Raw genomic sequence first — 47,132 nt, forward strand, 5'->3', positions numbered from 1 at the left:
TTCTTTGGGTACTTTCTTTTGGCGAAGCAAAAGCAAAGGACCTCGCCGGCGGGGCGAGACCCGCGAAATTGGTATTTTTAAAAAAGGTCTGGTTGGATAAATAGCTTTTCTTGCATTTTCTTTATTTCACTTAGAAGAATAGCGCCTTTTGCAACTTTGTCATCGCCGCCTAAAGTTTTGTATTTGTCAAAGATGAAATTGAACGACTCTTCAAGTAGTGGGGTGGCAATTAGGTCTAGCTTAATTCTTGATAGTTTTTCAGGGGTTATCTTTGCAGTTTTTAGTGCTCTAATTGCCACGTCATAAATTAGGTAAAATCTCAAATTATTTCTCTCATTGGGTGTTAACTCAATTCCTTTCAGGAATTCGTCTGCTTTTCTCATTATTTCAATAGATATTTTATATATTTCTATATTGGACTCTGGGTTGAATAATAATTTGTATGCAGAGTCGTCATTTTCTTCTTCTAGGAGGGTGGATGGGCGCGCCCTCGCAGTGTCTGGTCTTCCCATTAAGATCGACATTAATATTTGGGCTAACAGTGGAAGGCCGATAATCTCGCTTGGTTTTTTGCCGGCATTTTTGTAGAAATTTTTTCTCCTGTCGTAAAAAATCCCAAATTTTTTCAAATATTCTTCTATATCCCTATGTATTGGGTCGGTGGCTCTTAAGACCGCTTTTGCTATATGGTTTTGACTGTTGGTTGCTTTTATTATTTTGTCGCGTGCGGATGTTGCGTCTGCAACTACAACTTTAATCAATGCATTTCTTTTTTCTTCTGTATTGATAATGTCTGGCTTTGAGAAGTAGTTGTAGATTTCATTTGACGTTTGTAATCCATTCACAATTTCTGGTGAAATTATTACTAGCTCTTTACTTCCGCTGTAGTTAATATCGGCTGCTAGTATGGTTATTCCATTGTTTAGCCACCAAAAATCTAGAGTTTTGTCGCTCATCAATGTTTCAGAAATACCCGAATTAACATTGGTGTCGCCTTGGTAATCTCTGACGTTCGATTCAAATATAGATTTGTTTAGTAATCCATTTTCTTTGGTAATAAATTTATAGAAATCTTTTAAATTAACAAGAGTTACCAATGTCTTTCCTGTAGAGGACATTGGGTTTTCAGCGAGGCGCAGTATGTGGTGCTCTCTTGGACGTTTTCTGTGTAGTTCTAATAATTGTTCAGATCCGAGGAAGTCAAAACTAATTGCCGCGGTTCTGTGCAAATTCTGCAGCTCGCTAAGCAATTCATCTTTTTCGTGCGTAACATTTTCATGAACTACTGCAGCTTTTGTTGAGTAATAAATTTTAATTGATAATGACGGTGATTTTGCAATAAGGCTACGATATGCTTCAGTAAATTTTCTAAAGAAATCCAATACTTGTGCATTGTATTTTTTCTTTAAGTCATCATAGCTTGCATCTAGTCGAAGTAGTGTTATAAGTGATGATCTTAATTTTTGTATGGCTGACTCACCAAAGCCTTCGGTATTTTTGGATTGCAAAACGACGACTTCAATGTTGACATCTCTTTTGTATCTTTGATAGTCTTTAAAATCTTCGCGTATTAATTCGTTGTTGATGGTGAGGTAGAGTGCATCAATGCCACCATCAAGCGGGCCATCAACAATCCCATCAAGCACTTCTTCATAGGATAGTTCGTGTTCTTTTAAAATTAATTGTGCAGAGAAGAAATTAAAAAAACCATCCGCAGTAAAGTCATTTGATTGCGAATCATATTCTTGAGTTAAAATTTGATCGAACAAGATTTGTTCTGTTGAGTTTCTGCTCACAATTAATTCCTAATGACAAAAGGCACACCGAAGTGTGCCTTTTGTCATGCGCGTTAGTCAACGACCTATGTTGTTAGATACACCAAAAATTGAAATTGAAACAACTGAAAAATCAAAAGCTTACTCTGATGTTGGTGTGTAATATTTGAAATTCCACAAAGCCAAAAATTGGCATTATCGTATTTTGAAGCCAAAGTTTGGAGTTTTTTGATCGTAGGGAGGTAAGATGACTCAACAGCCAATTTTCCAGGTTGGTCCAAGCGGACCACTACAATTGGACGTTGCTTGGCGTTCATCAGTGTCTGAATTTTGCTCAGGGATGAAGAAAGCGGTTGGTAAGAATGCCACTAGCCAGTTACGCCCTTACCGTTTGGGATGTACCGGCTATATTGCTTTTGATGTGCGAGGAGAGGCCGGAGAGGTCAATGTGACCCTTGTCGAGAGTGGATCAAACAGACTCCCGGACGCTGCAACCATTTTCAGCGTCCGGGAGGTAGAATGTGAGTTGGTCGATCTTATCGACGCTTATTACTTGGTAACCAGTGTTCTAGATTCATTAGAAACACCGTAGCCTACTGGGTCGCCTTATTTTTTGTTGGGCCCAATACAATGGCGAGATGACGCAAGTGTGATATTACCAGATTGAGGCCATCGCTCTCATTCGGGGCATCTTCAAAGTGCCCTAGTGCATAGACCCTAAGAAAGCGGACTTCATCCACTTTGGAAAGGATTCCATCAAGGTACTTTCTATGCCGGTACTCTTTCATCATGGAAGGGCTAACATATAAAGAAACTGGCTTCCCTTCTACAGTGTCGTAAAATTTCAGCCGAAATCCTTGTCCGTAGCGCTTATCCAAGATTGCACCGCCATATATAATCCGTTGTGTCGACCAAGTCTTAGCATAGTTTAAACGCTGGAAATAATGCTTCAGCTTAATTTTGCCTATTCCTTTAACTTGCAGCTCTAAAGTGGAAAATTCTTCGTCAGTAAGTTTCTCTTTTGCATCCCTAAAGCTCTCTACTAATCGTTCCAAGTCGTTGGTTCGATCCACCCCAGTTAACTCACAATCGTTGTTTTTCCGTGCCTGGTTACCACCAGAGGCAGGCACACCAATACCGCCACAATCAATAGGGGGCTTCTCTGTCCCTGCCGGTTTGGTTCCATCGTGATCAGTCGGGTCAAAGACATCAATGAAGTCGTTCAACTTGCGACGTGCTTTGCGCTTACGTGCGGTATCTTCAGACTCACCAGGGAGCAGGCCATCAGCCCCCTCGGTGTCGTCCTCATGTTGCCATTCACACCCAGGTAGATGCGTATCCTGCTCACGGTAGTGAGCTGTTACGTGCTTAACTGACTCTTGAGCGTTCTCACGGTAATTCACGCCAATGACCCGCACACCTTTCTCACGGCATTTTTCATCGGAACACAGAAAGTGGAACTTTGTGAGAAGGGGTTCTCTAGACAGAAATTCTATTCTGGCTTGGGTGATCGTAACTACTTCGCGGAGTTCTATGCAGTACGCACGCATGATACGGAGACTGGCCATTTTTATTACTTCATCGTGATTAAGATGCTAAAAGAATAATCCGAACCAACTTTCTTGTTGCCACCTTGCTTAATAGCGCTCACCATCTACGCTCCATCGAAAGTAAGTAGGAATATGGACTCTCGATTCTCGCCCGCCGCCGTTGATTTGCTAGTAGTACCGCTGACGCAGTAAGCGATATTCCCGCGCCGGCAAGTAAGGCCACCGAACTAGGAATACCTGCAAGGATTGCCGCTGAGGTTGGGGCGGCCGAAAAGAAAGAAACCTTCAACAGTCCGTTGAGCCCAGTGTCCCAGCTTTGGGATCTCAAAGACTCTCGGAGACTACGCATCGCGGGCAAGACGTTGGCCTGATATTGATCGGAGACAGCTTGTCTCAGTGCTTCTATCGGCAAGTCTTTTGGTAAGTCTGTAGTAAGACGCGAAACTTCTCGGCGGAATATAGCTAATTCTTCCTGGTGATCTTTCTTGAACTTGAGTATTTCTTTTGCCGAAAGAGTTTCAGGTAATGAAATTCCTTGCACCATAAGATCAATGAGCAGGCTAGGAGAAACTGCTGTTGGCAACGAGCGCCTTGGGCCAGAAGCATCGAAATGACGGCCGAATCGTCGACTGCCAGATGTGCCGAGCGGTTTTCCTTTGCGAACAGCGATTGCCAACTGATCTGCTGCAGCTGACTCGGTGACTAAACCCAAACCTAGTCGATGAGCCAACTGGGAAGCAAGCAATGTCATGTAGAAGTTGGCAAAGCCAGGCGCGACATGAAGCCAGCCGTCATCATCTAACCCTCGTTCAAGCTCAGAGCGAATCATGTATGGCAGTTTTTCCGGATGTATATGGGCTAGCTCCTGCAACTCATATGACATCTTCTCCGGATGGATTCGGCGAGTTGGTTGTTTGTCTGTGTCGAACATGACGCCTGCTGAGGCGGGATCTGTAAGAAAGTCGAGAACTTGGTCTGTAAGTTCTTCAACCTCGTCCATATCCGATGAAACGCGAACAGGTACGAGTACACCTTCGTCACAGAGGTATCGAGCAAAGTTATTCGAGTAGGGGTCGCGATGAGAAACTGGGACAATTGTTCGGATGGAGTCCCAGAACAACGCAGCACTTCGTAGCCATTGTTCATCCTTTATGTCGATGTATGGGTAGTAAAGCGCTGAGGAGAATGCTGCCGGCACTAGAATTCCTCCGTAATGATTGTTCCGTTGGTTAATGTGATGGTCTGTTAATCTCATGCTAAGACGCGGTGTCGTGCGATCTTCAAAGCCTTGGTAGGGAAGGGGGAAGAACCTCTTGTTCGATGGCGCGAAGGTCAGAAGCGATGGCAGAAGCAATATGCGGCCAACCAAATTTTTCACTAACCCGTTCGATTTCCCGAACCTCGTCTTCAGTTAAACGTTTCCGAGCGGGATAACCTAGATATTCTGATGGATCCATGTTCCAGAGCAGGAGGGGGGCTTCATAGGTTCTGGCAATGCTTGCAGCGATCCTAATTCCTCCAAGGTCAATGTCTCCCCAGTGGAATCGCTTCACTCCCGGTCTTGTCAGAGCGTCGTTGATGGAACGTGTATACACGCCAAGCATCGCTGGGGAAGGCATTCCTCCCGTATAGAGAATCAGGCCATTGGGTCTCCCTGCTTTGCCGAGGGCGAGCTCATGGAAAGTGGTCAGGTTCTCTACCGTCAGGATATAGGTCGCGTTTTCTCCAAGCACCAGCCGCCGGATACTTGCCGGGGACAAACCGATGTAGGGGGCTGGGATACGAAGCGTCGTTCCATCATCAAGATCAATCGCGCCATTACCAGCAACCAGGATGGGCTGAGGTAGCTTGACGAGGCCTAGCCCGCTCAAGACGTCCTCAATATCGCGCCAAGGTGGTTCAAGTCTCTCCGCAGTCACCATATCAAGCGAAGCACCAATCCCTTCGATACGTTTGCTGTCCGCAAAGAGTTGGCCGCTCAAGCGCCGAATCGGTACATCATCAGTTTCGGTACTCTCCCGGCAAGCCTCGACCACCTTGCAGGCATCGATCACGTCCTGAACCTCCAATGGAGTGAGGCTGCGGATGGTTTTGCCGGTCCGCCAACGTGCCAGGATGTCTGCGACGTTCCCCAAATGCATCCAAGGGCGAAGAGCATTAAGTGCATGGGCATATGCCTGCCATGCGCTGGGTCTGCCAAGAATCGCTGCAACACGATTTGGATCAACTAGCCGCGTACGAACGATCTGCCCATCCGTTCCTGCGCGGCGATCCCATTCGAGAGAAATCGCGCCATCCCGCTCAGCTTCGCGTAACTCTGCATGGGCGATATCCTTGTCCTGTCGCAGCGGTAGTTTGAAGTATTCAGGGAGTGATGCTTCCGAAAATAGCACTGTATGCTCTCGTTCTGCCTGTTGTGCCCAAGCCCGTTCGGACTTTTGCAGGAGCTTTTCCAGCACGGTCCGAGCAAGTGAATTACCTTTAGTGCTCATGCAGTACCAGCCTCTAGGCTCGCGATCATGTTGGTAAGCAGATCAGGGTGTTCAGATGGCATGTCGGACATAAGCAGTGTCTTCGCTGGCTCCTTGATCTTCGTCTGTTCGACAAAGACGTCCATATCGAACCGTGTAATCTCGAAGATGGTGTCCAGCGTAGGTGCAAGTTTGCTGTGATCGGCCTCTGGGGCTGCCATGATCATCTGCAGACCAATGGTGTCGAGGAAGCGTGCCGCAGAAAGCGCGTTTTGTTGGTCCATGCCGTGGAAGGCTTCGTCCAGGAGCATAAGGCCCGCCCCTGTGCTGTGTTTTCCCGCGTCGATTCGGTAAGCCGCAGCCATCGCGGCGCCTGCGATGACGTAGAATGGGGTTCGATGTTCGCCGTTCGAACCGACACCGATACGGCGGGAAAGTGGGATGGACTTTTTGCCTTCGCGGTCAATCATCAGGTCGAAGGTAAACAAGGTTCGGTAATCATCTAGCGGGTTAAAGCCGGTTTTCCCATCCTGACCGGTGTCATCCAGCAACTGCATTATCACCTCATGGCCAGTTTCGCCAAGTGAGAACATGTCCTGTTCATTGCCTTTACCAACATTGATGATGTAGTCGTGGATGGCTCGGTGGGCTTCTGCCGACCGTACGACAAAACGGTATCGCTCGCCATTCGAGAATGGTGGGCAAGCGTTGAGAGTCTTGTTGATGTCGGAGATGGTCGTGTGCATCTGCTCGATGCTTTCCCGAATCCGTACGGCCACATCATTTCGGAATGCTTCTTCGGCCGCAATACGAGCCTGCCGGACTTCTTCCTTGCGCTCGACAAGTTCGGTTTCCTTGAGCCTCTTTTCCTCATCGCGCACCCATGCTAGGGCAAGCCGCCAGTCTTTCAACTCGTCGCCTAAAGCAACACCGTGCCGATCCAGATAGCTCTGGAACTGCATCAGCGCAGTCGCGAAAGCCTCGTTGGCATCTCGATCGGCAATTTCGATACGGCGTTTGCAGCCTTCCATTCGATCCTTATGTACGCCACCCGGATGGCTGCTCTCAATGTCCGACCGTACGCGCGATATCACATCCTCGTCGACGCCAGGTATTGCACGTGCTGCCGTAAAGGCAGCTTCCTTCTCGTTGCGTTCCTTGCGTACAAATTGAAGTTGCGGGAAAAGGCGTCGAAGATCGGCCTCTGCCTCGGACAGGCGGACCCGGTTGTTGGACTCCTCTGTCCTTGCTGTTTCCATTGCAGAGAAGAGCTCATTGACACGCTGCCGCAGCGGATCGTGCTCGTGAGTATCTATCGATTCGATTTTCGTCTGCACATCGAGAATGGTAGTTTGCTCGGCTAGTGCTTGCTGTACCTCATCTGTGATACGAGAAGATTTCTCTTGGAGGTCACCCAGTAGCCTAATCCGATTGAGTACGTCTTGAATCTTGGCAAGTCTTTCTTTGGCTTTGGATTCAATCTCAAGCTGCTCCAACAATGCATGACGCAACGCTTCTTTCTCGGCAAAGGTCATGCGTTTGCCCATTTGAAGCTTCTCAATTGGTACTAGACGCAAGCGGCTCGTTGTAAAGTTCGAACTAAGCATGCCGTCAACTGTGAGTGCCCGCGAATATCGCTCAAGTTCTTCCTCTGTTTCAACGCAACGCAACTGGCCCATCAATGCACGCAAATACGCTAGCGCTACCGGGTGACTTCCTGTCAGTAGATTGCCAACTAGAGCGTCATCCATTTCGTCCCACACCTGGCACCTTAGATGATTTGATTGGACGACCTTGGCGGAATAAGGATTGTCCCGATCCGGCATGCTACGAATGAGCCGCACGGCCTCTCGCTCCTGTCCATTGGCAACAACGAGCGCTTCTCGATTAGTCGACAGGAATGACTCGATGGCCGGCTGCCAGCGCACATCGGAAACCTGAACCAGATTGCAGACCGGCTCCGCCTCTATACCGTGTTGCTGGAGATAATTGATGACCGCTGCGACTGCACCGCTGATCGGGGCTCCATCCTTGTCCGCGTTATTGACCTGGCCCGTTATCGTCCGCAAATTCGCAGTTGCTGTCTCGACTGCACTGGAAGCTTCCTTGAGAGCCACTTTCCACGGCATGATCTGATCCAGCAGGAAGTTGAGTGCCTTGGCCATCGTTTCGTCGAGACCAGAGACCAGTTTTTGCTCGAGTTGGGTGGCGCAATGAGCAAGGCCACGGTCGATTTCTGTGGCCAAGCGCAGCTGGTCAGGCAGTAATTTGCTGGTGGCGATGGTATTTACCACGCTGGCGACGGCACTCACGTCCTTATCAAGGCGTCGCAGGCACATGGCGAAAGTGTTTTGATTTAATATGAGTTGTTGGGCATAGGCTTCTGCTGCGTCAGCCCCTGGGGCTCCATGAAGTGCCTTCACGGCGTTTTCCCATGCCTTAGCGGTGTTCTTTACTTTATGCAGATGGTTTATGGAGTCACGCTTGTGGGAACGTCTACGGTGTGATGCTTGCAGGATTGCTGATTTCAAGGCGTTAGCGCGGTCTTGGCTATCTTTGAAATCGTATTCGGCTGCCAATGCTTGAATGCTGGCCTCCCGGCTGCGATAGCGAGCAACCTTCGCATAGGCGTCGTCGATGACCCCTAGCATGGCAATCTGTTCCTCGACTTGATGCAGGAGTTGATTGAGTTGCTTGAACATCTCAATCTGCTGCCTTGCACGGCGCCGATCAATCGTCTGAGGTTCGACCACGTAGTCGCGAACGAAACTATCGACGCTCTCAATATTGCGCAACAGAACCGATTTGTTGAACACCTTGAGGTACTCGCGCACATCGATTGACTTGGCCTTCGGCTGGAGGGCGTGGATCATCTCGTGGATGTACTTCGTCGGTTGGTTCGTGAAGAAAGGTGTACGACCAGCGGCATCGCAACGCTTCCTGGCCCTGGTGGTAAAGTCGTTGAACAGTAGGGGCACTTCACCCTCGTCCGACATCTCCAGATGATCGGAGCACGAAAGACTAATGCCATTGAGAACGTATAGCCCGAGTAGCTCATGATTTGAGTCTGTGGCCACAGCTCGAATACACGCGCCAATCGTTACTGGTTCTCGGGTCTGATCATCCTCGAAGACCAAAGTGATATAGGTAATCGATTCGTCCCGCTTGCGATCTGTAGCGCCCCCTCCGCCAGTATCGTCGACTACACCCAAACAGTAGTCTCGAATGGACCGGGGATTACGCTTGCCGCCGCCGGTGGTGGACACGGACTGGGTATTGAAGGCGAGGTAATTTCCATGCGCGCCCAGCATCGCAATCTGGATAGCATCGAGGATTGAGGTCTTGCCGGAACCGTTCTGACCTAGAAAAGCGACGTGACCAGAAAGATCGAGTTCGATCGCTTCATACAGGAAGTATTGGATAAGAACCACGCGGTTAAGCTTCTTCACGGTCATCTCCCACGACAGCGAGTTCTACAGCAGGCATTTTCTCCGGAGCATCTTCAACGGAGATGCCGCGTGCTCGACCTGCGTACTCGGTAAGGCGGCTTAGGGTCGCTTCGCTGACGATTGCTTCGATACCCGGCAGGATTTCCACGTCGAATGGTTGATCCGAACCCGGTTCAGTCGCAGGCATTTTCACTACCCCAAAGGCTTTCATCCGCCCGAGAAGCTCTTTAAGCGCGCCGGCTTCCGGGGGGAGTTCACGTCCGGTTTCTGCTCTATAGCTTTCAAGAAACTCATCGATGGGCAGCACCGCTGATCCACTATCGAGGCTGCCCTGCAGAGCTTTAACGTGATAAAGCTTGCGTAACACAAGTAGAAGCAGAGCGTCTGCCGTCGACATGTTCTTCTGCTTTTCCAGGTACGGAATTACAGCGACGTAGCGGTAGGTTGAGTCAAACTTGAGTGACATGCCCAGAAGGTCAAAAGTCTCCCGGAAAGCATTTCGGTACCGATCAATCAGGCGGTAGGCAAAAGACTGCTGGTTATTCGACTCGTAGAGAATCTGATTGCTAATGAGCTGGTATGCAGCCAGCTTGAAGTCGTCAGGCTGGTATAGCGCACCCTGACCAATCACTTCGGCCCATTCACGAGGCATGGTTGACTCCTACAGTTCGACGAGTGACCTGAAACTTCGGGACGCACAAGTATTCGTTATCGGTGACTTTTCCTTCAATGAAGTCGAATCGGTAGTCTTTGAGGGCATACAGCATGGGGTGAGTCTTCCGTCCTAGGCCTGTATGTTTCCTCGAAAGGAGTGCAAGTCGCATGACCTGGACGAAGACGCAGAAATCGTGGATGCCGCTGATTTGCATGTCGTCAGAGGACACTTTGAAGTTTTGGCCAAAACATTTCTCCAGATAGGCTGTGACATTGGCTGGCGAAACCTCCCGGTGGAGCTTCATCAGTTTCTTGAGACGTACCTGAGCGATCTGTTCAATGGTCATGCGTGGCTTGGAGATCGCACTGCGCGACATTGGCCCCGATCTCTTCTGGATGGGTGGCAGCCGGCTTTCGGCCAGAAGGTGTCCGGAGAGGATGCCCATCGCGGTTACCTCGTCGCCCGTCGCGTCTTTGAAACGGTCAATTGATACCGAGAGCAGCCGATCGAGCTTGTCCTGTGTTCGGACCTTGTAATGCAGGTAGGCCATCGCCCGTGCTGTCGCTTGGTCGACGCTCGCGTTCAGCCGATCCAGATGCCGATCTATGTCTTTGAACATCAGGAAGCGGCCAACGTCACGTTCAAAACGCTCCTCTGCCTCTTCCATGCTGGAGCAGCGAAAGGAGCTCTTGTAATAGCTGACCATCGTCTCGCGTTTAGCAAGGTCGTCGCGAAGGGTCAGGGCGATAGAGATGATCCGACCGCGATTGCGCAGCGGGTGATTCTCCGTCCTGAGTTCGTGGTAGTCACGGATATAGAGCTGGCCGATGTAGTTGTCAAAGAAGGTGCGAACAAACGCGGCCGTCGTCTCTTGGGCGCTGAGCAAGTCAATGGCTTCCCGCACTCGCATAGTGGTCGCGCTTAATGTATTGATCAGTTGCCTTGCCTGATTCGCCGCCTCATGAAAACCGCTTGCCTGCCGCGCTGGGTCTGCCAGCACCTGTTCGAGCTGGTTGTGGATCAGTTGGACTTTGCCCGCAATGATCTGCGGTCCTTCCTCCGCGAACTGACGGAGGATCTCCAGAAATTTCTGGACAGTTGTTGGCATGGAGACGTAGTTCTTCACGCCGATCCGATCTTCGCGCAACCAGCCTGAACTCACGAGTCGGCGGTAGATGATGTTGGCTCGGACGTTGAGTGGCGTGTTCTGTTCTTCCTCTCCCTCTTGCGTCCAATCTGTGTCAGTGATGAACCGCTCGATTTCGAGCGTAACGGAACGCTGAAGAAATCCGTCTCCATCTGGCGGCATCGCGTCCGGCCCGAAAAACTGATCGTGCAAGCGCAGCAACAGATCCCAATACACCGTTTTGTTGGGCGAGGATAGAGGCGCAAAAAGCCCCTCTGGGAGTCGTTGAAATAGACCAGTCATGGCGTGTTACCACGATTGCATTTATCATTGAAGATAACTTATCGTAATGTATAAATGACATATGGGCAATGACATGGCAAAAGAATCTCACGCTGCAAGAAGGAAGAGGCGTCTGGTAGGGCTGTTGCAACAAGGATTCTCTAGCGGTACTTCACCAGAGACGGTAGCTCAGCTGGCACAGTTGCCAGAAGGATCTAGTGTGGAGCGAGGAAGTCCAGCATGGCCACTAGCCATCAGCAAGGTCTGTCCTGGATTTAAGGCTGTGGGAGCTTAGCGTATGACTGAACCGAAATCCGTAAAGCAACAGCGAATGCGTGCCATGCAGGGTGTTCTTGCGTGGGAAGGTTCCATTGGAAACACGCGTGTCCGCGAACTGTTCGGCTTGCAAATGATTCAGGCTAGCCGACTGTTGGCCGAGTTTCGGGATCTGATGGATGATCAAGTCATGATCTCGGGGCGAGCGAAGGCTCTCATTCCAACAACCCCCGCCAAGTTGAAGACTGATGTTTCACTTGATGAATATGTTCGGCTAACCAAGAGCTCAAGTGAGAACAAAGACTTTCTCTTCGATGCACGAGTCGATCTGACAGAGATTGATCCACATGTGTTTGCGCTATTACGTCAAGCAGCCCTAACCCAGAGTGGGGTAGAAATCGTCTATGCCTCGATGTCTAGCCCCGTTCCGAATGAACGCCGAGTTTTTCCTCATGCAATTGTTGAGGTTGGCCGTCGTTGGCACTTACGTGCCTGGTGTGAGAGCAGGGGGGAGTTCAGAGATTTCAACCTTGGGCGGATTCACGGAGTTACAGGCTTACCTGAAACCAAAGCGCCTTTCACCCAGAAAGACGATGCCGCTTGGAATACACGAGTTATTCTCCAATTGGCGGCACACCGTGCCTTGAGCCAAGAACAGCAGCTAGTTGTTCGTAACGAATTGTTTGCAGGGACGATGGGGCGTCGGCTTTCCATACGGGCATGCCTTGTTCAATATGTAATTCAGGATCTGCGTGCGGCGGTCAGACCCGACAAGGAAACCCCTCCTGACTACCAAATTGAAGTATCTAACATGGAGGACTTGAATGAAGTCTTGTTTTTTAAATAGACTTTTTACCATTTTATAAATTGGTGACTATGTTTTATGGCGGCTGGTGAATTTCCATATTTTCATGCGGAAATAAATGAAATCAAATGATCAAAAGGGGGTTGCGTGACATCATCATGCTCTATTGTTTATCCCAAGCCATCTGATTGGCAACACTTTGAAAGACTCTGCAGGGCTTTATTGTCTGATCATTATAAAAGGCAATTCCAGCGGTGGGGGCGGGGTGGTCAGCGTCAAAATGGCATTGACTCATTTATGCTTCAAGAGAATGGTAAAGCGATAGTTCTGCAATGCAAGGGTCGGACTGGTAGTGATAGCTCGAGTTTCGACATTGAAGATATTGATAGTGCGGTCAGTAAAATTGAAAGTTTCCCTCATCCTATAGAAGAGTTTATTATCCTTACTACGGCGGATGATAATGTTGATCTTCATAACTATGCCGCCCAGCTAAGTGTTTCTCGTCTACACCAAAGCAAATGTAAAGTTTCAGTCTGGGGCTGGCATCACATTAGTGACATGATAGGTGTTTCTGAGAAAATACAGCGTTCATTTTATGGGCACTGGTTTCAACGTCTTTCACTGCTTCAATGGACTGTTCGGGCTAGCTTGGCAGTTATATTGATTGCAGCCGGAATTGTTGTTGTGAGCTATGCTATTGATGAAAGGCGAGCATCAGCCAAGATTAGTGCTGCTTCCGTGAAAGACCTGCAGGAGTTTGTGAGATCGACAGATGACCTTGAGCGCGCATATTCTTCGTGTCAAACCATGCTGGAGAAGCACATGTTTGCCTTTTCTCATGATATAAAGAATAGTTGCACCGGTCCTATATCCAAAAAAATTAATGAAGTAACCTTGCAGGTTGAAAGACTAGGAGCATCGCTCGATGCTGCATCATGGAGCGAGATTGATGAAATATCTAAATTAATGCTTGAAGATTCCAGACAGGGCTTGATTGCGCTTGAGATGACTGGCGGTTTTGAGGATGAAGTAGTTCGGTCCTTGAAGGATATGTGCGCAAAAGTAAAAGATGAAGATCTATTTGCTTCTCGCAATAAATCAATTTATGAAGCAGGCCGAAGTGCAATGATTGCTCAGCTTAATTATTTCTTTACGATAAGAGATTTCATCTTGCCAGCATTGGATTCTATGAAAGCAAGAGTTCTTGTTCAGGCACGCTCTGTTGTCTCCGAATCAATCCCAGACAACATGATAAAAAAGGCCAATTTGTTGTCCAACATTCTTCATGATCGGAAAAATTTTGAGCTTGAAGTGCCTAAGCAGCCATTTACTCTGTCCGTCATAAAGGATAGGTCATCAAGAAATATAAAAATTTCTGCTGGCGAAGGTTTTGATTTTATTGAACAAGCACGGTGGCAGCAAGTTCTAGTGAATTCTAGAGTTGAATCCCTGCGCGGGAGATCTGACGATATAGAATCGCTAATATCGTGCGGCGTTCTTAAGCAGGAGGCAAGAAAGTTGATGAGTGAGCCAGTTAGGTAAAATAACTCAATCTTTATCGATTTAGTAGTGGCAATAATGTCGAAGACATTATTGCAATATTTTTATTTTGATTTCGCTATGGATGCCTTGACAAGCGCTGCCGGGTTGGCAATTGCAATGAAATTGTTAATGTGATTGCTTTTTCCAATTTGTGAAAATGTTTTCAATTATTGTCTCGATTAAAACTAAGTGCTGCACTTTAAATGGTGCCTTTTTGATTTTGAGAGTGTGATCAACAATGTAATAATATTAAGATTTTTTTGTGGCATTGCTTAAATGGTTTCGCTGCTTTCTAAGCTTAGCCACCGCTGATCTTGGGAAGAATAGCTTAGGGGAACCATTGCCTGTTCGAATTACTATATCTGCAAGGCAGCCATATTTTGCCTCCCATCTGATTATTGCCTTGCAAAGACCAGTTGCCTCTGAGAGCTGCTTGGTGCTAAAAATAGTACTCCGATATTTTATGGCTTCAGCTAGCTGGTCTTTGTAGACATATCGCACTATGCCATCAGTGATCGACCTAACACGTTCCAGATTTACAAGATCATTCCAGAGGGTAGTGCTTATCCGCATTTTTAGTTTTATGTCATCAATCCGAATGAACATATTGTTGTTCTTATAGCTTGCCAAGTATTCCTCTAACTCTGTTTTGTCAAGATATGATAGGCCTACGCTTGGTTTCCGTATTGGCGTCAGAAATCCGAATTGGCACAGTCGGTCAAGCTGATGGGGTTTAATGCTAAGGAATTTACAGGCATCTGACGGTAGGAGAAGATTAGGTACCTGGCTTGCGAGTTGACGCTTATGTCCACGACCACATCTGCTTTGATAGCGAGACTGGGATACGGCAACTAAATCAAGAGTTTCAACCTCCTGCCTCCGGAAAACATATAGCAAGCCACCGTCAATACTGGGGCCGTGCACTGGATTGATTCCTGCTGAGATAATTTTGTCTGCCAAATTTGTAGCAGTGCAGTTTAACCGGTCAGCTATTTCGCGAGTAAAAATAAAATCTTGATGGAATTTCCCCAAATCCTCTACATCGATTATGATTTGACGCACTAGATGTGAGCTGTAAGGTAGCAGCCCTGACTTGGCCACCCGATAAATAGCATCCGGGTAAATTTTAAGAATTTTCGCGGCCTCGCGTACACTGAGAAAATTGGAATTTTCGACCTGTTTAATAGGAACCATCAATTGAAGGCTAGGCAGGCCAATACATGGGTTATAGGCTACAACAGTCACTTTGCTTTCAAGTAAGTCATTTAATAGATTTAATCTTGTGGAAAAATCGATTCCATAATGATCAAAACTCACTGATTGCCCTTGTGTGGCTGGATTTTTCTGCGCCAGAAAATGTTGTAGCTGGCTTAAGCTTTTGCCACTGACGAATAGATCTTTGCGTGAAGGTCGCGCAGTGTTTGCCGAGCAGCCAGATTCTGAAACGGATACAAGTACTTTTTTCTTGATCAGGCGATGAAGTATATAGTGGGAAACATTCAGAATGTACCCTGCGACTTCAATAGTTAGATTTTTCTGTGATTGCGGACTTTCTGTTTGTATGTGAATTTCTGAAATTACTTTATCCCTAGCCAGCCAGCGATTGGTAATGTCGATCAGTTCTTGATCAAAATTTGTATCAATTTTCAAACCCTGGGCCAATGGGGCGGTGGCATAACGTGGCCCAAGTGTTGGCTCGTTCCTGTACCTTTCTTCTAGATGGAAATCGATAGCCTTATAAAAGGATTCATGATCTCGTAAGCTTTGAATCGATATTTGGCCAATTTTTAAATTTAACTCTTCTGGCGTAATTTCAGAAAGACTCTTTGTAGAAATACCCCCGCTTGGAGTTTTTAATATTAATAATGCAAGGGTTATGTAACGCTGGATCTCTGTCGTTGTAAGTGTACATATTTCGATAGAATCATAATGTTTTTCTACAGGTATAGATTGTGCCGTATGCAGTGGAAAACCACAGCTACAGCGATGAAGTGAGGCATAGTGCCAACTTACCCGCTTAAAGCATGCCGGACATCTATCAAGCAAAATCGTTTGATGCTTGTGACAGCAAGTGGATAGGTGCCAATCCCAGTCAGCACGATGCATTGATCTTTCAGATAAGCAGTACGGGCACCAGGCACGATAGTCATGACGCAATAATTCAAGTGGCCAGATTAGGCCTTGATAAAGAAACCGACGGTGTTTGCCGACGCGAATATCAAGTGGCCATGCCATTGCAACGATCTTTTCCAATGGCTGTTTCAGCTGTTGGGCAAGTGTTCCCAGCGAATACACCCCTAACTGTGGTGTTAGTGGAGCCCGGTAGATGGTTTCAGCTTTCTGTTCAAGGAAGTCTAAGAGCTCCTGTGGGTGCTGTAAGCAATTTAGATCCGCGACCCGGAGCAGATAGCCTGGCAACGTTTCGAAGTCTTGTGGTTGGGGATGGAACAGGAGTTGCCTAGTATGTTCTATCAATGTCTCAGGAAGCGTGCTCATCACTGGTTCCTCCTCAGTTGGTAGATCCAGCGTTCAATCGCTGTATTACTCTCCTGAAACGGATTGGCCCTTAAGCGCCGATTGGCCGCCAAGAGGGTGTTAAAACTACGAATCAAATGCTCCCGTTCAATCCGAGCGCAGTCTTGCATCAGTGCGGAACGCGATGCGTCGCGAATAAGTGTCGTGAAAGAGCGGAAATTGCCACCCGTAGCCAAGTAGAAGCGTGCTGGCATGGTCTCGTCGCCAAACCCACTGGGTTTGGCGAAGGGCAGCGCCTTCTCGAAGCAATTCAGCAGACGTTCAAAACTGGTGGGCTGCTCCAGCCAGTCGAACAAGGGGATCTCCGCCGACAGAGGGAATCGTCCAGCGAGTTGTGGGCTGTACTCAAGAACAGCACAGGCCGCGGGCATACCTACGAGGATGAAGGGTAGCGCTGTTTGGTTGATCAAGCTTTTGATTGCGTCGGCGACAGTTTCGATGCGTTGACGGGTACCTCGCTCTACCAGGTGTTGGAACTCATCCAGGATGATCAAGCGTACATTGCAACGTTTGAGCAGTTCGAACAGTCGTAGACGCTTGTATTCGATCTTTCCCCGATCTGGAAAGGGAGCGCCTAGTGCTGTAAGTATGGATGTATATAGTGCGCCGATGGTTGCTGGTAGTGGGACAGAGGCTACCAGTACTGGTGTATTGACTTCTTCAGATGTTTTTATAGAAGGGTGGCGATCTGACATGGTTTTAATAATAGTGCTTTTGCCAACACCGGTATCGCCCGTGATGATCATGCAAAGTGGCTCAGCCAGATCGACCGACTCCTCAAGACAGCGTTCCATATTAGCTAAGATTGCGCTAAAAATTGGATAATGAACGCGAATCTCTTTTATTGCTTGTAGCTTCTGCTTAACATCCTCGTATTTTAGGTCCATCACCGTTCTCCTTTGGTTTTGGAGGTTTCGACAAACCAGTTATCGCAATCAATATTATCCATTTCGGAAGTAGAAGATTGAGATGAACTAGGCTTCGTTTGGCTAGTTGTTTGACTTTTGCGGCGATTCTTATATTTTTCCCGAGTCTTTTGCTGGGTTTTTCGTTCAAGTTCATGTTCTGCATCTTGGTGAAGTTGATGCACTTGTCTACGGAATTTGGCTTTTTCTTGACGAATAGTGTCGATATGGGGATCCATATCTTCTGGCACATCAGAATTATTCTTTTTGCGAGACTGTTGAAATTCAATCCAGCTTGTACCTGGTTCAATATTTGGCGTTAAGCATTTCAACTTAACTAAGGCTTTGTTAACTGGGTCAGCGATATAGGCTTGAGTTACATCTTGAGGATCAATTCGAAGCATGAATAGCTGCTTTTCAGGTAGTTTTTCTTCCAGGTGAACCAAGTACGGGTGGTGATAGATCAAGCCTTTTGTGCCAATGCGCCCATTGCTGATCTTGCGCTGAAAAGTAAGACCGGTTTCCGCCTCTAAACTAAGGCTGTCTGGTAAGGGAGGAATAGGGTGCTCTTCTATCAAGCGCTTCCAGCACTGGAGCGGTGTTTCCCCCAGTTCACTATGCCGTGTATTGTGATATTTAACGACAACCCATTGGAAAACGAGCTGTCGTAACTCATGTAGCGTCAAGAATGCCAATTTCTCTGAAGGGTAGTCGCCACGTTCAACCGGATTTGACCAAGTAGTGCCTGGTAGTCGATGAATTAATTGATGGTTGAGGGTTCCAATAAAACGCTCAACCGCTGCCTTGTACCATGGTTTTCCCGGGGGGCAATATTGCATATCGGCATGCATGTCTGCGCAGAACTGTTTGTGAGCATTGCCATGAAATTCAGGACCGTTATCCATGCAAATCAGCCTGAACTGTCCGTCTACCGGCCATGTTAGATTGATGTCAATTGATAGACTATCGACAATTCCTTGCTTGCACATCACGGCTTGACGTAAACACATCAACACAGCTATGGATGATGGTGGTTCAAGATCTATGTAAATTCCGCAGACCATGCGTGTCCTGTGATCAATGGCAACGGTACAGGTCGGTCGTCGTAAATACGCTTTTGTGATCGGATGGATTAGAATAATATCCAGTGTGGTGTGGTCAATTTCAACCCGTTCTAAAGGAAATAGGGCGGAAGGGCCACGATCCCTCGTTCGGAAAAAACGACGAGCGGCCCGTTCGCCGAGCCGCCTTGTCATCACGACAAAGGGGTCAAGCAGCCGCTTGACTAACTTGCAGAAGCCCGTATAGCTAACTGTGCGAATCCAATTTGTTTTAGAACGGTTTTGATTGGCTTCAATCACTCGGTCAGCCAGTTCTGCGTGGGTTTCTCTTAAGCTAGTCCGGGCCCTCGTCAAGTAGTAGGTATCAATGACCATGTAAAATATCTCAATTACTTCTACGTCAATTTGACCGTGGCGTCTTCCGCAATTAGCAGTTAATGGAGCAAGAGACATAACATCTTCGCCACTCTGTACGTAGCGGTGGCACCAGCGATAAAGGGAGGAAGGGCTTGGAGGCTTGTCGTCATGAATTAACTTCGCAACAGACGCCGAAATGACCTTGAGTTCACGTGTACACGAGAATGTGGATGTCTGATTCAAGACAGCCCTGACATAGCACAGACTGCGTTGCAGTTTCAGTCTATGATGAGCAGGTAGCGCAGCAGGAATAGGGGGCAAGCCATCCTCCCTAAACAAGATGTCTTGTCCCTCGATAATTTTCAGTAGTCCTTGCTGGCGGAATGCTTCAATTTCATCATTTTTGAATGTTTTTGCATTCGAAGTCCGCTCATTTAGCAACGTCACTGTCCGATCTGGCTGGATATCAATAACTCGGAAGTGATGGCCGTGAAAACTTACCGAGAAGCCTTCCCTAAGCGGAATAGTCATTTTTTACTTCCTCCGCAAGATGTACTTTTAATAGAGGGTTGATGATTTTTTGTTTATCATATTCCAGCCAACCCTCCCAAAGAAGGTGATAAAGTCCGCAAAGGCTCAAATATTTACCGTTCAATCGAATTGCGAGCCAAGCCAGGGTGCATGGACCTTCTTTTAGTAGATAATCGGCAATGAGCTGTCGATCACGATGAGTTACAAAAATATCTGCATAGTGCTTTAAGTGATTTAAATTCTTTAAATGGTTGCCATCGCGAATAATTTTGCTGTCAACAACAATAAATTCATAGCCAAGCTGTGATAGTCGAAATCCAATTGCATTTGCTTCTTCATTAAATTCATTATCTGCCGATATCTCCTCTGGCTTGACTTCGTAAATGGTCGGCAATCTATTTAATGCATCCTTCCAATGCACTTCAAAGTCTGGAGTGTATAGGTGCCACTTGCCATTAAGGCAATAATCAAATCGCTGTGGCTGGCTTTGGATGGTTTTGACTGATGGATTTGCTTCTAAATGTAGAAGCCAGTCACGCTCAAGTGTGCTTTCCCATGGAATAAGTCCATTCATCCTATGGCTATATGAGAACCCAATCACTTTGTCACTATTGTGGTTGTGAATCTTGCGTATAGATGGAATGAGCATGACGATTCCCCGATCATTATTACCGTTGTCACACTTGAAAAGCATGACGAGCTCGGTATGACTGATTAGCCTTGCTGCATTGTTATGAACAACAAGGACCCACGACTGGGCCAACACGTCGGGAGGAAGAGCGAGGCTAGCAAGAGCCTCTGTGAAGGCTTGTGGTCCGGCTAGGCAAGCGACCATTGGCTTAAGTGGGGAGGGTGACCATGAGCTGTGTCTATGGGCTTTGGTCTTGAAGTGGCGTAATAACTCGGGGCTAGGTCTGCTGTGCCTGGGGACAGGCAGGCGGCGATGTTTCATGGCTTTTCCTTTAGGGCACCGGTTCAGCAAGGGCTGAACAGGGATGCCAGGGTGTGTTGGGACAGCCCCGAGCAAAATGCCCTTGACTGTCCGCATCGGAAAAGCCAAGATGAGATTGACGAGAGCACAATCGAGTCAACTCATGAAGCCCCCTGGTTTTCGTAGAACCGTGGGGGCTTCGCTCTTCCGCCAGTAGTAATAACTTCAGGCGGCTATGGCATGTTTATCTCCTTCTCTGCTTTGGGTTTGTGAGTTCAGGTGTTCATTGCATCTGTATCGCGCTCAAATTCGCGCTCCAGCCATTCTTCTACCCGCTCAGGATCCCAGCGTCGTACTCTACCGAGCCAGATGTGTTGGGGGGCTGCATGTCGTGCAATGAGATCCTCAAGCAAGCGCAGGCTAATACCCAGTCGGTCTGCCAACTGCTTAGCATTAATAAGCCTCGGCATGCTCCCCTCCGTTTTGTTGCTTGATGCAGAGTCATGCAATCTGGAGCGCTCTGCAGAGTGGCGATGTGATTGTCTGAAGTCTATGCACGGAAATTTAAAATTACAAACAGTAACTTTTGTTCAATTTGTTTTTGCTATTTTAAAATAACGAAAGTCAAAATTGAAAAAGGCAAGGCGAACCAAATCGACCTTGCCTTTTTAATGCACTGAACAGACGAGCTACTTCCGTGCGTGAATTTCTTCCATCAACCCCTCTGCCTGGTCGCTGAACCATTCAGCAAGTTGATGGTAGGTTTCATCACCAAACCCCTGTACGTCAATCATGTCTCCGCGTTCATGCGAGATGCCGCGCAGGTGCCAAAAGCAGTCTGAAGTGTGCAGCTTTTGAAGAAACTCTTGGTACAGCGGCCAGAGCTCTGGAATCAGCTCTACACTCCAGTACTGGTTAGGCTCTCGCGGTGGCTGCGCAAGAGCATTGTAATTTTCACTCCCCATGAATGTTCACCTTGCATGTGTTGGTTCAGCTTGCCCCTACAGTATTTCAGGGCATGCGCTCTTCTGAGAGGAGGGAACCAAGAGACGTTCTAGCCGTTCTTCGGCTTTACTGAGGTTCCGCCGGTACTGTCCCGTTTGACGATGTTGCCACAGCATACCGCTGAGTAGAAATGATATACCAAGGCCATTCACCCAGAGCAGGGCATTGCGCCGGTCTGCTGCTCGCTCTAAAGACAAAGCGGGATACAGCTCTTGGGCCTGGTGCTCTAAATCTCGACGAACGCGTTGGCTTGAGGCATCTATTGATTGATGTTCCAGGAGGCGAATCTGATTTTGTAGCTGTTCAGCCTTGCTGGGGGAGACTATTCCGAATCGGTACGCCATCATGAAAATGAGTACTGCCAATAACCAACTTACCAGGCCGAATGCAAGAATGCGGACCACCTTCGCGTTGATTGAAAAATCAAGCCAACGGGGGCGGGGCAATACTGCAGCTTGGTGAAGTAGCTGCCCCCAACTTGCCATCATTCTTTTGCGATGACCGGTATCCGTGTTCCGCACCTCGACCAGCCATGATTGCCCATGTGCTTCGATGCCGGCGACTGTTACGCGATGTCCTACTCGGACCGCTATGCCTCCATTATGTAGCCGCAGCGGGATTTCTTTGCCATGCTCATCGCGCAGCCAGATTTCTTGCTGCTCCGCGACATGTGTAACTAGCTGAGGGGCATTGACATAGCCCCCATACGGACCCACATAACCGCCGCCACCTGATAGCTCGACCTTTGTTTTGCTCCACGTCTGCCGGTCGGCGACCTCCCATGTATGACTCAGCACTGTGACCGATGTCCCATTGACATCCACGCGGCCGCTAACACCCCTTGTAGCGCTACTGCTGTCCATAAGAGTCTTTCCATGCGGTATTGATAGCAAATATTCACTTATAGTTGTCTAATTTGCAACTATAGGCCGTCGAGCAAATTCGTGCGCAGCCGGATGCTCTCCGTATGGAAAAAGTATCCAAACCACATGCTGCACGGATGGTCTTTGCTAAAAACCTACGGCAGGTACGACGCTTGAAAGAAGTGTCACAGGAGGCATTGGCACTACAAGCCGGCCTGAGCCGAACGTATGTGTCAGAAGTTGAGCGCGGGGAGCGAAATGTCTCTATCGACAATATGGGACTATTGGCTGATGCGCTTGGTGTGAAGCTCAAAGAGCTCCTTGACCCAGAAATGCTCAAGACACTCTAGGTGGGTGGGTGCAGAATTTAATGTGATGGTCAGCCTGACCATCACATTAAATTCTGCACCCACCCATTCATGGAGAGTTGCCTTTCAAACTCATTAGTCTTGACTGCGATGTATGCTGCCGTGGCCGTTTGCAACCGCTGATAGTTTGCGGGGCTCAGTGACACAGTCAGTTGTTCCTGGCAATTTCGCCCGAGCCATTGGAACACAGTCATGTCGTCATTTTCCTTTTCTCTCGATTCTTCCCTTCTTATTTGTGATACCCAAGGGCAGTAGCGTTCAAATCTTGCACCATTCGATCTGTCCCTTTCGTATCCAAAAATGGCACCGGCACATCTTCTGCTGATGGATAGAGGGTGAAATCGTTGGGCGCCTCCAAAAATCCTGCTCAACCTTCCAGCGTGGACGATGTTCTGGATTCAGCGAAAGCGAGATTTGTACACCGCACCCGCCGGGGCAGCTGAGGCATGCCCATTTCTTAACGCCACTATCCACGACTAACCACAGCTCGCCGGCCGGGATCTCGGCCTTACCCGGGTGTCGATCGACTTGCCTCACGAGCAAGTCGAAGTCCAGAATGTCGAAGTGGCGCAGCATCAATGCGAAGTGTCGTTTCATACTCACCCGATCACTCCAAGAAAGGGGTTCACGTCGCCACGACCCCAGGTAGCTTCAGTTCCGCAAATCGGGCATGTTGGGACCGGTCTGCACGTCATTGAACGATCTTCTACACGGTCGAATCGGCGGATGCGGTTGTGCACCATACCGTTTTCACCACGGAAGCCGGTCAAGCCCTGGATCAATTCGTCCACTGCGGCGCAAGCAATGCTGGTCGTGAACGTGACTACTGCCGGGGCTGGATCACCACCGCCGTCAACATACGCTTCAGCCTTGCGACGTTCAAATTCGGCCGAATCAGTTCTTTGTAAACCTTCGGCAGCAGCGCGCTGGGCGTTGATGACTCCAAGACACATCAGACACGGATTACCAGGCCTGATGGTCGTGACGCGACCCGTCATGTCGTAGTCCACACCATTTTTGGCCGACCGCATGCGTAACCCCACGTCGATCACCGGAATCCCGTAGTAATGAGCAAGGCGGTTCAGGGTAAGCCGACCTTGGTTGTCATCTGTACAGCCGAACAGCACATCGCAGGACCGCAGAATGTCGCGCAGCGATGGGTCACCCACCCATGCACGCCGAGTAACCACCTGGCTGCCCAAGCCGCAAGCCTCGATTTCACGTGCGAGGATGTCTACTTTGGGCAGTTTTGCCGGCACATCTGCGGCATGAGATCCGTGTACGCGGTTGAGATTGGTCGTGTCAATTGTGTCGTTGTCGATTAATGCTAGGTGACCAGTACCCAGCCTGGTCAGTAGCGAAACCACGGCGCTGCCAGTTCCACCGCAACCGACTACGCCGACGCGCAGTGCCCGCACGACCTGATTGAATCCTTCGCCGAATAAAGCCGCCTGCCGAACCAGAAACTCTGTATCTTCGCGTTCAGTGCCCGCGTGCCAAATCTTGATTTTGCTTCCGACTGTGGAAATGGACGATGCTTGCATAGATGCTTTGGCCGAGGTCCATAGACGCCCCACGATGGCATCGTGCTGGCCGAATACCATGCTGGCGAGCCCCCGGGCACCCTTGTTGAACGTCGTCCGCGCCAGCTCAGCTTCGTTGCGATCATCCTGGTCCGAGAAGAACGCATTCGCACCAGGATGCGTGTGTACTAGCCCAGGGATAAGGTTGTGTTGTTGCGCCTGGCCCAGCAGCCGCATGAATCCCTGCGTTGACCATGTCACGTGCACCGCGGAAGATGAAACCATTTCATCTGGCGTGATCGGCACCACCTCGTGTGAGATCAGGCGGACGCGCGGTTGGTTGGACCATGGGTCTGCCGCGATCTCTGCCTTGCCGAACAGCACGTAGGCTGCGGCCTCGGAGCCATTCTCCCGATGAAGCAGCGCGCGCAGCGCCACTTCATGAGATTCCAGCAGAATGATGTCCAGCTCTGCGGCCGACATTACTTGGCCTCCGCTAGCGCATGTTCGATGCGCTTGATCATCGTGTGCAGGCCATCTACGCCCGGCCGCCAGTTGTTGTTGTGACGAGACCAGCGTTGCCAGTTGCGGCCTGTGAAGGCATGTGGCTGGTCCGCGCATGTTGGGTAACGGCCAGCGGACACCAATGTCAACCAGGGGTCGCAGAAGAACATGTCTGGAGCCACGTCGGGATAGCCTGGTGGCAGGATCACCAGCACGTCGGCAGCGGGGTGGCCAAACTTGCCTTGTGGCAGTTGCATTTGCTTGAGAACAACTCCCGTGTGCGGTCCGTCACTGACGATCTCCACTGTGAAGCCGTGGTTGTCGAGATAGCGCTGGTCGGCCCCAGGCAGGGCCGTCAGACCTTCCGTGGTGTCGCGGATCAGTGTGATAAAGCGCTCGATGCCCGGCTTGCTGAGATCGACCAAGTCGGCATCTCGGATGAGTATATCCTGGCCACCGCCACGCACCTCGAGGTAGACGTCATAGGTATCGGCAGGGACGCTAGCCAGCGCCTTCAGGATCTTGCCACTGATGAACGGCTTGCCCCATTCCATTTGACGGTCGTCGATCGTGAACTTGAAGGAGCGGTCCGTCTGGAAGATGATGAAGCGCTCTGCGCCGCGCTCACGGAGATCGTAAGTCTCGTCAAGACGCAGATCCTCGAATTCGCCGGAGGGCAAGATCGCATAGATGCTGTAGTCCGCCACGGGGCGAACTTCGGCGGCCTGCAGGATCTGGCGGCCGGTCGGAACTGGGTCGCTGATATCCAGGTGGCGCTCATTGAGCTGCTCGTCAGCCACCACAATACGGTAGAGGTGGGCCAGACGGAGGTGGCGACCTTCGCGGATCGCTTCCCCAACATCTTCCAGAGGGATACGGCTGTTATCGCTAGGATTTTGAGTTTGCATTGGATTGCCTTTTCTGTCAGCCATCTGCGGGATTGCAGGTTTCTTGGCCTTCAATAAGTCAATCGCAGCTGATTTCCGAACCGGAAAGCTGATTCAAACTTTTTTTATAGTGATTGCACCTGCCGGTAGTTCACCGCAGATGAAGAAGCTGGGGCACCGTGGGCAAGTGCGTGCTTCTTCCTTCACGGGAAAGTCGCCAGCGTGGATGCGCCTGACGAGTTCCAGGGCCTTTTCGCTGCGGGTCTTGAGCTTTCGCTCGCTGATCTCCACTGGCAGCGTTGTTTCGCTGGTCAAGTAGGTGACCTCGACTTGAGCTGTTCCGCCATACGCCCGCATGGTCGCGAGGAGGAGCAGTGTGTACTCGATGTCATCGAAGGCGTTGGGTCGCGGTTTGCCAGTCTTGACGCGCCGAACGACGATCTGCCCCTTATCGTTTCGTGCAACGCTGTCTGGTTTGACGAGAATTTCACCTTCCGCCCAACCAAGCGAGATCGGCGCGGCGGGTGCTGGTTTGCCACGGCGATGAGTCTCGACCAGATAGTCTGTAAGCCGACGTGCGATGCGCCGGTAGTCTTCCGCATAGCCATGGTCGACTGGTCCCCTGGTTTGCCATGCTTGATCGAAGCGGGGGCCGAGTTCGACTTCGTTTGGCATCGTCGTCTCGTGCGTGGCATTCAGCCAATCGAATACATCCCCGACAACATTATGCATCTTCATGAAGGCCGTCTCAGTACGACGGCCTCCAAGTTTCATGATGTGGGTATAAAGAAATCGGCGTGGGCATCGTTCGAACAGGTTGACCTTGCTATCGGTCCAGACGGGCTTCTTTTCCCATGCAATCTGTAGGGCGGGCCTTGCTCGCAACCCTGCAAGTCGTGCCGGTGGAGTTGAAAGCGGAAGCAGATGATGCCGGATGGGGGGGATGAATTTCGAAGGATTACGCGCTCTGCCATCAGACTGAACTGACGATGCATAAAGAAACAGTCCATCACGGGCACGGGACAGCGCCACGAAGAACAGGCATTCCTCTTCTTCATCGTGCCCGGCCTTGACTGCTTCCAAACCGGTAATTCTGTTGGGGCTGTGAATGAGGCCATCGGGTGGCACGCAGCGTGGTGTCATGTTGTTGCGTGGTAAGCCAGAGGTCACCATCCCGGGAATGTGCACGGTGTTGAACTCAAGTCCCTTGCTGGCGTGGATGCTCATCAGACGGACCGCATCGATGTGGTCTGCGGCGCCTGGTAAACGGCCCAATCCGCGGTCTTCCGAAAGCAGGACGAGTCGACGAATTCGATCAAGAAGACGCACGCAGGGTACACCGGCGCCAGAGGGTTGTTTACGGCAGAAATTGAGGAATTGCCACAGCGCCAGGCCCTTCATCCTGCTGCGTGCATCTCCTGCCAGGTACAGTGTCTTGGCGAGTCCGAGACGATCGATTACCCAAGTGGACAAAATGGCCCAAGGATTGCCAGTGGGGCTCATCCCTTCGAAAAGCATGGCCACGCGGGCTAGGGTCGCCTTGCTCATCTCGGCGAGTTGCGGTGGCCAGCTTTCGGTACGGCGCCAGTCGAGGGTTGCAACTTTGTTTTCGCGCAGCTGATCAATGATCTGTACAACATCTTGTAGTGGCAGCTCGTACGTAGGCATCGTGGCCGTCCGTACCAATCCGACGGCATAGGGGTCGTTCAACATAGAGAGCAAGGCGAGCAGATCCTTGATTTCAGGGCGTTCGAACAGACTCCCAAGGTGCAGTACTGGAATACCCCTGGCTTCGAGGCCTTCAGCAATTTCGCTCAGGCGGGCGTTGGATGCACAGAGTAATGCCTGTTCGCGAAATGCAGTTCCGGCTTCCTGTTGGCGCTTGATCGTAGCCGCCACCGCTGAAATTTCGTCTTCCGTTGAGCCCACCATCCTGAATTCCGGCTTAGTGCCCGAGGCGCCGCGGCAAGCCTCCAAATGCAACGGCAATGATCCGGCTGATGCCTTCATTGTGGTCGCAAATGCAGCGAAAGTATCAATGATTTCTTGCCGACACCGATAGTTGATGCCCAGTTGAGCGATCTGTGCTCCAGGAAAATCCTCAGTGAACTTGGCCATGTTGGTGGCCGATGCTCCGCGGAATCGGTAAATGGATTGCCGCGCATCGCCAACGACCCAAAGATTACGTCCTTCACCCGCGATGGCTTTGAGAAGGCGTACAGACGATCGGTTGACGTCCTGGTACTCGTCCACGAGCACATGTTTGTGCCTTGTGCGCAAAGCCCCCCTTACTTCAGCATCGGTTTCGACCAAGCGCACAGGTTGCGCAACCAGATCGCCGAAGTCTAACAATTGCTTTTCTGTCATCAGGCGCTCGTAGGTCTCATAGACCAAGGCGACTTCCATGCACTTCTCGGCGCTTTTTATCGCGGCTGCGTCGGTGCCGGCCCTCAGTGCCATCGATTGTGCCAAGGCCCGATAGCCGGCCGCATCGATGACTTCGTCCTTGGCGCGCGAAATCGCACTGAGCATGTCACTGAGGTCAAGCGTGGGATCCCACAAGTTTCGATAGTGGTGCAGCGATAGCCGCGGCAGCTCGTCTTCAAGCAGTTCAATGCTTTCGGATCGATCGATGAGCCGCGGGTTGGCGGGGAGCCCGAGCTTGTCGTGAAAGCGGCGAACGATATCCTGACCGAATGCGTGAAACGTACCGATCCACATCGCTACTGCTGCTTTGGGGTTTCGCGCGGCGAGCCGCTCACTTAATTCGTTCGCAGCCTTGTTGGAGAACGTGAGCACAAGAATGGACATCGGGTCCACTCCCTCGGCTAGAAGATTCTCGATGCGCTGCACCAGAGTTCTGGTCTTGCCCGTACCTGGGCCGGCCTGCAACTGGAATGCAGTGCCGCGATGATTGGCTGCTAAAACCTGGGTAGGATCGGTAGTCAACGCAGGAACTGCTGCAGTTGCCTCTGCAGCTGGCGGTATCTCGCTCGGCAAGAGTAGTGCATCCAGTAGCTGTTGCTGAACTACTTGCAGGGGTGCTCCAAGGCGTGTAGCGATGTCGGTGGAAGAGCAACCGTTGTCAATGTGATGACGCCGTACCGCTGAACGTGGCAGCAAGAGTTCGCGTGCGAACAGATCCATGCGGATTTCCCGGCGTTCCCTGGCGCCATAGTCGAGCACACGTTCTACGCCGACCGGCGCATCTTCGGCTGAACGGTCCGGTTCGACTTCCTCCGTCACGATATCCTCTGCGCTGTCTTCCAAGACAAAATGTCCAAGTTCATGCGCGATTAGGAAGGCGCGGTCAAATGCCGAGCCGATGTCTTCATACAGGATGCACCCGGCTTGGTTGTCGAGTACCGCGCGTCCACCTTTCAGGGCTGAGTCACCTGGTGGCAAAGCATATATATCAAAGTCTCGTCGAGCGGCTTCGTGGCTGACGAGTTCAAGCGAGTTCCATGGATCGGCACCTGCTGCGACCGCCGCTTGATGGATGCGTTCTGCTTCATTTCTTGCGGCTTCGGTCGCGTCCATGACTAGTCCCTCATTGCCTTCAGCGCTTCTTGTTGGGTTGGCTGGAGCTGGGAAGTTTCGACAGCCTGTTCGAACGATATCTGAGGGGCCACCTTGGGCTTCACATCTGATCGGAAACTCAGGCTGGACACCATTGCAGGTGGGCTATGTAGATAGGCTGACACCGCTTCAGCGGTCGCACCAAGTTCGACGGCCAACCGTTGAATGAAACGCCAGGGAATGGTGGTTGCATCAATCGCCCGCTCGCGCACGCGAATCAAGAATAAATTGCTGATATCCAGCTTCTTGGCTATTGCCTTGAAGGTGGTGGGGGGCAACTGAGCAAAGGGGTTAGTGATAGGGGTGCTTTGTGCTGATTTCATGGCTACCTGGAACTGTTGCCAAGCCTGCTCGACCACCTGCTCAGATGAAATCTGCACGTCTTCGCTGGCCCATAATGCATCCATCATCAGTTCAATCGAGCAGTCAACGAGGGCCTGCGCATGTTCCGGGTACTGGTCTAAGTAATACTCCAATGTTGCACGGTCATGCGTAGGCTCTATTGAAAACGCAAGGAGAATTTCTTCTTCGTCGAATCTGGAATGTTCAGTGCTCATATTTCAGCCTCCTGTTCAAGAACGGCCTTGAGAGCTTTACAGGCCCGATCACGACGGTTGCGAACCGTCCTTTCGTCGCATTGGAGAATGCGTGCAATTGTCATGACATCTCTTTCCTTGGCATCGATCGGAATCCCCTGTAAGAGGAGACCGATAACTTGCTTTTGATCCTGGGGTAGACGATCAATCGCAGAGAAAAGCACCAACCGGAAAGCGGGGTCGTCAATTTTTTTCGGATCACCACTCATAAATTCCACGAATGCAGCTTCGACTTCCGCTGAAATCGCAGGACCATCATCATCTTCGCTCCCCAACGGGACCGTCTTGATCTTGCAAGTCGCGGGTCCGATCTTGCGCAGTACGGAAGTTCGAAGTCCAACCATCGCCTTGTCAAAACGGATTTCGTAGAAATCTAGAAGGCCAGGATGTGTGTTGCAGTCCTTGGTGAGCAGGACGATGAAGCGACTGCGAATCTCATCGCGAATTTCTGCGGCACCATCCATCCGAGCGTCAGGAATCGCCGAATGCAGTGACTGATCAACACGCTTCAGAAGTATCCGAAAAATTTTCTCGAAATGCCCCTGTTCGCCAGCCACCCAAGCTCGTCGCAGAAAATACAGCACAGCCTCCGTTGGGACATACGTCGGGCGCTTCCTCGATACGCCATCGAACTGTGCAAGTCGTGTCGCTACATCAACGGCTTCAAGCTTTTCGATCCAAGCCTCAATTTCAGGTGGCCGCTGGTAGGGCATACCATCTTTGTCCTTGCGTTTGAGTGCTACAGGCATCTCTGCCTCCAGTGTTTTTGTTTGATAGTTCAGTGGTGGTCCTGGTTGCTTCACCGGATGCGGATCGGCAGTGATACTTGCGGCTGGATCGGTACCAGGGTCTTCGCGTAGGCGCGCAGGATCTCGTTGTAGAGGTCGGCATGCTTGGGGGCTTCGACCGTGATGATCAGTGCGTAGCGGATCTTCTCGGCACCGGTTGCGCTGTGGCCGGCTTCGCGCGCGTTGTAGTGGATGTCGAAGACCGGGTTCTTGAGGGTACTGCCGCGCATGTTCTTCGCGCTGTGCAATACCGTTTCCCATTTGCCCATGTCGGAGCGTCGTTCTTCCTCCGTTGCGTACTTCTTCATGTCGAAGAAGCTCTTGGTGTCGGCGTTGGCCTTGCCCTCTTTGATCTTCTCGTCGCTGGGGCGGAATACGACCTCCAGGCCGGCACGCGTGTACGCGGCGGCATCCTGCGGATCCGTCGGTGAGGCATAGCAGAAGGTGGCCTTGAGGCGAACGCTGCCGTTCAGGCCCCCGACGGGCAGCGGCAGTGATGCACGCAGATATTTACCCGGTTTCAGTTCTCCCTGGTAGACCACACGCGCAACACCCTCCGGGCAAGTGATGATGCTCATCAAGTCTTCGGGCACCTTGCCCCAGCCTACCTCTAGCTTGTCATGTGTCGCGGCGTCCGCGGCGTGGACCAGCAGCGCTTTAATCGCCAGCGGCGACAGCTCCGCCCCAAGGATGGCGCGAATACCGACAGCGTTGCGCAACAGGTAAGGGGACGCGAAGCTCGTGCCCAACTGAGGTGATAGAGTCGCTTTCTTACCCGGCGACAGCACATGGAAATAATTGCCCGCATTGCCGCCGAATGCCATCAGATCTGGCTTGACCACTCCAGGGCTGCGGCCGGGGCCGACTGCGCTGTATGGCGCACGCGCCCAATTCGCCTCGGTGTCGCTGGCTGCACCGACTGCCAGTGCATTGACGCAGTCCGAGGGTACTTGCACGCGGGCATTGCCGGAGGCGCGGTCCATCTGGCCATTGTTGCCAACTGCCACGGTCATCAAGGTGTCACCGTCGCTCAGTAGATCATCGATGACCGACGTCCAGGCATGCACGTCGGTGTCTTCGATTGGCAGATCGGGACCCAGACTGAGATTGACGAACTGGTATTGGCGCGACAACAAGACCTGTTCGACGAATCCCAGGGTCCGGTACAACTCCAGCGGGTCTTCGATGTCAGCATCCTTGTCGAGCACGCGCAGGTGATCAACGTAGGCAAAAGGGCGAGAGGCAGTGCCGTTAGGCTGAATGGGGCCGAACAGGAATGCGGAACTGACAGCCAAGCCATGCTCCAGGCCTGCAGGATCGTCCTGCGCGTCTTCGTCTAGGATGCGGTACGAGCGCAGCCACGGGCCGATTGCGTGTTGTTTGGGCAAGCCACCGTCGAGGATGGCGACCTTGGGTTCCGACGACAGCGGCTGCTCGGTCGGCAGGTTGCAGCCGACCGATACTTCGCCTGTGCGGTGCACTGGCCGCATACCGCGCAGCTTGGGAACGGGTCGGATGATTCGCACGAACACGAATTCGGCCAGACTTTCGATGTGATCGTGCTTGCCTTCGACGGGTACAAACCACAAGTTTCCCGCTGTGAAGCCAAGGTCGGCATGAACTTTAACGCCGACCTCCTTGGAGTACCTCACGAAGGCCTGCTGCACGAACAGGCGGTTTTCATCAGGCAATAGATGAAGGCCAACCTCGAAGAATCGATCCTTCGTGCTGCAGTAGTCGGCAATGCGCTCTTGAGGTGTGAATGCCGAAAACTGCTCAATATGCGCCAAGTCTAGCGCCTCGTCGGATTCAGGCTCGATCTGCTGGGTCCAGTCGTTGAGGTGGCGAAACGCCTGACGCTTGCCGACGACGAACAACTCTGTTGTCGTGGATTCTTGTGGTGGCCCCTTCTTGGTCCAGCCTTCAGGCATTACCTTCACGGTACGACTGCCGACTGATGCCAGACCGACGGTGCGAAGCATTGCCACCGGGAAGAACGACCGGGCGATATAGCTGGGATTCATCGTTAGGCGAGCCACGCCAAAGTCGCCGGGGCAGGCGTGTGATGGCAGCGCATCGAGTGCAGTGGCGGTTGCCGTGAACTGAGGTATCAACCGTTGCATTGCTTGCCCAAGCGTGTACACCTCGGCCTTGCCCGGCATGCGTTTTGGTCCCTTGATGTCGTGGGTCAGCAGCTCGCCGCGCCCGATCAGAAAATTGGTTTGGCTCATGCGTTAAGCTTTCCTTTCGAAGTTTTCTTGGCTGCAGCCGGTTGCTCGTTGGTGTACTTGCGGATGGTGTCGCGGCTCACGCCTGTAATGTCGGAAATCGAGTGTTGCGACAGACGAGTCTGCTTTGCTAGCAACACCGCGAGATCAATGCGGCTTTGACGCTCTAGGGCAAGTGCGCGCGATTTGACGAGCTCTTCGATCAGGTCTGCATCCGAGGCCGTGCCCAACGCAATGGCTCGTCGAAAGCGCTGAAGGTCCCGCTCGATGTCACTGAACGATTCGCCGTTAAAGGTGAAGGTCAGAATGTCGATCCAGCGCCCGAACATCGCATAGTCCGGCCCCAAGAAGCGCTTGATCGCCTGTTTGACCGCGGGTATTTCCGGTGCCTTGAAGTTGATCACCAGGTCGAAGCGCCGCCAGAGCGCTGGATCGATCAATTCCGCGTGGTTAGTTGCTGCCAGCAGCACACCTGTGGCGGGCCACTCGTCCACCTCCTGAAGGATGACAGTAACCAGGCGTTTCAACTCGCCGACGTCGGTATCGTCGCTTCGCCGTTTGGCGATGGCGTCGATTTCATCAAGCAGTAGCACGCAGGGGCTTTGTTTGGCGAAGTCGAGTGCTGCCCGCAGGTTGCTCCCGCTGCGCCCGAGCAGGCTGCTCATGACGGCGGTCAGGTCGAGCACGTATAGCGGCATGCCCAGTTGAGAGGCCAGCCAACGAGCCGTCAGCGTTTTGCCGACACCAGGTGGTCCGACAAAGATGGCGGAGCGAGTGGGATTCAGGCCCATCGATGCCAAGCGCTTTATCTGGCGGCGCTCTTGGATTAACTGACTCAAGGTTTCCTCCAGATCGGGCGCCAGCAGAGGTTGCTCCCGATCAGGCTCATCTTTGAAAACCTTCAGCAGAGACAGCCTCGATTCGTCATCGACAGGCAGTGGCTGCGTTGATGGGGCGGGCGACACGACCTTGCGCATGGGGGCACTTGTGCGAGATGCCTTCGCGCGCAGGTACAGGTCCATCTGTTCGGCCAGCTCTGGGTCGGTGTTGCGGTACTTGCGTACGAGCCGAGCAACGAATAGTCGTACGTCCTCGGTTTGCTCTGCGAGGGCAAGCCTGATTAACTGGGCTAAGTCAGCTTGAACTTCATTCATTTCGTCCAACATCTCGGTAACTCATTGATATTAAATACATTACAAATTTTCAAAAATGGAATAGATGTATTTTCTCACGTTTTTATGGTGAGAGGAAGAACGATGAGCCGGGTGCTTGGAGGGGGCTCTCATACACATCTTCCAAGAGCGCAGCGGAGGCCCGTGATGTCGACCAGCCGCCCAATCTGTAACAAGACCAGCACGGTGTAAACCTGAGTCAAAGAGACTTTCAAAATTGACGAAAGATACCGCTAATATGGCAGGCGCTGCGGCTTCACACGGCCAGGCCTGACTGATTGACCCCTTCAGTTCTCTTTGAAGCATCTGCAGTGGTCCGAAAGTGAGCGATCAACAAGTTAGAAAGCAGTCCTCGCCTACGATGCAAAGGAAATGGTCGAGACGTGGCTCTGAACGGATGCTCAAGACAGATAGAGTGGGAGACCGCTTCGGGCGAAAAGTGAGCACTCGCAGAAATCTCGATAACTGATAACAAGACACGTTCGCCACGCCATGAGAAAGGCCCTGCATAGCAGGGCCTTTCTCATGCAGCCAAGCAAGATTTCATGCTTTGGCTATAGGAAATTTCAGATTTTGACTACAAAATTTCAACCTTTCCTATTTCTGACATATGTCAAATCAATCCCAGCTCAACGCCCCGCCAGTCTGATACTCGGTAACCCGCGTCTCAAAGAAGTTTTTCTCCTTCTTCAAGTCAATCATCTCGCTCATCCACGGGAAGGGGTTGTTCACGCCCGGGAACAACTGATCCAGACCAATCTGCTGCATGCGACGGTTGGCGATAAAGCGCAGGTATTCCTTGAACATGCTGGCGTTCAGGCCCAGTACGCCACGCGGCATGGTGTCTTCGGCGTAGGCGTATTCCAGCTCCACGGCCTGTTTGAACAGCTCGACGATTTCGGCCTTGAAGCTGTCGGTCCACAGCTGCGGGTTTTCCAGCTTGATGGTGTTGATCAGGTCGATACCGAAATTGCAGTGGCTGGATTCGTCACGCAGGATGTACTGGTATTGCTCGGCAGCGCCGGTCATCTTGTTCTGACGGCCCAGGGCGAGGATTTGCACGAAGCCGACGTAGAAGAACAGGCCTTCCATGATGCAGGCAAACACGATCAGCGATTTGAGCAGCTTCTGGTCGGTTTCCAGGGTGCCGGTCTTGAAGGCCGGGTCGCACAGTACATTGATAAACGGAATCAGGAATTCGTCCTTGTCACGAATGGACTTGATTTCGTTGTAGGCGTTGAACACTTCGCCTTCATCCAGGCCCAGGCTTTCCACGATGTACTGGTAGGCGTGGGTGTGGATGGCTTCGTCAAAGGCCTGACGCAGCAGGTACTGGCGGCATTCCGGGCTGGTGATCTGGCGGTAGGTGCCCAGCACGATGTTGTTGGCAGCCAGGCTGTCGGCGGTAACGAAGAAGCCGAGGTTGCGCTTGACGATGCGCATTTCATCTTCGGACAGCTGGCCGGTTTTCCATTGTTCGATGTCGCGCTGCATGTTCACTTCTTGCGGCATCCAGTGGTTGGCACATTGGGCGAGGTATTTTTCCCAGGCCCATTTGTGCTTGAACGGTACCAGCTGGTTGACGTCGGTGGTGCCGTTGATGACTTTCTTGTCGACGGCATTTACGCGGCCGCCGGTCTGGCTGTCGTTGCTGGAGGGAACGGCCGGTTTTTGTACCGGGGTATCGTCAAAGCTCAACATGTTTTGCATTCTCCGTGTTTATTTGCCGGCTACGCCCTGTGGGGCGGCTGGCTGGATCTGGTATTGCGCGCCGGGCAGGGCATGCGTGCTGGTAGCGCTGTCGGGCTGACAGGGCGCCTGTTCCAGCTGCATGGCGCTCTGGCGCATGATGCGGATGGCGGTGCGGGGAGTGGCTGGCGTGTCGCGCAGCGGCTGTGGCAGGTCGACCAGCACCAGGCCCAGCTTGCGAAAGCGGTCTTGTTCCGGATGCTGCGCAGCGCGGCTGGCGCTGCAGAAGAGGGTGGTGCTCATGCCGTACTCCCCGTGTGTTGGTTCGGTCTTCCGAAGCCGGCTGCGGCCAGCCGGCTTGAGAAGGCTGTCCGGCTTAGTGGGCCGGATGGCTGTGTTCTTCGTACTGCGCCAGGCCGTAGATGCGCCATTCGCCGTTTTCCCGTTTCAGGTGGTAGCCGGTGGAAAACATCCACGGCTCGGCATGGTGGCGACGGGCGGTCCAGCGCACCTTGACGGTGGCCAGCTCGCTACCAAAGGGCAGCACTTCGGCCAGATAGCAGCTGGCGCTGACGACACCCTGGGCGCGGTAGTACTCGAGAATGCCTAGCGTGGTCTGGTACAGCATTTCTTCGTCGTTGACACCAAAGGTGGCAATCTGGCCGTGGTGCACGGCGGTGAAGGGCCGGGTGAACATGGCCGAAACCGCGCGCGCATCCAGTGCCGAGTAGGCCTGGCTGTAACGGTTAAAAAATTCCTGAAGTGTCATGGGCATCTCTGATTGTTAAGGCCTTGTGGGCCTGGTTCAGACAAGGGCTGGCCATGCTGGCCGCACTTTTGTTTGCTCTTACACTTCCCCATTCGGAAACCGCCTGCGGGCAAGCGGTTTGGAAATGGGCTGGCCGGGTGAGCGGCCAGCTGTTCCTGCTGACCCCGCAGCTGTGCGGCGGGGATCCGGGTTGTCGCTTCGCGTCTATCCGTCTTGCTTGCCTGCTTACTGGCAGGCTTCACGCGCCCTGCGGGCTAGGCACCGTCGCTGTGCTCCGGTGCCATCCGGATTGTTGCTTCGCATCAATCCATCCTGCTTGCTTGCCTTACTGGCAAGCTTCGCAGTCTGGATTGTCAATGCTGCAGAACTTGGCGTCGGTGGCCGGGGTGTTGTCCACCTCGACTGCCGGTGCGGCTTGTTCGGCTGCAGCGTTGTAAGCCGGGTTCAGGCCACTGGCCACTGCGTTCAGCTCGCCGCCCTTGCCAGTGGATTTCTCGGCACTGGAGGCGGCCAGGGTGCGCAGGTAGTAGGTGGTTTTCACGCCACGAATCCACGCCAGCTTGTACAGGTCGTCCAGTTTTTTGCCGGATGCGCCAGCCATGTACAGGTTGAGCGACTGGGCCTGATCGATCCATTTCTGGCGACGCGATGCTGCTTCCACCAGCCATTTCGGGTCCACTTCGAAGGCGGTGGCGTAGATGGCTTTCAGGTCGGCCGGGATGCGGTCGATGCGGCCCAGGCTGCCGTCGAAGTACTTGAGGTCGGCTACCATCACTTCATCCCACAGGCCGGCTTTTTTCAGGTCGCGCACCAGGTATTCATTGGTGACGGTGAATTCGCCGGACAGGTTGGATTTCACAAACAGGTTCTGGTAGGTCGGCTCGATGCTGGCAGACACACCAATGATGTTGGCGATGGTGGCAGTCGGGGCGATGGCCAGGGTGTTGGAGTTGCGCATGCCGTGTTGCTTGATGCGTTCGCGCAGGGCGTTCCAGTCCAGGCGCTCGGTGCGGTCCATTTCCAGATAGCCGCCGCGTTCGGCTGCCAGCAGGTTGATGCTGTCTTGCGGCAGCAGGCCACGGTCCCACAGGCTGCCCTTGTACGACGGGTAGCGGCCGCGCTCTTCAGCCAGTTCGGTGCCAGCCCAGTAGGCGTAGTAGGCCACCATTTCCATGGATTCATCGGCAAATTCCACGGCTTCCTGCGAGGCGTACGGTACGCGCTTCATGTGCAGGCAGTCCTGGAAGCCCATGATGCCCATGCCCACCGGACGGTGCTTCAGGTTGGAGTTGCGTGCCTTCTTCACCGGGTAGAAGTTGATATCGATGACGTTGTCCAGCATGCGCAGGGCAATGCGGATGGTGCGTTGCAGTTTTTCTGCGTCCAGCTTGCCATCAGCACCCATGTGGGCGGCCAGGTTGACCGAGCCCAGATTGCATACGGCGATTTCGTCGTCGTTGGTGTTCAGGGTGATTTCGGTGCACAGGTTGGAGCTGTGTACCACACCCATGTGCTGCTGCGGGCTGCGGATATTGCACGGGTCCTTGAAGGTGACCCACGGGTGGCCGGTTTCAAACAGCATGGTCAGCATCTTGCGCCACAGGCTGAGGGCCGGGATGCGCTTGTACACCTTCATTTCGCCGCGTTCACCCATGGCTTCGTAGTGCTGGTAGCGCTTTTCGAAGGCGGAGCCATACAGATCGTGCAGATCGGGGACTTCCGACGGCGAGAACAGGCTCCATTCGGCGCCTTCCATCACGCGCTTCATGAACAGGTCCGGAATCCAGTTGGCGGTGTTCATGTCGTGGGTGCGGCGGCGGTCGTCACCGGTGTTCTTGCGCAGTTCGAGGAATTCTTCCACGTCGGCGTGCCAGGTTTCCAGGTAGGCACACACGGCGCCCTTGCGCTTGCCACCCTGGTTTACCGCTACGGCGGTGTCGTTGACCACTTTCAGGAAGGGCACGATACCTTGCGACTTGCCGTTGGTGCCCTTGATGTGCGAGCCCATGGCGCGCACCGGGGTCCAGTCGTTACCCAGGCCGCCAGCAAACTTGGACAGCAGGGCGTTTTCCTTCAGACCTTCGTAGATGCCATCCAGATCATCGGCAATGGTGGTCAGGTAGCAGCTGGACAGCTGGCTACGACGGGTGCCGGAGTTGAACAGGGTGGGGGTGGACGACATGAAGTCGAAGCTGGACAGCACATTGTAGAACTCGATGGCGCGGGCTTCGCGGTTCACTTCGTTCAGGGCCAGGCCCATGGCAACGCGCATGTAGAAAGCCTGCGGCATTTCGATGCGGGTGCCGTCGATGTGCAGGAAGTAGCGGTCGAACAGGGTTTGCAGGCCGAGGTAGCCAAATTTCAGGTCGCGCTTGGCGTCCAGGGCGGCGCCCAGTTTTTTCAGGTCGAACTCGGCCAGTTTTTCGTCCAGCAGTTCGGCCTGAATGCCTTTTTTGATGAATTGCGGGAAGTATTCCGCATAGCGCTCGGCCATTTCTTCCTGGCTAACCGATTCATCCAGGATTTCCAGGCGGATGCTGTCCATCAGCAGGCGGGCGGTGACGTAGTCGTAGGCCGGGTCCTGCTCGATCATGGAACGGGCGGCCAGAATGGCGGACTTGTTGACTTCGTCCAGCGGCACACCGTCGTAAATGTTTTTCAGGGTTTCCGACAGGATGGCATCGATGTCGATGCCGGCCAGGCCCTGGGCGGCAGATTCGATGCCGGCGCGCAGGCGGGCAATGTCCAGCGGCAGCTTGCGGCCATCCTTGCGGATGACGTTGATCTGGATCTGGGTCAGCGCTTCGCCACGGGCGGCACGCTCTTGCGAGCGCTGTTCGCGGTACAGTACGTAAGCGCGGGCCACATCGTGTTCGCCAAAGCGCATCAGCGACAGTTCAACCTGGTCCTGGATGTCTTCAATGTGGATGGCGCCGCCTTCCGGCTTGCGGCGCATCAGGGCGTTGACCACCTGCTCGGTCAGTTGGGCTACCTTTTCGCGGATGCTGGCGGACGTGGCGCCCTGATGCCCCATCACGGCCAGGAATGCCTTGGTCATGGCGATGGAGATCTTGACCGGCTCGAATGCCACTACGGCACCATTGCGGCGAATGGTCTTGTAGTGGCTGAAGTCGGCCTGGGGGGCTGCGGCACGGCCGAGCTCGGCGGCGGTTTGCCCTTCAAAGGTGGTCAGTTGCATATTGCCCTCTTTGGGTGGTTTGCGTCTGTTGCGCTGCGGCCTGGGTGGCAGGCCGGGCAGGGCTGTGGACAAGTCTGTTGAAAAGCTGTGTGTTCGTTGTGAATAAACACAATATATATGTTTGCACTGCTTGATTGGCCCAAATTCTAGTGTTCTCGGCGCGATGGGGCAAGTCTTGACAGCGCTCAGAAAATGCGAAATCCGCGCCAGATAAGGCTTGCAGGGCGATAGGAATTTTTTGAGGCAGGGCGGCCTGCTTTTGCTGCCGACAGGAAATTCAACAAAGACAAGCTTCTGGGGAGTGATGCGTGTTTGCCACAACATCTGGTGTTTTGCCACTGTTGCGTGTCCGCTACGCTATTGGCATGAAAATTCAATGACAGTTCATAGAGCGTGGCAAGTGGCCGGGGCACTGGCAAAGAAAACGGCAGCCGCCGCATCAAAAGTGCAGGGACTGCCGTTGGTACTGGGGCGGGGTCAGTCTTGTGGCTGCAGCCAGATCAGGCTGGCCATGCGTCCGGTTACCCCGTCACGGCGATAGGAGAAGAAGCGCTCGCGCTCGATGACGGTGCAGTAATCACCGCCATACACCCGGCTGACGCCAGCAGCGGCCAGGCGCTGGCGCGCCAGCTGGTAGATATCGGCCAGATACTTGCCCTCGCCGATGTCGGTGAAGGCGGCGGCAGCGGCCGGGTCGCAGGCGATGAAGGCGGCGCGCACTTCGGCACCAACTTCAAAAGCATCCGGGCCAATGGCCGGTCCCAGCCAGGCCATGAGCGTAGCCGGGGCCACGGCCGTGGCGCTGACGGCCGCTTCCAGCACGCCATCGCACAGCCCGCGCCAGCCGGCATGGGCGGCGGCGACTACGCTGCCGGCGTCGTCACATAGCAAGACTGGCAGGCAATCAGCCGTCATCACCACGCACACCTTGCCCGGCTGGCGGCTGAAGCTGGCATCGGCATCCAGCAGGGTTTCGCCTATTTCAGCAGCGTCCACCACATTGGTGCCATGTACCTGATTGAGCCAGGCCGGCTCGTCCGGCAGCAGCAGACGCAGCTGTTCGCGGTTGGCGGCAACGGCTTCCGGCTGGTCACCTACATGGGTGCCCAGATTGAAGCTGTCGTAGGGTGGCTGGCTGACACCACCCTGGCGGGTGGTGAGCAGGGTGCGCACAGCAGCCGGAGCCGGCCAGCCGGCCTGCAGTAGCGGGCTATTGCCGGCTTCAGTCACGGACATAGATGACCTCGATGTCGCCGTCGTCGTCTTCGTCATCATCGTCCTCGTCTTCATCCCATTCTTCGGCCAGCGGTGCGGCCTGCTCCATGCGTTCGCCGCTTTCGCCGCGCAGGGTGTCCAGCAGGAAGCGGAAGTCGTCCGGCAGCGGAGCTTGCCAGCTGCGTTCTTCACCGGTGGCCGGGTGGATCAGCGCCAGCTTGTAGGCATGCAGGGCCTGGCGGCCAAAGTTTTTCACCACGGCGGCGATGTCTTCGTCCATCTTGTGACGCGGGTTGCCGTACAACTGGTCGCCAGCCAGCGGGTGGCGTGCTTCCTTCATGTGTACCCGGATCTGGTGGGTGCGGCCGGTTTCCAGCTTGCACTCGATATAAGAGTGGGCATCGTAGCGTTCCAGCACCCGGACGTGGGTGATGGCGGTCTTGCCACCAAACTTCAGCACGGCCATGCGCAGGCGGTTGTGCGGATCGCGGCCGATCAAGGTGTTGATGGTGCCGTCGAAGGGGACGATGCCATCGGCAATGGCGCGATAAATGCGCTTGACGCTGCGCGCCTGCATCTGGCGCACCAGCTCGGTTTGTGCCGGCAGGGTCTTGGCGACCACCATCAGGCCGCTGGTATCCTTGTCCAGCCGGTGTACGATGCCGGCGCGCGGCACATGCGCCAGCGCCGGGCAGTGGTGCAGCAGGCCGTTGAGCAGGGTGCCGGTCCAGTTGCCGCTGGCCGGATGCACCACCAGCCCGGCCGGTTTGTTAACCACCAGGATGTGTTCATCTTCGTAAACAATGGGCAAATCCATGGCTTCCGGCTGGAAAGCCATTTCTTCATTTGACTGAACAATGGTAACGTCCAGCTTTTCGCCACCCAGCAGTCTGGTTTTCGGGGGGACGACTTTGCCGTCCACCAGTACATGGCCATCCTTGATCCATTGGGTCAGGCGGCTGCGGGAGTAATCGGGGAGGAGTTTGGCAAGAGCTGCGTCGAGGCGTTCGCTACCCAAAGAGAGCGGAACCTCCAGCTGTTGTCGAGCAGATACCTCGTTTTCCGAGATATCGCTATAATCCTCCGAGTCAAAGTAAGGATCGGTCATGAAAAGATACGTTGTAGCAGCAATGTTGGTGATGGGGCTTGCCGGTTGTGCAACCACGGAAACCTACGACGAAACGCGCGGCTGGACCGTGGAAAAGCTCTACTCGGAAGCTCGGGATGAACTGAATAGCGGTAATTATACCCGTGCTGTCAAGCTGTACGAAACGCTGGAAGCGCGCTACCCCTATGGTCGCTACGCCCAGCAGGCCGAAATGGACCTGGCCTATACCCATTACAAGGACAATGAACCGGAGCTGGCGATCGCCGCTGCCGACCGCTTTATCAAGCTGCATCCGGCTCACCCGAATGTGGATTACATGTACTACCTCAAGGGCCTGGTGTATTACAACGACGACCAGGGCATGTTGTCGAAATGGGCCGGTCAGGACATGAGCGAGCGCGACCCAAAGGCCGCCCGCGAGTCTTTCCTGGCTTTCCGCGAACTGACCACCCGTTTCCCCAGCAGCAAGTATAGTGCGGATGCGCTGACAAAGATGGATCGTCTGGTGGATGCACTGGGCGGCAGTGAAATGCACGTGGCCCGTTACTACATGAAGCGTGGTGCTTATCTGGCTGCTGCCAACCGTGCGCAGGGTGTGGTAAAAGAATATTCCAACACCAAGTATCCGGAAGAGGCACTGGCGCTGATGGTGACTGCCTACGACAAGCTGGGCATGACCCAGCTGAGCGGCGACGCCAAGCGCGTGCTGGCGCTGAACTACCCCAGGAGCGCCTATCTGGCCCAGCCGTGGGCAGTCGAGGAAATGCCGTGGTGGAAGGTGTGGAAATAATCGCCACCGTGCTTGTCAGCTGAAAAAGGCCGCGTTTGCGGCCTTTTTCTTTGCCTGTTGCCAGCCAGGCCGGCAGCAGGGCGGCTGATCAAATCGCGTCTTCGTTGGTTTCGCCGGTGCGAATGCGTACCACTTGCTCCACCGGGGTGACGAAGATCTTGCCGTCGCCGATCTTGCCGGTGCGGGCAGCCGCCACGATGGATTCGATGGCGCGATCCACCAGGTCGTCAGCCAGGATGACCTCCACTTTCACCTTGGGCAGGAAGTCCACCACGTACTCTGCGCCGCGATACAGCTCGGTATGACCCTTCTGGCGGCCAAAACCTTTGACTTCGGTGACGGTCAGGCCGTTGATGCCGATGTCGGACAGGGCTTCGCGTACTTCGTCCAGTTTGAAGGGTTTGATCACGGCTTCGATTTTTTTCATGCTCGGGTGCTCCTTGCGGTGACTTTATTGTTCCGGAAATGCGCTGTGGACGGTTGATTGCCCGACATTCGCCGCAGAATGGCCTTAATGCACGGCCTGTTTTGCTGTATTATGACGCGCTTTCCTGATACTTGTCGCGAGTGTTGCATGTCGACCATTCTCAAGCTGCGGGGCGGTGCCGCCCTGTCCCAGTTTCGTCTTGAAAAACTTCTCGCTGCGGCGGCCGAGGCCGGTTTGCCCGAGATCAGCGTGAAAGCCGAATTCTGGCATTTCGCCGAAAGCGAAAGCCAACTCTCGACCGAACAGCAAGATATTCTGGGCAAGCTGCTCAATTATGGCGAGGCCCCGTACCCGGAAGCGCCACAGGGCGAGCTGTTCCTGGTAACGCCACGACTGGGCACGCTGTCGCCCTGGGCATCCAAGGCCACCGACATCGCCCGCCACTGCGGGCTGGAGCAAGTGCTACGCATCGAACGCGGCACTGCTTACTGGATCAGCACCGCCGGTATATCTTTAAGTGAAGAGGCTCGTCAGATTCTGGCGGGCCTCTTGCACGATCGCATGACCGAAACCGTGCTGGCCACGCTGGACGATGCCGACAAGCTGTTCGTGCACATGGACCCGCAACCGCTGACCAGCGTGGATATCCTGGCGGGTGGCCGTGCCGCTCTGGAAGCCGCCAACCGCACACTGGGCCTGGCGCTGTCCGAAGACGAAATCGTCTATCTGGTGGACAACTTCACCCGCATGGGCCGCAATCCCACCGACGTTGAGCTGATGATGTTTGCCCAGGCCAACTCGGAACATTGCCGTCACAAGATTTTCAATGCGCAGTTCGTGATCGATGGCGTAGAGCAGGGCAAATCCTTGTTCCGCATGATTCGTGACACGCATGATGCACATCCGCAAGGCACGCTGGTGGCCTACAAGGATAATGCCTCGGTGATTGAAGGTGCCTTCATCGACCGCTTCTATCCGGCACCGGAAACGGCCGAGTACGGTTTCACCACCGAACCGACCGACATCCTGATGAAGGTGGAAACCCACAACCACCCGACCGCCATTTCCCCGTTCCCGGGCGCATCCACCGGCTCCGGTGGTGAAATCCGTGACGAAGGCGCCACTGGCCGTGGTTCGCGCCCCAAGGCTGGCCTGACCGGCTTTACCGTATCCAACCTGAACATTCCGGGCTTCAAGCAGCCGTGGGAAGTGTACAGCGACGAGCAGGCCGAATATGGCCGTCCGGGTCGCATCGCCTCGGCGCTGCAGATCATGCTGGATGGCCCGATTGGCGGCGCTGCCTTCAATAATGAATTCGGTCGTCCCAACCTGACCGGCTACTTCCGCACCTTTGAAGAAGTGGTGGATGGCGAAGTGCGCGGCTATCACAAGCCGATCATGATTGCCGGTGGCCTGGGCAGCATCCAGCAGCAACAGATTCACAAGAACGAAATCCCGGAAGGCGCTTTGCTGATCCAGCTGGGTGGCCCCAGCCTGCTGATCGGCCTGGGCGGCGGCGCGGCATCCTCGATGGATACCGGTGCCAACAGCGAAAACCTGGACTTCGATTCGGTACAGCGTGGCAACCCGGAAATCGAGCGCCGCTGTCAGGAAGTGATCGACCGTTGCTGGCAGTACGGCAGCAACAACCCCATCGTGTCGATCCATGATGTGGGCGCCGGCGGCCTGTCCAATGCTTTCCCGGAACTGGTGAACGACGCCGGCCGTGGTGCCATCTTCCATCTGCGCAAGGTGCATCTGGAAGAAAAGGGCATGACGCCGATGCAGATCTGGTCTAACGAATCGCAAGAGCGTTACGTGCTGGCCATCCTGCCGCAGGACCTGGAGCGCTTTACCGCCATTTGCGAACGCGAGCGCTGCCCGTTTGCCGTGCTGGGTGTGGCCACTGATGATGGCCATCTGCAAGTGCGTGATGATCACTTCAACAACAATCCGGTAGACATGCCGCTGGAAGTGCTGCTGGGCAAGCCGCCGCGCATGACCCGCGACGTCAAGACGGTGCCGCTGGAATTCCGCGTGTTCGACGCCTCGCGCTTCGACCTGAAGGAAACCGCTTACCGCGTGCTGCGTAATCCGGCCGTGGCTGACAAATCTTTCCTGATCACCATCGGCGACCGCTCGGTGGGCGGCATGACCGCACGCGACCAGATGGTGGGTCCGTGGCAGGTGCCGGTGGCCGACGTGGCCGTCACCACCATGGGCTTTAACAGCCATCGTGGCGAAGCCATGGCCATGGGCGAGCGCACCCCGACCGCACTGTTTGATGCCGCCGCGTCCGGCCGCATGGCCATTGGTGAATCGCTCACCAATATCGCCGCCAGCTTTGTCAGCCACATCGGCAATATCAAGCTGTCTGCCAACTGGATGGCCGCTGCCGGCCACCAAGGTGAAGAAGTCCGCCTGTACCAGACCGTGGAAGCGGTATCGCGCCTGAGCCAGGACCTGGGCATCAGCATCCCGGTGGGCAAGGACTCGCTGTCGATGAAAACCGTGTGGGAAGAGCAGGGCGAGAAGAAGTCGGTGACGGCACCGGTTTCGCTGATCGTCACCGCTTTCTCGCCAGTGGAAGACGTGCGCAAAACGGTAACCCCGCAGCTGCGCAATGAAAAAGACACCGACATCATCCTGGTTGATCTGGGCTATGGCCGCTGCCGTCTGGGTGGCTCCATCTATGGCCAGGTGTGGAAGGCGATGGAAGGCCGTGCGCCGGACGTGGAAAGCCCGGCCCAGCTGGCCGCTTTCTTCAATACCGTGCAAAGCCTGCTGCGTGACGATATGCTGCTGGCCTATCACGACCGTTCCGATGGCGGCCTGTTCGCCACGCTGGCGGAAATGATGTTTGCCGGCCATGTCGGCCTGACGGTTGACCTGCAGGAACTGGTGATCGAGCGCAAGAACACCCAGCGCTTCATCGACGATTTCGTGCAGCCGACGGCAGAAGCCGCCACCCACGGCCGCATCATGCGCGTGCTGTTCAATGAAGAGCTGGGCGCCGTGCTGCAGGTGAAAAAGGCCCACACTTCCGAGGTGATTTCCCGCTTCATGGCCGCCGGCATTGGCCGCGAGCTGTTTGTGCTGGGCAAGATCAACAGCAAGGACCGCCTGGTCATCAATCATCATGGTGACGAGCTGTTCAGCGAAAGCCGCGTTGACCTGCACAAGGCCTGGAGCGAAACCAGCTATCGCCTGCAACGCATGCGTGACAATCCGGCCTGCGCCGACAGCGAGCATCTGCTGCTGTCCAATACCAAGTCGCAGGGCCTGTTTGCCAAGCTGTCGTTTGATACCGAACAGAACCCGGCCGCGCCGTTCATCGCCACCGGTGCGCGTCCGCGCATGGCCATCCTGCGCGAGCAGGGGGTGAACGGTCAGCTGGAAATGGGTGCGGCATTCGACCGCGCCGGCTTCCAGGCCGTCGACGTGCACATGAGCGATATCATCAGCGGTCGCGTATCGCTGGCTGATTTCAAGGGTCTGGCCGCTTGCGGTGGCTTCAGCTACGGCGACGTGCTGGGTGCCGGTGAAGGCTGGGCCAAGAGCGTGCTGTTCAACCCGCGTGCCCGCGAGCAGTTCGAAGCCTTCTTCCAGCGCGGCGATACCTTCGCCCTGGGTGTGTGCAATGGCTGCCAGATGATGTCCAATCTGTCCGGCATCATTCCGGGTGCACAGCACTGGCCGAAATTCCAGCGCAATGCGTCGGAGCAGTTTGAAGCCCGCTTCACCATGGTGGAAGTGACCGAGTCGCCGTCCATCTTCCTGGCCGACATGGTAGGTAGCCAGTTGCCGGTAGTGGTCAGCCACGGCGAAGGTCGCGCCGTGTTTGCCCCGGGCGCACAGGACGGCGTGCTTACCGCGCTGCGTTATGTCGATTTCGATGGCCGCGCCACCGAAACCTACCCGCTGAACCCGAACGGTTCGCCGGCCGGCATTACTGGTGTTACCACCGCCGATGGCCGCTTCACCATCATGATGCCGCACCCGGAACGCGTGTTCCGTACCGTGCAGAACAGCTGGCACCCGGATAACTGGGGCGAGAATGGCGCCTGGTTCCGCATGTTCGCCTCGGCTCGTCGCTGGGTGGGCTAATCGCAGCTGACAAAACCCCTGTGGCAGCGTTGCGCCTCCTTGCCGTACGCAGTGTACTGTCTGC

Annotated in this window: 33 protein-coding genes; 5 read left to right on the top strand and 28 right to left on the bottom strand. The window is 53.5% G+C overall.

Annotated elements, in window-relative coordinates; all coding sequences use genetic code 11:
- Window positions 1–77 precede the first annotated feature (77 nt).
- From EAY64_RS09190 to EAY64_RS09225, 7 genes are all read right to left on the bottom strand, one after another.
- Complete coding sequence (locus EAY64_RS09190) at window positions 78–1,796, bottom strand: AIPR family protein (protein ID WP_147456204.1); 1,719 nt, start codon at window positions 1,794–1,796, stop codon at window positions 78–80.
- A gap of 572 nt (window positions 1,797–2,368) precedes the next feature.
- Entirely contained in the window at window positions 2,369–3,343 is a 975-nt protein-coding gene (locus EAY64_RS09200) for an ATPase (RefSeq protein ID WP_103524474.1), read from the bottom strand.
- 79 nt (window positions 3,344–3,422) lie between these two features.
- Complete coding sequence (locus EAY64_RS09205; protein WP_103524475.1) at window positions 3,423–4,523, bottom strand: DUF6236 family protein; 1,101 nt, start codon at window positions 4,521–4,523, stop codon at window positions 3,423–3,425.
- A gap of 82 nt (window positions 4,524–4,605) precedes the next feature.
- Entirely contained in the window at window positions 4,606–5,817 is a 1,212-nt protein-coding gene (locus EAY64_RS09210; protein ID WP_103524476.1) for a Wadjet anti-phage system protein JetD domain-containing protein, read from the bottom strand.
- On the bottom strand, window positions 5,814–9,245 hold the full coding sequence (locus EAY64_RS09215; protein ID WP_158604648.1) for an SbcC/MukB-like Walker B domain-containing protein: 3,432 nt from the start codon (window positions 9,243–9,245) through the stop codon (window positions 5,814–5,816). The genes EAY64_RS09210 and EAY64_RS09215 overlap by 4 nt, the downstream gene beginning before the upstream one ends.
- Window positions 9,232–9,897 (bottom strand): DUF4194 domain-containing protein, encoded by a 666-nt coding sequence (locus EAY64_RS09220; protein WP_103524478.1) that lies wholly within the window; start codon window positions 9,895–9,897, stop codon window positions 9,232–9,234. The genes EAY64_RS09215 and EAY64_RS09220 overlap by 14 nt, the downstream gene beginning before the upstream one ends.
- The gene (locus EAY64_RS09225) at window positions 9,887–11,329 is read right to left on the bottom strand and encodes a Wadjet anti-phage system protein JetA family protein (RefSeq protein ID WP_103524479.1); all 1,443 of its coding nucleotides are present in this window, start codon (window positions 11,327–11,329) and stop codon (window positions 9,887–9,889) included. The genes EAY64_RS09220 and EAY64_RS09225 overlap by 11 nt, the downstream gene beginning before the upstream one ends.
- Window positions 11,330–11,606: 277 nt before the next feature.
- Between EAY64_RS09225 and EAY64_RS09230 the strand changes: the two genes are divergently transcribed.
- Window positions 11,607–12,431 carry a helix-turn-helix transcriptional regulator gene (locus tag EAY64_RS09230; RefSeq protein WP_103524480.1) on the top strand — a complete coding sequence of 275 codons (825 nt, stop codon included), beginning with the start codon at window positions 11,607–11,609 and terminating at the stop codon, window positions 12,429–12,431.
- A 180-nt stretch (window positions 12,432–12,611) separates the two neighbouring features.
- Window positions 12,612–13,931 (top strand): hypothetical protein, encoded by a 1,320-nt coding sequence (locus tag EAY64_RS20275; RefSeq protein WP_147456205.1) that lies wholly within the window; start codon window positions 12,612–12,614, stop codon window positions 13,929–13,931.
- A 249-nt stretch (window positions 13,932–14,180) separates the two neighbouring features.
- On the opposite strand, the gene EAY64_RS09245 is transcribed toward EAY64_RS20275, so the two are convergent.
- The 6 genes from EAY64_RS09245 to EAY64_RS09270 all read right to left on the bottom strand — a co-directional run bounded on the left by EAY64_RS09245 (window position 14,181) and on the right by EAY64_RS09270 (window position 22,119).
- Window positions 14,181–16,427 (bottom strand): TniQ family protein, encoded by a 2,247-nt coding sequence (locus EAY64_RS09245; protein WP_103524483.1) that lies wholly within the window; start codon window positions 16,425–16,427, stop codon window positions 14,181–14,183.
- Window positions 16,427–17,353, bottom strand: a complete 927-nt coding sequence (locus EAY64_RS09250) for a TniB family NTP-binding protein (RefSeq protein WP_103524484.1) — start codon at window positions 17,351–17,353, stop codon at window positions 16,427–16,429. Before EAY64_RS09250 ends, EAY64_RS09245 begins: the two co-directional genes overlap by 1 nt.
- On the bottom strand, window positions 17,353–19,320 hold the full coding sequence (locus EAY64_RS09255; RefSeq protein WP_103524485.1) for a TnsB C-terminal domain-containing protein: 1,968 nt from the start codon (window positions 19,318–19,320) through the stop codon (window positions 17,353–17,355). Before EAY64_RS09255 ends, EAY64_RS09250 begins: the two co-directional genes overlap by 1 nt.
- On the bottom strand, window positions 19,304–20,272 hold the full coding sequence (locus EAY64_RS09260; protein ID WP_226034144.1) for a TnsA endonuclease N-terminal domain-containing protein: 969 nt from the start codon (window positions 20,270–20,272) through the stop codon (window positions 19,304–19,306). The genes EAY64_RS09255 and EAY64_RS09260 overlap by 17 nt, the downstream gene beginning before the upstream one ends.
- A 668-nt stretch (window positions 20,273–20,940) precedes the next feature.
- Entirely contained in the window at window positions 20,941–21,216 is a 276-nt protein-coding gene (locus EAY64_RS09265; protein WP_103524486.1) for a hypothetical protein, read from the bottom strand.
- 36 nt (window positions 21,217–21,252) lie between these two features.
- Window positions 21,253–22,119 carry a hypothetical protein gene (locus EAY64_RS09270; RefSeq protein WP_103524487.1) on the bottom strand — a complete coding sequence of 289 codons (867 nt, stop codon included), beginning with the start codon at window positions 22,117–22,119 and terminating at the stop codon, window positions 21,253–21,255.
- A gap of 104 nt (window positions 22,120–22,223) precedes the next feature.
- Between EAY64_RS09270 and EAY64_RS09275 the strand changes: the two genes are divergently transcribed.
- Window positions 22,224–22,469 (top strand): helix-turn-helix domain-containing protein, encoded by a 246-nt coding sequence (locus EAY64_RS09275; protein ID WP_103524488.1) that lies wholly within the window; start codon window positions 22,224–22,226, stop codon window positions 22,467–22,469.
- Window positions 22,470–22,745: 276 nt separating this feature from the next.
- On the opposite strand, the gene EAY64_RS20870 is transcribed toward EAY64_RS09275, so the two are convergent.
- The 14 genes from EAY64_RS20870 to rluD form a co-directional block, all read right to left on the bottom strand.
- Window positions 22,746–23,084, bottom strand: a complete 339-nt coding sequence (locus EAY64_RS20870; protein WP_369407074.1) for a ubiquitination-like system serine protease family protein — start codon at window positions 23,082–23,084, stop codon at window positions 22,746–22,748.
- Between the two features lie 2 nt (window positions 23,085–23,086).
- Window positions 23,087–24,493: a ThiF family adenylyltransferase gene (locus EAY64_RS09285; protein WP_103524489.1), complete on the bottom strand. Its 1,407-nt coding sequence runs from the start codon at window positions 24,491–24,493 to the stop codon at window positions 23,087–23,089.
- Window positions 24,493–25,446 carry a multiubiquitin domain-containing protein gene (locus tag EAY64_RS09290; RefSeq protein WP_199734425.1) on the bottom strand — a complete coding sequence of 318 codons (954 nt, stop codon included), beginning with the start codon at window positions 25,444–25,446 and terminating at the stop codon, window positions 24,493–24,495. Before EAY64_RS09290 ends, EAY64_RS09285 begins: the two co-directional genes overlap by 1 nt.
- A gap of 69 nt (window positions 25,447–25,515) precedes the next feature.
- Entirely contained in the window at window positions 25,516–28,941 is a 3,426-nt protein-coding gene (locus tag EAY64_RS09295) for an ATP-dependent helicase (RefSeq protein ID WP_103524491.1), read from the bottom strand.
- A gap of 2 nt (window positions 28,942–28,943) precedes the next feature.
- Entirely contained in the window at window positions 28,944–29,537 is a 594-nt protein-coding gene (locus tag EAY64_RS09300) for a hypothetical protein (protein ID WP_103524492.1), read from the bottom strand.
- A complete protein-coding gene (locus EAY64_RS09305; protein WP_103524493.1) occupies window positions 29,534–30,325 on the bottom strand; it encodes an RNA polymerase sigma factor in 792 nt (263 codons plus the stop codon). Before EAY64_RS09305 ends, EAY64_RS09300 begins: the two co-directional genes overlap by 4 nt.
- Before the next feature lie 50 nt (window positions 30,326–30,375).
- Window positions 30,376–32,595 (bottom strand): S8 family peptidase, encoded by a 2,220-nt coding sequence (locus EAY64_RS09310; protein ID WP_103524494.1) that lies wholly within the window; start codon window positions 32,593–32,595, stop codon window positions 30,376–30,378.
- Entirely contained in the window at window positions 32,592–33,758 is a 1,167-nt protein-coding gene (locus EAY64_RS09315) for an AAA family ATPase (protein WP_103524495.1), read from the bottom strand. Before EAY64_RS09315 ends, EAY64_RS09310 begins: the two co-directional genes overlap by 4 nt.
- Before the next feature lie 624 nt (window positions 33,759–34,382).
- On the bottom strand, window positions 34,383–35,465 hold the full coding sequence (locus EAY64_RS09320) for a ribonucleotide-diphosphate reductase subunit beta (RefSeq protein WP_103524506.1): 1,083 nt from the start codon (window positions 35,463–35,465) through the stop codon (window positions 34,383–34,385).
- A gap of 18 nt (window positions 35,466–35,483) precedes the next feature.
- Entirely contained in the window at window positions 35,484–35,756 is a 273-nt protein-coding gene (locus EAY64_RS09325; protein ID WP_103524496.1) for a hypothetical protein, read from the bottom strand.
- Between the two features lie 73 nt (window positions 35,757–35,829).
- Window positions 35,830–36,222 carry a DUF6841 family protein gene (locus tag EAY64_RS09330; protein ID WP_103524497.1) on the bottom strand — a complete coding sequence of 131 codons (393 nt, stop codon included), beginning with the start codon at window positions 36,220–36,222 and terminating at the stop codon, window positions 35,830–35,832.
- Between the two features lie 325 nt (window positions 36,223–36,547).
- The gene (locus EAY64_RS09335) at window positions 36,548–39,421 is read right to left on the bottom strand and encodes a ribonucleoside-diphosphate reductase subunit alpha (RefSeq protein WP_103524498.1); all 2,874 of its coding nucleotides are present in this window, start codon (window positions 39,419–39,421) and stop codon (window positions 36,548–36,550) included.
- Between the two features lie 477 nt (window positions 39,422–39,898).
- Window positions 39,899–40,657, bottom strand: a complete 759-nt coding sequence (gene pgeF / locus EAY64_RS09340; protein ID WP_103524499.1) for a peptidoglycan editing factor PgeF — start codon at window positions 40,655–40,657, stop codon at window positions 39,899–39,901.
- Window positions 40,644–41,744, bottom strand: a complete 1,101-nt coding sequence (rluD, locus tag EAY64_RS09345; protein WP_103524500.1) for a 23S rRNA pseudouridine(1911/1915/1917) synthase RluD — start codon at window positions 41,742–41,744, stop codon at window positions 40,644–40,646. The genes pgeF and rluD overlap by 14 nt, the downstream gene beginning before the upstream one ends.
- Here rluD and EAY64_RS09350 point away from each other — a divergent pair.
- Window positions 41,743–42,534: an outer membrane protein assembly factor BamD gene (locus EAY64_RS09350; RefSeq protein WP_103524501.1), complete on the top strand. Its 792-nt coding sequence runs from the start codon at window positions 41,743–41,745 to the stop codon at window positions 42,532–42,534. The two genes, rluD and EAY64_RS09350, sit on opposite strands and share 2 nt — an antisense overlap.
- Before the next feature lie 88 nt (window positions 42,535–42,622).
- On the opposite strand, the gene EAY64_RS09355 is transcribed toward EAY64_RS09350, so the two are convergent.
- Window positions 42,623–42,961, bottom strand: coding sequence for a P-II family nitrogen regulator (locus EAY64_RS09355; RefSeq protein WP_103524502.1), 339 nt, complete (start codon window positions 42,959–42,961; stop codon window positions 42,623–42,625).
- A gap of 147 nt (window positions 42,962–43,108) precedes the next feature.
- Between EAY64_RS09355 and purL the strand changes: the two genes are divergently transcribed.
- On the top strand, window positions 43,109–47,068 hold the full coding sequence (gene purL / locus EAY64_RS09360) for a phosphoribosylformylglycinamidine synthase (protein WP_103524503.1): 3,960 nt from the start codon (window positions 43,109–43,111) through the stop codon (window positions 47,066–47,068).
- The last annotated feature ends 64 nt before the right edge of the window (window positions 47,069–47,132 follow it).

The organism is Aquitalea palustris (assembly GCF_003693445.1).
Lineage (GTDB): Bacteria > Pseudomonadota > Gammaproteobacteria > Burkholderiales > Chromobacteriaceae > Aquitalea > Aquitalea palustris.

Coding starts and splice junctions, on each gene's coding strand:
- EAY64_RS09270 (WP_103524487.1), bottom strand. CDS start 22,119: ATGGACAGCAGTAGCGCTACAAGGGGTGTTAGCGGCCGCGTGGATGTC.
- EAY64_RS09300 (WP_103524492.1), bottom strand. CDS start 29,537: ATGAGCACTGAACATTCCAGATTCGACGAAGAAGAAATTCTCCTTGCG.
- EAY64_RS09305 (WP_103524493.1), bottom strand. CDS start 30,325: ATGCCTGTAGCACTCAAACGCAAGGACAAAGATGGTATGCCCTACCAG.
- EAY64_RS09260 (WP_226034144.1), bottom strand. CDS start 20,272: ATGAAACATCGCCGCCTGCCTGTCCCCAGGCACAGCAGACCTAGCCCC.
- EAY64_RS09200 (WP_103524474.1), bottom strand. CDS start 3,343: ATGGCCAGTCTCCGTATCATGCGTGCGTACTGCATAGAACTCCGCGAA.
- EAY64_RS09250 (WP_103524484.1), bottom strand. CDS start 17,353: ATGGACCTAAAATACGAGGATGTTAAGCAGAAGCTACAAGCAATAAAA.
- EAY64_RS09355 (WP_103524502.1), bottom strand. CDS start 42,961: ATGAAAAAAATCGAAGCCGTGATCAAACCCTTCAAACTGGACGAAGTA.
- EAY64_RS09325 (WP_103524496.1), bottom strand. CDS start 35,756: ATGAGCACCACCCTCTTCTGCAGCGCCAGCCGCGCTGCGCAGCATCCG.
- EAY64_RS09210 (WP_103524476.1), bottom strand. CDS start 5,817: ATGAGCACTAAAGGTAATTCACTTGCTCGGACCGTGCTGGAAAAGCTC.
- EAY64_RS09330 (WP_103524497.1), bottom strand. CDS start 36,222: ATGACACTTCAGGAATTTTTTAACCGTTACAGCCAGGCCTACTCGGCA.
- pgeF (WP_103524499.1), bottom strand. CDS start 40,657: ATGTCCGTGACTGAAGCCGGCAATAGCCCGCTACTGCAGGCCGGCTGG.
- EAY64_RS09275 (WP_103524488.1), top strand. CDS start 22,224: ATGGAAAAAGTATCCAAACCACATGCTGCACGGATGGTCTTTGCTAAA.
- EAY64_RS09290 (WP_199734425.1), bottom strand. CDS start 25,446: ATGGCTGACAGAAAAGGCAATCCAATGCAAACTCAAAATCCTAGCGAT.
- EAY64_RS09335 (WP_103524498.1), bottom strand. CDS start 39,421: ATGCAACTGACCACCTTTGAAGGGCAAACCGCCGCCGAGCTCGGCCGT.
- rluD (WP_103524500.1), bottom strand. CDS start 41,744: ATGACCGATCCTTACTTTGACTCGGAGGATTATAGCGATATCTCGGAA.
- EAY64_RS09220 (WP_103524478.1), bottom strand. CDS start 9,897: ATGCCTCGTGAATGGGCCGAAGTGATTGGTCAGGGTGCGCTATACCAG.
- EAY64_RS09295 (WP_103524491.1), bottom strand. CDS start 28,941: ATGGACGCGACCGAAGCCGCAAGAAATGAAGCAGAACGCATCCATCAA.
- EAY64_RS09245 (WP_103524483.1), bottom strand. CDS start 16,427: ATGAGCACGCTTCCTGAGACATTGATAGAACATACTAGGCAACTCCTG.
- EAY64_RS09285 (WP_103524489.1), bottom strand. CDS start 24,493: ATGTCGGCCGCAGAGCTGGACATCATTCTGCTGGAATCTCATGAAGTG.
- EAY64_RS09320 (WP_103524506.1), bottom strand. CDS start 35,465: ATGTTGAGCTTTGACGATACCCCGGTACAAAAACCGGCCGTTCCCTCC.
- EAY64_RS09265 (WP_103524486.1), bottom strand. CDS start 21,216: ATGGGGAGTGAAAATTACAATGCTCTTGCGCAGCCACCGCGAGAGCCT.
- EAY64_RS09225 (WP_103524479.1), bottom strand. CDS start 11,329: ATGACTGGTCTATTTCAACGACTCCCAGAGGGGCTTTTTGCGCCTCTA.
- EAY64_RS09310 (WP_103524494.1), bottom strand. CDS start 32,595: ATGAGCCAAACCAATTTTCTGATCGGGCGCGGCGAGCTGCTGACCCAC.
- EAY64_RS09350 (WP_103524501.1), top strand. CDS start 41,743: ATGAAAAGATACGTTGTAGCAGCAATGTTGGTGATGGGGCTTGCCGGT.
- EAY64_RS20870 (WP_369407074.1), bottom strand. CDS start 23,084: ATGAAACGACACTTCGCATTGATGCTGCGCCACTTCGACATTCTGGAC.
- EAY64_RS09315 (WP_103524495.1), bottom strand. CDS start 33,758: ATGTTGGACGAAATGAATGAAGTTCAAGCTGACTTAGCCCAGTTAATC.
- purL (WP_103524503.1), top strand. CDS start 43,109: ATGTCGACCATTCTCAAGCTGCGGGGCGGTGCCGCCCTGTCCCAGTTT.
- EAY64_RS09255 (WP_103524485.1), bottom strand. CDS start 19,320: ATGACTATTCCGCTTAGGGAAGGCTTCTCGGTAAGTTTTCACGGCCAT.
- EAY64_RS09230 (WP_103524480.1), top strand. CDS start 11,607: ATGACTGAACCGAAATCCGTAAAGCAACAGCGAATGCGTGCCATGCAG.